This window comes from Enterovibrio paralichthyis, from assembly GCF_019209835.1.
GTDB classification, from domain to species: domain Bacteria; phylum Pseudomonadota; class Gammaproteobacteria; order Enterobacterales; family Vibrionaceae; genus Enterovibrio; species Enterovibrio paralichthyis.
Genome location: NZ_JAHUTS010000012.1, coordinates 1 through 57,671, shown reverse-complemented (window position 1 = coordinate 57,671; position 57,671 = coordinate 1). Strand labels below are relative to the sequence as shown.

Annotated in this window: 37 protein-coding genes, 9 tRNA genes, 1 other RNA gene and 1 pseudogene; 17 read left to right on the top strand and 31 right to left on the bottom strand. The window is 48.3% G+C overall.

What is annotated here, in order from left to right:
* Positions 1–795 precede the first annotated feature (795 nt).
* The 3 genes from KU854_RS14845 to KU854_RS14835 all read right to left on the bottom strand — a co-directional run bounded on the left by KU854_RS14845 (position 796) and on the right by KU854_RS14835 (position 13,129).
* Positions 796–1,200 (bottom strand): hypothetical protein, encoded by a 405-nt coding sequence (locus KU854_RS14845; protein WP_218359243.1) that lies wholly within the window; start codon positions 1,198–1,200, stop codon positions 796–798.
* Between the two features lie 146 nt (positions 1,201–1,346).
* Positions 1,347–1,943, bottom strand: coding sequence for a hypothetical protein (locus tag KU854_RS14840; protein WP_218359242.1), 597 nt, complete (start codon positions 1,941–1,943; stop codon positions 1,347–1,349).
* A gap of 2 nt (positions 1,944–1,945) precedes the next feature.
* Positions 1,946–13,129 (bottom strand): putative Ig domain-containing protein, encoded by an 11,184-nt coding sequence (locus tag KU854_RS14835; RefSeq protein WP_218359241.1) that lies wholly within the window; start codon positions 13,127–13,129, stop codon positions 1,946–1,948.
* A gap of 399 nt (positions 13,130–13,528) precedes the next feature.
* On the opposite strand from KU854_RS14835, the pseudogene KU854_RS14830 reads away from it, so the two are divergent.
* Positions 13,529–13,618: pseudogene (locus KU854_RS14830) on the top strand (transposase); the annotation flags it as partial.
* Positions 13,619–13,665: 47 nt separating this feature from the next.
* Here KU854_RS14830 and KU854_RS14825 read toward each other — a convergent pair.
* Positions 13,666–13,810, bottom strand: a non-coding RNA gene (locus tag KU854_RS14825) — RtT sRNA.
* 44 nt (positions 13,811–13,854) lie between these two features.
* A tRNA-Ser gene (locus KU854_RS14820) sits at positions 13,855–13,945 on the bottom strand.
* A gap of 243 nt (positions 13,946–14,188) precedes the next feature.
* Here KU854_RS14820 and KU854_RS14815 point away from each other — a divergent pair.
* A complete protein-coding gene (locus tag KU854_RS14815; RefSeq protein WP_218359240.1) occupies positions 14,189–15,589 on the top strand; it encodes a bifunctional NUDIX hydrolase/phosphatase PAP2 family protein in 1,401 nt (466 codons plus the stop codon).
* A 54-nt stretch (positions 15,590–15,643) separates the two neighbouring features.
* On the opposite strand, the gene KU854_RS14810 is transcribed toward KU854_RS14815, so the two are convergent.
* Positions 15,644–16,993: a dicarboxylate/amino acid:cation symporter gene (locus KU854_RS14810; protein WP_218359239.1), complete on the bottom strand. Its 1,350-nt coding sequence runs from the start codon at positions 16,991–16,993 to the stop codon at positions 15,644–15,646.
* A 447-nt stretch (positions 16,994–17,440) separates the two neighbouring features.
* On the opposite strand from KU854_RS14810, the gene KU854_RS14805 reads away from it, so the two are divergent.
* The 3 genes from KU854_RS14805 (at position 17,441) to KU854_RS14795 (ending at position 18,968) form a co-directional block, all read left to right on the top strand.
* Positions 17,441–17,821 (top strand): cysteine-rich CWC family protein, encoded by a 381-nt coding sequence (locus KU854_RS14805; RefSeq protein WP_218359238.1) that lies wholly within the window; start codon positions 17,441–17,443, stop codon positions 17,819–17,821.
* Between the two features lie 74 nt (positions 17,822–17,895).
* A complete protein-coding gene (locus KU854_RS14800) occupies positions 17,896–18,198 on the top strand; it encodes a PTS fructose transporter subunit IIB (protein ID WP_054778935.1) in 303 nt (100 codons plus the stop codon).
* Complete coding sequence (locus KU854_RS14795; protein WP_218359237.1) at positions 18,195–18,968, top strand: PTS sugar transporter subunit IIA; 774 nt, start codon at positions 18,195–18,197, stop codon at positions 18,966–18,968. The genes KU854_RS14800 and KU854_RS14795 overlap by 4 nt, the downstream gene beginning before the upstream one ends.
* 2 nt (positions 18,969–18,970) lie before the next feature.
* Here KU854_RS14795 and KU854_RS14790 read toward each other — a convergent pair whose 3' ends face one another.
* A complete protein-coding gene (locus tag KU854_RS14790; RefSeq protein WP_054778934.1) occupies positions 18,971–19,816 on the bottom strand; it encodes an AraC family transcriptional regulator in 846 nt (281 codons plus the stop codon).
* A gap of 410 nt (positions 19,817–20,226) precedes the next feature.
* On the opposite strand from KU854_RS14790, the gene KU854_RS14785 reads away from it, so the two are divergent.
* The 3 genes from KU854_RS14785 (at position 20,227) to KU854_RS14775 (ending at position 27,043) form a co-directional block, all read left to right on the top strand.
* Positions 20,227–22,134: a fructose-specific PTS transporter subunit EIIC gene (locus tag KU854_RS14785; RefSeq protein WP_218359236.1), complete on the top strand. Its 1,908-nt coding sequence runs from the start codon at positions 20,227–20,229 to the stop codon at positions 22,132–22,134.
* A 114-nt stretch (positions 22,135–22,248) separates the two neighbouring features.
* The gene (manA, locus tag KU854_RS14780) at positions 22,249–23,436 is read left to right on the top strand and encodes a mannose-6-phosphate isomerase, class I (RefSeq protein WP_218359235.1); all 1,188 of its coding nucleotides are present in this window, start codon (positions 22,249–22,251) and stop codon (positions 23,434–23,436) included.
* A 382-nt stretch (positions 23,437–23,818) separates the two neighbouring features.
* Positions 23,819–27,043, top strand: a complete 3,225-nt coding sequence (locus KU854_RS14775) for a glycoside hydrolase family 3 protein (protein ID WP_218359234.1) — start codon at positions 23,819–23,821, stop codon at positions 27,041–27,043.
* Between the two features lie 69 nt (positions 27,044–27,112).
* Here the strand turns inward: KU854_RS14775 and trpB are convergent, their stop codons facing one another.
* Positions 27,113–28,336 carry a tryptophan synthase subunit beta gene (trpB, locus tag KU854_RS14770; protein ID WP_218359233.1) on the bottom strand — a complete coding sequence of 408 codons (1,224 nt, stop codon included), beginning with the start codon at positions 28,334–28,336 and terminating at the stop codon, positions 27,113–27,115.
* A gap of 284 nt (positions 28,337–28,620) precedes the next feature.
* Between trpB and KU854_RS14765 the strand changes: the two genes are divergently transcribed.
* The gene (locus tag KU854_RS14765) at positions 28,621–29,346 is read left to right on the top strand and encodes an AraC family transcriptional regulator (protein ID WP_218359232.1); all 726 of its coding nucleotides are present in this window, start codon (positions 28,621–28,623) and stop codon (positions 29,344–29,346) included.
* 83 nt (positions 29,347–29,429) lie between these two features.
* Positions 29,430–30,389 (top strand): DMT family transporter, encoded by a 960-nt coding sequence (locus KU854_RS14760; protein ID WP_218359231.1) that lies wholly within the window; start codon positions 29,430–29,432, stop codon positions 30,387–30,389.
* Between the two features lie 9 nt (positions 30,390–30,398).
* Here KU854_RS14760 and KU854_RS14755 read toward each other — a convergent pair whose 3' ends face one another.
* Positions 30,399–30,869 (bottom strand): hypothetical protein, encoded by a 471-nt coding sequence (locus KU854_RS14755; protein WP_218359230.1) that lies wholly within the window; start codon positions 30,867–30,869, stop codon positions 30,399–30,401.
* Between the two features lie 2 nt (positions 30,870–30,871).
* Entirely contained in the window at positions 30,872–31,753 is an 882-nt protein-coding gene (locus KU854_RS14750) for a DMT family transporter (RefSeq protein ID WP_054779049.1), read from the bottom strand.
* Between the two features lie 217 nt (positions 31,754–31,970).
* Here KU854_RS14750 and KU854_RS14745 point away from each other — a divergent pair, with 217 nt between their 5' ends.
* Positions 31,971–32,456 carry an acyl-CoA thioesterase gene (locus KU854_RS14745; protein ID WP_218359229.1) on the top strand — a complete coding sequence of 162 codons (486 nt, stop codon included), beginning with the start codon at positions 31,971–31,973 and terminating at the stop codon, positions 32,454–32,456.
* Between the two features lie 68 nt (positions 32,457–32,524).
* Here the strand turns inward: KU854_RS14745 and KU854_RS14740 are convergent, their stop codons facing one another.
* From KU854_RS14740 to KU854_RS14705, 8 genes are all read right to left on the bottom strand, one after another.
* The gene (locus tag KU854_RS14740; RefSeq protein WP_218359228.1) at positions 32,525–33,604 is read right to left on the bottom strand and encodes a DUF4382 domain-containing protein; all 1,080 of its coding nucleotides are present in this window, start codon (positions 33,602–33,604) and stop codon (positions 32,525–32,527) included.
* A gap of 252 nt (positions 33,605–33,856) precedes the next feature.
* Positions 33,857–36,049, bottom strand: coding sequence for an MASE3 domain-containing protein (locus tag KU854_RS14735; RefSeq protein WP_218359227.1), 2,193 nt, complete (start codon positions 36,047–36,049; stop codon positions 33,857–33,859).
* A 245-nt stretch (positions 36,050–36,294) separates the two neighbouring features.
* Positions 36,295–36,951: an inorganic diphosphatase gene (locus tag KU854_RS14730; RefSeq protein WP_218359226.1), complete on the bottom strand. Its 657-nt coding sequence runs from the start codon at positions 36,949–36,951 to the stop codon at positions 36,295–36,297.
* Between the two features lie 110 nt (positions 36,952–37,061).
* Positions 37,062–37,952 carry a hypothetical protein gene (locus KU854_RS14725; RefSeq protein ID WP_218359225.1) on the bottom strand — a complete coding sequence of 297 codons (891 nt, stop codon included), beginning with the start codon at positions 37,950–37,952 and terminating at the stop codon, positions 37,062–37,064.
* Complete coding sequence (locus KU854_RS14720) at positions 37,949–40,351, bottom strand: fimbria/pilus outer membrane usher protein (RefSeq protein WP_218359224.1); 2,403 nt, start codon at positions 40,349–40,351, stop codon at positions 37,949–37,951. The genes KU854_RS14725 and KU854_RS14720 overlap by 4 nt, the downstream gene beginning before the upstream one ends.
* A complete protein-coding gene (locus tag KU854_RS14715; RefSeq protein WP_218359223.1) occupies positions 40,348–41,046 on the bottom strand; it encodes a fimbrial biogenesis chaperone in 699 nt (232 codons plus the stop codon). The genes KU854_RS14720 and KU854_RS14715 overlap by 4 nt, the downstream gene beginning before the upstream one ends.
* 56 nt (positions 41,047–41,102) lie before the next feature.
* Positions 41,103–41,636, bottom strand: coding sequence for a hypothetical protein (locus KU854_RS14710; RefSeq protein ID WP_218359222.1), 534 nt, complete (start codon positions 41,634–41,636; stop codon positions 41,103–41,105).
* A gap of 148 nt (positions 41,637–41,784) precedes the next feature.
* Positions 41,785–42,429 carry a helix-turn-helix transcriptional regulator gene (locus tag KU854_RS14705; protein ID WP_218359221.1) on the bottom strand — a complete coding sequence of 215 codons (645 nt, stop codon included), beginning with the start codon at positions 42,427–42,429 and terminating at the stop codon, positions 41,785–41,787.
* A gap of 331 nt (positions 42,430–42,760) precedes the next feature.
* Here KU854_RS14705 and KU854_RS14700 point away from each other — a divergent pair, with 331 nt between their 5' ends.
* Entirely contained in the window at positions 42,761–43,585 is an 825-nt protein-coding gene (locus KU854_RS14700; protein WP_255555573.1) for a diguanylate phosphodiesterase, read from the top strand.
* A 227-nt stretch (positions 43,586–43,812) separates the two neighbouring features.
* Positions 43,813–44,769 (top strand): magnesium/cobalt transporter CorA, encoded by a 957-nt coding sequence (corA, locus tag KU854_RS14695; RefSeq protein ID WP_054778920.1) that lies wholly within the window; start codon positions 43,813–43,815, stop codon positions 44,767–44,769.
* 72 nt (positions 44,770–44,841) lie between these two features.
* Here corA and KU854_RS14690 read toward each other — a convergent pair whose 3' ends face one another.
* Positions 44,842–47,451: a hypothetical protein gene (locus tag KU854_RS14690; protein WP_218359220.1), complete on the bottom strand. Its 2,610-nt coding sequence runs from the start codon at positions 47,449–47,451 to the stop codon at positions 44,842–44,844.
* A gap of 289 nt (positions 47,452–47,740) precedes the next feature.
* Here KU854_RS14690 and KU854_RS14685 point away from each other — a divergent pair, with 289 nt between their 5' ends.
* Both KU854_RS14685 and KU854_RS14680 read left to right on the top strand, forming a co-directional pair.
* Positions 47,741–48,271, top strand: a complete 531-nt coding sequence (locus KU854_RS14685; protein ID WP_218359219.1) for a YbhB/YbcL family Raf kinase inhibitor-like protein — start codon at positions 47,741–47,743, stop codon at positions 48,269–48,271.
* 9 nt (positions 48,272–48,280) lie between these two features.
* The gene (locus KU854_RS14680) at positions 48,281–49,054 is read left to right on the top strand and encodes a helix-turn-helix transcriptional regulator (protein ID WP_218359218.1); all 774 of its coding nucleotides are present in this window, start codon (positions 48,281–48,283) and stop codon (positions 49,052–49,054) included.
* Between the two features lie 319 nt (positions 49,055–49,373).
* On the opposite strand, the gene KU854_RS14675 is transcribed toward KU854_RS14680, so the two are convergent.
* Both KU854_RS14675 and KU854_RS14670 read right to left on the bottom strand, forming a co-directional pair.
* Positions 49,374–49,450 (bottom strand) — tRNA-Asp (locus tag KU854_RS14675).
* Between the two features lie 40 nt (positions 49,451–49,490).
* Positions 49,491–49,581: transfer RNA gene (locus KU854_RS14670), tRNA-Ser, on the bottom strand.
* A gap of 248 nt (positions 49,582–49,829) precedes the next feature.
* Between KU854_RS14670 and KU854_RS14665 the strand changes: the two genes are divergently transcribed.
* Positions 49,830–51,287 carry a PAS domain-containing protein gene (locus KU854_RS14665; RefSeq protein ID WP_218359217.1) on the top strand — a complete coding sequence of 486 codons (1,458 nt, stop codon included), beginning with the start codon at positions 49,830–49,832 and terminating at the stop codon, positions 51,285–51,287.
* Positions 51,288–51,323: 36 nt separating this feature from the next.
* Here the strand turns inward: KU854_RS14665 and KU854_RS14660 are convergent, their stop codons facing one another.
* The 3 genes from KU854_RS14660 to KU854_RS14650 form a co-directional block, all read right to left on the bottom strand.
* Positions 51,324–52,532 carry a NupC/NupG family nucleoside CNT transporter gene (locus KU854_RS14660; protein WP_054778914.1) on the bottom strand — a complete coding sequence of 403 codons (1,209 nt, stop codon included), beginning with the start codon at positions 52,530–52,532 and terminating at the stop codon, positions 51,324–51,326.
* 660 nt (positions 52,533–53,192) lie between these two features.
* Positions 53,193–53,269 (bottom strand) — tRNA-Asp (locus tag KU854_RS14655).
* Between the two features lie 40 nt (positions 53,270–53,309).
* A tRNA-Ser gene (locus KU854_RS14650) sits at positions 53,310–53,400 on the bottom strand.
* Between the two features lie 330 nt (positions 53,401–53,730).
* On the opposite strand from KU854_RS14650, the gene KU854_RS14645 reads away from it, so the two are divergent.
* Positions 53,731–54,090: a HopJ type III effector protein gene (locus KU854_RS14645; protein WP_218359216.1), complete on the top strand. Its 360-nt coding sequence runs from the start codon at positions 53,731–53,733 to the stop codon at positions 54,088–54,090.
* 90 nt (positions 54,091–54,180) lie between these two features.
* Here the strand turns inward: KU854_RS14645 and KU854_RS14640 are convergent, their stop codons facing one another.
* From KU854_RS14640 to KU854_RS14610, 7 genes are all read right to left on the bottom strand, one after another.
* Entirely contained in the window at positions 54,181–55,113 is a 933-nt protein-coding gene (locus KU854_RS14640; protein WP_218359215.1) for an exopolyphosphatase, read from the bottom strand.
* Between the two features lie 176 nt (positions 55,114–55,289).
* Positions 55,290–56,258 (bottom strand): citrulline utilization hydrolase CtlX, encoded by a 969-nt coding sequence (ctlX, locus tag KU854_RS14635; RefSeq protein ID WP_218359214.1) that lies wholly within the window; start codon positions 56,256–56,258, stop codon positions 55,290–55,292.
* A gap of 198 nt (positions 56,259–56,456) precedes the next feature.
* Positions 56,457–56,945: an Lrp/AsnC family transcriptional regulator gene (locus tag KU854_RS14630; protein WP_054778911.1), complete on the bottom strand. Its 489-nt coding sequence runs from the start codon at positions 56,943–56,945 to the stop codon at positions 56,457–56,459.
* Between the two features lie 150 nt (positions 56,946–57,095).
* Positions 57,096–57,172: transfer RNA gene (locus KU854_RS14625), tRNA-Met, on the bottom strand.
* A 166-nt stretch (positions 57,173–57,338) separates the two neighbouring features.
* A tRNA-Gly gene (locus tag KU854_RS14620) sits at positions 57,339–57,428 on the bottom strand.
* Between the two features lie 2 nt (positions 57,429–57,430).
* Positions 57,431–57,507: transfer RNA gene (locus KU854_RS14615), tRNA-Met, on the bottom strand.
* 38 nt (positions 57,508–57,545) lie between these two features.
* A tRNA-Gly gene (locus tag KU854_RS14610) sits at positions 57,546–57,621 on the bottom strand.
* Positions 57,622–57,671 lie beyond the last annotated feature (50 nt).

Sequence of the window (57,671 nt, the reverse complement as noted above, 5' to 3'; positions counted from 1 at the left end):
ATGCAAGGTTTTCTTGTCCTAAAGCATAAAAGCAAGCAACTAACCAAATTGCCTTATCAAAGTCCCTGTCTTTGTTTAGGTTAAAACTGCGTAGTAACGTATCTGCTTTTTTCCTATGAACCCTTTCGGGCACTCGGTTTTTATCTTTGAAACAATGGCTGATACTAGCATACTTACTCGACCACAATAATGATGTAAAATCCTTCTATTTTTTCATATCAGCAATTAAACACATTAAATTAGCTTAGTTACATTCAATAAGCTGGTATAAGTCGACACCATTATTAATGAGAAAATTAAAACCTTCCTGCAATTCACTTCTAAATTTCTCACCGTAAGGCTCATGGCCATAAAAAATATCCTCAAATGTCTCTTCTGTAACCTAACCAACATAAAGCCAACTTCTACGGAAATATATAGTAACTCTACCATCGCATAGGCGTTCTCTTTTTCCTCATCAGTAAATTCACTTATATCTTTGAAGCAACAATTGAATAAGACAGCTTTACTTGCCCATGCATAGATTTCGTTTTAAATTAGCTGAGCGTCGACAATCATTTTCTCAAAGCCACCTTCGAAGTAAAATCCAATTTTTTCATTGATATAGCTAATCATCATTAGTTAATATCATTGAGAAACGGAATTTTGTCCTTAGATAAAGTAACGAAATATGTCTTGTTGATACAAAAGTCACTATAACATCTATTTTAGCCATTTTAAGTGACCTTCAATGTGGGTTTGGATATATATAGAACCTCCAAATGGAAACTTATCTTCATCGATCTTTGCCATTGCCTAATACTTGATAAACCCAATAGCATTATAAGCTAAGCACTCAGCTTGCTGGCTTACGGTATGCTCTCTGATTTCAAGGAGATCCGAACACGATGCTGCCATTAAACTAAAATACCCATATGACACTTCTTCGCAATAACGATCCTCATAATCAGCCTCTTCTTTCTCATAGTACTGCTTCAAGAGATCGATATAAGAGCACATTTTCTTTTCATCTTTCTGCTCTTTCATGACGTAAGCGGCTATAGACAGCGCGTCGATATACTCCATATAGTCATATAGCTTCAAGGAATTAAGATCTATTCTTATGTAGCTTTCCAGTAGTGCTAGCGTTTGTTCCTTGTCGCCACAGCTTAATACATATACAGCAAGTCGATTAGCTTTCTCAACATCCTTGCCACTCATTGAGGAAAACTTATTACTGAGTGAATTTTTCAACCTACAGATTAAAGAACTTTCGTTACTTCTGTTTTTACTTGAAATATTTAAAACTCAATGCCTTGCTCCAGAAAATATATATAACCCACAAGAAAAATTATTATCTGATCATATTACAAGAGTAGAGATAACTTCTCCTTCTCTACGATCAGTATCTCTTCAAGGTTGTGTAATACTGTTTTGGCAACACCAGCACATAAAAACTTAATAGGGGCAAAGTATTCTAGAACAATCACAATATTGGATGCGCAACCATCAATATCCTCACGCTTAGTATTGTCATTCTCAAACTGGCTGGCTGCCCATTGCTGCTCATAATACGCTGCTATGGTTTGAGGCATATCGTCTAAGATTTTTTTGAAGTCATAATCTGCTCTTTTCGCGAGATCAGCATATTGCTCCACCCTAAGCTGGGCTTCTACTGCCCTACCTTCCTCGTCTAAGAGATAAGCAAGCAATGCGACAACTGAGAGCTTATTGTAGAGTTGAAATCCGCGATTTTTCTCTCCCATATCATCGACAAATGCCTCGATAATTTCTATCGCTAACGCGTTCTTGTTCAACGCGTGGAGATAAGAAAACAGGGAGAGCGCTCTCTCTACATCTTTGTTTTTACTCCAATCAAACTTCTTATCCAGTAAGCTCGCTTGTTTACAGACAAACTTGCTATCGACCTGCTCCGGAACAAGAGAGAACGCTAACTTTAACATGTTTACCTCTTCGGCAAAGCCATTGTCGGCAAAAGAGGAGAAGTAGCAACAACAAAGTTCTTGTCACGTCTCATATATCTAGACAAGACACCAAAGTGCACACCGACATAGCTATTTTGTGCTGCATTCACCCACTTTAGAGATACCAACCCTAATGAGTACATTGAATAACCACCTCTAGTGGTTTTGTACATAGGATATTCATCGCAACTCATACCTGAAGGGGTTCGTCCCATACATCCTGGCAGCCCTCCCATACGCGTATACCACCGTCTTCCACCCTTAGCTCCACCTACAGAACGGTCATACCTTAACATTACTGAACCTGGTATGGATGCCTGTGCTTTGCTTACATGTGCAATCATATCTGGACTATCAAAACCAACAACCAACAAGTTAAATGGAAGCTTTCCTCTGGTTCTATCTCGTACTAATTTTCTTACAAGTGCACGCGATGTTATTCGGCCGGATACTTGTACCGTTGCACTCAGAACTTTTAGCAAAGCCCCAGAGTAATTTGGTACAGCAACTGATGAAAGCGCTCCTCTTGTAGACATTGATATGTTTAGGCTCATCATGCTCATATGCCCAGTCGGATCAATAAAGTTCGCAGGCGAAGCATTACCATATAAATATTTATTTAAAGTAATTGGCTCTTGGTTATTTCCAAGCCAAGTATCTTGTTGCGTAAATCGCCCTGTTGATTGGTCATAATACCTCGCCCTCAAATAGTATTTCCCAAGCGAAGCATCAAATTGCTCTCCCGTGTATAGATAGCTATTTGAAGAGCTTCCCTCACGGTTTAAAACAGTGCCATAGCCTTCATAGTCATACTTGTCAGTGACCACTCCAGCAATGTCCGTCAACGCTCGAGTTGAACCTAAACCATCGTACACAAAGAAATAGCGGTCACTATTTTCTTGATAGCTGAGTAAATCTAAACCATAAACGTAGGATTTATTAATAAGACCATGTTCACGTACAACTTGCGCATACTGTCGGTTACTATCGACTACATAGTGTGTAGAGGCTCCATTACGTACTGACAACGTCCTTATCCCCTCAGGGTTGTAGCCATGCTCAATCGAATCCAATCCAGCTTTGACAAGCGCCAAACGGTTTTTCCCGTCATAGCTGTACGTCGTGGTCTCTCCACCCACAACACTTTCTGACAGCAAACTACCATTATCGTCATAGATGTAAGTCGCTCCATCCTTAGTCAATAATCGATCGTTTGCGTCATACGTAAACACTGTTTCCACGCCGTTACGTATTTCTTTCAGGCGGTTACCTGTTGGACCATACTCATGCGCAATGACAAGTTCGCTGCCGTCTGATTCTTTATGGCTCTCTTGCAGCATGCGGTTCAAAGAATCGTACTGATAGCTTACAACACGATTGATATGCCGTTCTTCGACACTCAAGCGCAATCCCGTTGGGGACAAGGTGTACACAAAGTGCGTTAACTTTGAACCATCGCTAGACTGAGTATACATTTCAACCAGACGATACAGGTCATCATAAAAATGATGAGTGGACGTACCGTTTGGATGGTAGGTAACTTCATTATGTCCTGTTGAAGTATAGGTATATCTAGTTGTCGCACCTTGGTTGTCAATAACCATAGCCAGACGATTGAGTGAATCGTATTCATAAAGCGTTGTTTCACTTACGCCCTTAGAATCCACAGTCAGACTTGTCTTGTTGCCATTAACATCATAGGTATAAGACAGAACATCACCACTAGGTTGTTGCTCTGTTATCAGTTGACCAAGCAAATCGTATTGATACGTCCAGGTTTCAGTACCAGCTTGATTTTCAACTGACGTCAGAACCGTCTTTCCAGCCGCATCATATTGATGCGTAATAATTTGCTCTTTTGTCGTGCCTAACCCAACCGATTCACTGACCATTCTGCCAACAGCATCGTAGGTATAAGTGGTTAGCAGGCCGTTGAAGTCAACATGCGTTTCGAGTTGGTTAAGCGTATTGTATGTAAATGTTTCTGTTTGTCCCATAGGTAACGTGCGCGACAACATGTTTCCAACGAGGTCGTATGTCCACGCAGTTTCGCGGCCAAGAGCATCTACTTGAGCAGTTCGGTTACCCATCTCATCATAACGATATTCAGTTCGATGAAGCTGTGCATCCACTACCGCAACTAAGCGTCCATCTCCGTCATATTCGTAATGAGTTTTGTTACCCGCTTGGTCGACGATTTCGGTTTGCCTACCCAAGGCATCGTAGAACGCTTGCTCTGTGGTTCCATCAGCATAGCGAGTTAGCGTCTTGTTGCCTAAAGCATCGTATTCATACTCAGTTCTATTTCCTGAAGCATCAATGGTCGCGAATACGTTGCCCTCACTGTCATATTCCGACTTCGTCACATTGCCAGCGGCATCTACCGTACCTATACGACGGTTTGCAGGGTCATAGATATAAACAGTTCTGTTTCCTAACGCATCAACCTCTGCATATATCCTTCCTGCTGCGTCAAATTCTGTTTCAAAACGTCCACCTTCTGGCGTAACACGGGCAATTTGTCTGTTGACAGCATCATATTCAAAGGTCGTAACACGACCCATAGCATCCGTTTCAGAGATAACATTGCCTTCTGCATCATAGGACTTTTCTGTTCTTGTGCCGTCCGGATGAACAACAGCGATCTCTCTTCCGTATCCGTCATACTCGAAGAAGGTGGTGTTACCTTGCGCATCGGTTGACTCAACCAGCTGGTCTAGCGGATCGAAGACCGAGAAGGTAGAGTTACCAAGACTGTCTGTCATTTCAACAGTATTGCCTTTGGCATCATACACATAGGTTGTCACTGCCTCTTGCGTAACGCCACCTAGCACTTTCTCTGTTACCTCACGCGTCACTCTATTGCTACTGTCGTACTCGTAGCGCTTTACCGTACCCATCGGCGAAGTTTCAACGATCTTATTACCATCAGCATCGTAAGCGTAGGTTGTCACCTGTCCAAGAGGATCCGTGGTTTCGATATGGTTTCCCTTGAAGTCATAAGTGTATGACTCAGTGTTTCCTCTCGGGTCTGTTGTACTCATCAAGTTGCCAACACTGTCGTAAGCATTAACGTGTCGATTGCCTAAAGTGTCGATGATGTCAGTTTCCAAACCCAATTCGTTATATACAAATTCGGTGCGGTTGCCTTCACCATTGGTGTAGGACAGTTGGTCACCATCTGCATTAAACGTAGCTCGCGTCATGTTACCTAGTGCGTCTGTAGTGCTGAGTTTATTGCCGTTGGCGTCGTAAGTGTGCTGTGTCGTATTACCTAAGGCATCTACCTCTGTCGTGACATTTCCGTTGTCATCGTAGTAGTAAAAGCGAGTATTCCCGTTGCGGTCCACAACCGTTGATTGTTTCCCGGCAATGTCGTGAGAAAACTCAGTACGATTACCTTGCTCATCTTCCTGAGCAATTAACCTTCCACTGTCATCGTAGATATTTCGAACCAGACGACGACCAAGAGGGTCATTGATATTAAGTAAACCGTGATTGCGGTTGTACTCAAAGGTTGTCGTATTTCCTAACGGGTCAGTGACGGCCCTTAAATTACCTAAGACATCATATTTGTACTGTGTTGTAGCACCAGATGGCTCCACGACTTGTTCAATACGACCTTTGGCGTCACGGTTATAAACAACGCTTTTTCCTTCAGAATGAATAATGCCGTCTCGGGTAAATTGAACATGCTGACCCGTCGGCGAAACGATTTTCTCCAAACCTTCCAGCTGATCGATTTCAATTCTTGTACCGTTTCTCAGTACAAGTGCATACCTGTCTGGATCTGCAATATCAATCAGCGAGGACCAGTCATAGAGCTGCCCACCTTGGAAGCGCAGTTGCTTGTTCTCTAGAGGCTCTAGAGTAGATTGTGTATCTCCAATTGCTTTGAAAGACAGCGTTACATCCGTTTTTGGCACAATCGCATTGCACGCAGGGATCAACTCCACTTCAAACCGTTCTACGTCTCCATCAGGAAGCGTCACCGTAACCTCTGGTGTATCCCCTGTTGGCTCGATACAGTACTTAGAGAACAATATGTTGCTGTTCGGGTAGTGGTTCAAAGACCAATACATGCCGATCACTTCTGATTCATCAACTCTGACGTCAGTCAGACCTAGGCTCCAGCCATAGCCAAAATCACCCTGTTGAGATTTGTTTCTACTGTCGTAAGTACGATCCAGCGTCAGAGGGATGCTCATCATTGGGATATCAACGTCTCGCTGTGTGATGGAGAAGTTACCCACTTTCATGTCACCCGTGACGATGACATCCGTGCTTGCCGCACTGCGATTGCCGTCAACGTCTTCTGCTTCGATCACAATTGTGTAAGCACCATTGTTTAGCATTGTCGGGTCGAATTCGGCCAATGTGCCAATAACATTGTTGAATCCTTCCGCCAACACTTGACGCTCTGCTGGCACGTCTATTGGATAGGCGCTCAATACATACTTCGCAAGATTGTCATCTAGCACCGTACCGACAACATCAGTCAGCGAGGAGATTTCCGAACCATTGATTGGTGTGTCAATGGAAACTGTTGGTGCTGCCACATCAGTCCCTGTAATTACAGAGATTGTCTCTGTGGTCGTTACAGATGTGCCTTTGCTGTCAACAACAGTTGCTACCAGCTTGATAAGTGACGGTGCACTGGCCAGCACTTCTGCTGCTAACTGACTATCCAACGAGAGAGGATTACCATTCGCTGTCATCACGATCTGGTAAGGTGGTTTACCACCCGATGGTTGCGCTTGAACTAACGCCGATTGATTGACTTCCAACGATCCGGCACTGACCCCGATGCCAAGGTCAAGTGGCAACAACCATTCAGAGATTGTCACATTCCACGTTCTTCGAACGAAGTTGACACCATCGCTAACTTCTAGTGTCACGCTGACAGAAGAAGATGCAGTCAACGGTACTTGCCAAGACACATTGCCGTTCGCATCGACTGACATACCTTGTGGTGCTTCAAGCAATGTAAATGATAAAGCATCGCCTTCAGGGTCAGATGCAGGCATAGGTGAGTCGTAAAATTCACCAATCACTGCTTGTGTAACAGGTTGAGAAGTAAATACAGGTGGCTGATTTCCACCAGCGCTGTTTACGAGAATGCCAAAGCTCTGTTTGGTTTGCGCTTTACCGTCAGACACGATGATTTCTACAGGAGCATTACCAGCGAAGGATTGAGGCACCGCCCATTCGACCAGCCCAGACTGATTTATTACCATCCCAGCAGGGGATTGATTGAGAGAAAATGACAACGCATCACCATCTGGGTCCGACGCCAATACTTGATATCGGTATTGTTGACCTGCTATCGCTGCCGCATTAGGAACGGAAGTGATAATTGGCGCTTCATTCGTTGTCGAAGAACCAACGAAAATGCTAAACGTTTGAGAAACCGCATATTGACTGTCAGATACGACGACCTCAACCGTATAACTACCATCGCTCAAATTAGCAGGCACTGCCCATTGGACTAACCCGCTGCTAGTAATAGCCATACCCGCAGGAGAATTCGCCAAACTGTATGTCAGCGTCTCGCCATCCGCATCGGATGCAACGACTTGATACTGGTAAGTATCGCCTTTAGCAGCTGAGGTCATTGGCGTAGATGTGATTGTTGGCGGCGAGTTCTGACCAGACGCATTCACCAAAATGTCGAATGCCTGAGTGAGGTCATATTTTCCGTCTGAAACGACCACTTGAACGGCATAACTACCATCGCTCAAATCAGCAGGCACAGCCCATTGGACTAACCCGCTGCTAGTAATAGCCATACCCGCAGGGGAATTCGACAAGCTGTATGTCAGCGCGTCGCCATCCGCATCAGATGCAACAACTTGATACTGATAAATGTCGCCTTTCACCGCCGAGGTCATTGGCGTGGAAGTAATTGTTGGTGGCGAAGTTTGAGTTGATGTCGTCACTGCAACGTTGAACGCTTGCGTCGCTGCGGACTGACCATCAGATACCGTCACTTCAACTGGATAATTTCCCTCCGCCGCATTCGACGGAACTGCCCATTCAATCAGCCCCGACGATGAAACTACCATACCCACGGGATATTGAGTCAGGGTATAAGTCAGCGTGTCACCATCTGCGTCATTAGCAATGACTTGGTAGCGATATGAATTTCCTTGTTCCACCGTCAGTTCTGGCAGCGACGTAATGACTGGTATTGAGTCTGGTGTTGCCTCAACGGTCAATTGGAAGCTTTGCTCTGCGAAACCACCTCGACCATCACTGACTCTCAAGGCAACACTGTGAACACCAACGACAGGCGTGAGCCAAGTAACCAGTCCAGCACTATCAACTGTGATACTCGATGGGAACATCACCTCGTAAGCTAATGTATCACCATCCGGATCTGTCGCGACGATCTGATACTGCCATTCAGTATCTTCGATCGCACTCAGGGTTGGCATGGACGAAATAGTAGGCGCTTGGTTTTCTTGGACGACAACAACATCAAGCGTGACCTGAGATGATGCGCCATAAGTGTCAACGGCTTCGAAGACGAAACTATGAGCCCCGATATCAAGTGAGCTCGGTTTCCATTTAAACGTTCCTGAAACGCCATCAAAGATCGCATCACTTGGTAACCCGATTGCTCTCCACGTAACAACATCCCAAGCATTTGCATCTGACGCTGCTAGTGTAAGCACCAAACTTTGATTGGTTACTAGCTCAACACTCTCTGGTTGAGTCGCCACTGGTGCAATATTGAGCGGTTCGGTTCTTACTGAAAACTGCTGATAGTCGCTGGCCCCTTCCAGATCAGTTGCAGTAACTGTGATCAGGTCAAAACGGGTTCTATTGTTAAAACGGTTACATTCCGTCTCATAGCCGGCGTCATCAATAATCAGCGTTACTGATTCGAAGGTCGACAAGTCGACAATATCTGAAATTGAAAATTGCCCGTTGATATCTAAGTCAGGTATTGACCAAGTGCGAATTACCGCGGAAGTCTGGTTATCAAGTAGGGTTACCGTCAGGCCATCTTGGCTTTTGGCTTCTCCTCCATTTTCAACAGTCAGGTTTAGCACACCGTCTAGATAGTTTACGTCGCTAATTTTAAGGTCAGATAATGCTGTCAATGCACGATCGGCGAACGTATTTAGTCTATAGGTATTGTGTGATAGCCAACTTTCCGCGGGTACCGAAGGAACAGAGCCGTCATCATTAATGTTGTCGATGTGATAAGCGTGTTGATTCCATATCGAACGGGTTGGTGCCCAATTAGCACCCTCCAAAACACGCACACCTGTGGAGCCAGGCCATCTAAAGTTATTTGAAACCAGTACGATTTCAGCTTGCAAATCATTATCAACATCTGCAACTACAGGATACTCAACCCAAGTTGCTGAAGGATTAGGTAGCTCGTAAAGTGTATCGCCAGTAATTCCATCAAATACTCTGAAATAGAGCTCATCTGAGTAAAGAATTTCTGCCTTTCCATCACCGTCAAAATCGAAGACTGTTGACCCTGTTTTTGCACTGCTTATATCTTGTGTTACCTTTTTCCACTTAACGCTGCCATCATCTTCAAAAACAAAGTAAAAAGACTTTGCAGCTAAGGTAATTTCAGGCTTTCCATCACCATCCACATCTGCGATTGTAGGAGCACCGCCACCACTGCCTTCTATGGCAATAGGTCCCCAAGCAAATGTACCATCAGCATTCATCAAGCTAATTTGATTAGCTCCAACAACTACAATTTCAGGTGATAAATCCCCATCAAAGTCAGCCACTCCAGCGAACTCCATTGACGGACCCGTCCAGAGTACATTTCCAACAGAATCATAGAGATTACCACCTGACAATATCTCTTGAGTTCCATCTCCATTGGAATCAAATGCAATTGGTATGGTGCTAGCGTTGATAGAGAATAGTTTACTTCCTTGATTGTCGTAGACGCCACCGGCATAAATGATTTCCGGCGAACCATCTCCTTCCAAATCACTGATGGTAATTTGCCCTTTCCCTCCTGCTGAGACTCGCCACTTTAGTGTCCCATCATTTTCGTACAGCCCTAGCTCTCCGTTTAAAAAGCCAGTGGCTATCTCAACTAGACCATCGCCATCTATATCGGCAGCTGCGACACCGTGCCAGGGGTCTGCCAATGGGCCGGTTGTCGATACCGACCAAATTTCGGTGCCATCTACACCGCTAAGCGCTTGGATAACACCAGGGCTGTTAAAACTGCTGTTTTTAAAAGCAGCCACAACCACATCAGGATGGTCAAATCCATTTATTGAACCATCACCATTATCATCGTTTAGCTGTACCACGATCGGCGCGCCAAGTACCTGATTATATTCAGGCATTTGATTTCCACCGCTCCAGTGCCACTTCACTATGGGATTAAAATCAGCGGTTGACGTTGCTGGCATCTGACATATTTCAGGACTTTGCCATCCCGGCGTTGTTTCACTGGCACTAAACACCAAGTCGCCAGTCATACCATCAATTGTCCCAACTGAGGTTGAATAGATAACGTTGTCGTTAGTGTTAGGGTCTGTTGCGACAACTTGGTAGGCATACGGCGTAACTTGTGTCGCCTGATAGCCCGGGATGGACGTAATATCAGGTGGTAGGTTAGGCTCTTTCTTGACCGTCACGGTCACCGTAATTTCTACCTGATTGCCTGCTAGATCAGTCACTACAATCGTGAAAACATAGGTACCCGGTTCAACATCCGAAGTATCCCAAACAATTTTTCCGGATCGTTTGTCAACCTTCACTCCAAACGGCGCACCAACCAGAGAATACTCCAACTGATCGCCCAGATCAGGATCGTTGACCTGAAGCTCAATCGTAACTTCTGTACCTGCGTTTATTTCTTGTTCTAACGCCGTCACTTCCGCTGTCGGAGGATCATTGACATTGTTGACGCCAATCTCGAAGAGTTGTGTATCAACGCCCCCCCAGTCGTCTGCCACCTGAAGACTGACAAGCGTTCGAAGCGTTTGGTTATTATCAATGAGACATTCTGATGTCGAATCCCCCAAAGTGACACTTGCACCAAGCGAAAGGGCATTTTCAGATAAGGTAACGCCACTAAACCAAAGCGTTTGAGTCGCTTCCGATGGCAAATTGAGATCTGTTGTCGTACTAGAAATAACACGGGTAGTGCCATTCGCTAACACTTCAAAAAGCGCAATAGAAGCTGAGGATGAAATGTCTGCTAAGCCACGGTTTAACAAGGTTACTGGAATATCTAGTTGTGCTAAATCTGCTGCATCATGAGGAAGCGATATTTGCTGAACAATGACATCTGACTGTGGAATAGGAGGAAGTTGGTTGATAATTTCTCGTACTTTAATTTCAACAAATGCCTTGCTGAAAGCCTGTGCATAAACGCCACCACGACGAAGATAATTAAGATCCCAAGCGGCTCCCCCTGTTTCCAATGCGAGCTTTATATAGTGAGCATTGGTAGCACCATCGGCTCTACCATTGTGTTTCGCGCCAGAACAAATACTGAAATTACCATTATCTTCAGCAACATAACCATTGCCGTTAGCATCAACACCAAGCGCCTGTCGACCGTCCTCACAAATAAACCCACCATTTACCACGACATTCAGAACGGCGCTATTCGCAAGTAAATCTGTTTTCAACGAATCGAACGTTATCGAAGAGTTGCCGTTATCACGGTCTTCATCCGTTACAACGATGACGTTTTTCGCTGTATTTTCGCGAATTGGGTAGTCGGCCAACATCAAATTAATGGCGGACCAACCGTCTTCAAATCCCCCGGAAGCTATGTATTGTGCTGTAATCGCGGGAAACTCTTCTGCATTAACGAGCTCTTTACCATTCGTGGTGATTTTTCTGAGGCTGGCAGGTAAATTGGCACCGCCGTAACCAAAGCCAACAGACCCATAGAGGTTTTTATCGCTTTGAGCACCAACACCTCGTTCGAGCAACAATGATTCGAGGGTAGGCATAATGCCTGACAACCACTGTTGTTCGCCTCTCATTGAGCCTGATTCATCCATTGCAATCAGAATGTCTGCCGAACCCTGTACCTGTTTGGTTGGTTCTTGGGGAATTGAACAGTAGCCGTTAATACCCTTCAGTGAATCCGCTAAATCACTGTCAGGATTCCAAGTTACCTTTCCACTTGTTGGATCAACGCTAAGATTTTGCGGACCGCGAAGAATACTCCATGTTAAGGGATCATTATCCTCATCAATGGCTTGCGCATCATAAATATACAACTCTCTTTCATTAACGGAGTTAGGCGCTGACGAAACAATCTCTGGCGCACGGTTTAAAAAGGAAAGGTCACCTTCAAAGCGATTAAAACCTAAGTGCATTGCTCCATAAAAAGATTTGGCTATCAGCGTGCCATGTGCATCACCATGAGGTGCATCCAGGTGAGCATGCGGTGCCAGTACTGTTCCTTCGATTGCCACACCCGCCAATCGAATCTTTGTTGCATCGACAAAATTGAAAATGGTGCGGTTTCTGTGGGGAATTAAATCTGCCAAGCTCTTGTTCGTTAAACTCGCTTCAACGCTTTTTGGCTCAGTGGTTAAGTTTGCTTCTGCACCTTTAATATTGAAAACGACCGTTGCGCCATCAGGGATGTTTTTAACGGAAAAGGTGTGAGCTTTGGATACGGATTCTGAATCTAGGTCAAAGACCTGCCAGTTACTGCTGCCATCACCTTCCATGTACAAGCCACCCCATTGAAACAATACGGCACCATTAGCGGGGTGTGAGGCCATTCGGGTAGATAAGTTAGTAAGATAAGCTCGCTGTTCATCAATCGAAAGAGGTAAATTACCTGTATCAATGCTCTGCTCAGTGGAAAGACCGTCAAGTACAGATGACCCAATACCATCGACGCTACCACTTACTAGAGCATCTCCATAGTAGAGCCTTCCAACTGGAAATGTGACATCACCACCAACAAACAAAATGTAGCCATCAGTTTCAGGAGGAAGTCCGTCACCAATACTATAGCCATTTACTTTAAGATTCTGCCCAATATACAAGGGGCCATCGGAATCCCCGCTTGGTGCTTCGAAGTCTTCAAAAATAAAAGCACTAAAGCTTCCAGCTTCCCGCAAGATATTTGCATTTGCGTATGCAATATTGAATGCAAAAAACAATGCAACGACGGAAAATATGTATTTCATTTGATTAACTCGGTTGATGAACGCGAGCTAAACATAAGAAACAGAGTAATTGATCAAAAGTTGAAGATTTAACATTTCAGGTCAATCTACATTATGAACTAAATTCCTGCATGTCAGTTACATTGGGAACAACGCTTACTCGAGAAATTATTCTCATAGTTAACTTAGGTTAGAAAGTTTCGCTGCCCGTTCATCAAACAGATTTCCCCTGTAATAATCTCACTATCTATATCGCTCACTGACTAAAGCCATCATAGTTCGCCGAACAAAGAAGACTGTCAAATGGAAAGAAGTCAGCGTCTTGACCTCAATGACTGACCATCAACACTATTGACCTGCCCCCGCTTTCTAATCCACCGTTAACTTAGTAATGTTCATCAATCAATGAGGACAATGAACATGAAAAAGCGATTCAACGAACAGCAGATCATTGCCATTCTCAAAGAGGCAGAAGCCGGCGTTTCAGTTAGAGAGCTCTGCCGCAAGTATATCCCAGATACGAAAAAGCCCGCTCGATGAGCGGGCTTTCTCTAATTTGGCGGAGGGATAGGGATTTACTCGGTCGCTTTGCTCCCTTGCCCTTCGGGCCGTTGCTTCTTCGGCTTCGCCGCGCAACGTTGTCTCGCTTCGCTCGGCTGAACCCCGTCTAGGCTTCTGCATCCCTATCCCAGGCGGTATATCCCAGATACGAAAAAGCCCGCTCGATGAGCGGGCTTTCTCTAATTTGGCGGAGGGATAGGGATTTGAACCCTAGATACGCTATTAACGTATGCCGGTTTTCAAGACCGGTGCTTTCAACCACTCAGCCATCCCTCCGTAGGTGCGGCGAATATTATAAGGGTAAGGCAAAGCTGTAAAGCCCCTTTTCGCAGGTTTTAATTCGAATGCCTAAAAAGCCACCAATTACTGCAATAAAGAGCCTTCCTGCCGCTAAAATCCAACATCTTTAAGGCGTGTGTTTAACGTTTTTAGCAAATAGTGAATTTTTGCTCTATGTTTACAGACCACCATACCCTGCTTTGGCTACAATGCAGGAAAAATAAGACGTTGTGACTGACTATGCGTAACTTTTTGCTCTGCCTATGGCTGTTACTGACAGCAATCTTTTCTCCGCTCATTTCTGCAGCTGAAACCCCAAGCGACGCCAATATCAAAGGAGCCGCCTGTTTAGTATCAGATAGCGAAGGGCGCGTCCTGATTACCCGCGATATCTTGAATAACAGCCTTTCCATTCCCGGTGGTTACATCGACAGCAATACGCCGTCGGACGCGGCTGTTCGTGAAACGCTGGAAGAAACCGGCATCAAGGTTCTGCCCATCCGTGAACTGGTGCGGATGGATAATGCTGTGCTTTATGACTGCCGCGCGACGCATCCGATCCCTGTTCATGAAAACGCCGATGGTACGGCGATGGTTGCGGCCTGGCAGGCTGAACATTTTGGCCGTGAAGTCCGTTCAGTCATGATGCGAAAACCTGACGCTTTTCTGCTGGAACATGCCCGCTTTCCCGATCAGGTCAAACTCTTTCCCTCACTTCTGAAGGAAAGCTCAGCGAGTGACATCCAGAATTACGCCGATTTCAGCGCGCTTTCTACGCCGTTTAACCAATGGAATGCACAGTGGAACCGCAAGTTTCAGGAGGTCATTCACACCCTCCCATCAGCGGTTGGCGCTTTTCTTGGCGCTGCCTCTGAACTGGGGAACGGCGCACTGTTTTTTATTCTGGTGCCCTTTGCTATGGCAACTGGCGGTCTGAAACGTACGGCTCAGTTGCTGTTGGTCACCATCGGCGTCACGCTTGTTGTTACCTTTATCAAGCTCAATCTGGCGGTGCCACGGCCTTTCTATCTCTACCCGGATTTACAATTGTCACAGGCTTCCGGTTTTTCATTTCCGAGCGGACACACCGCCACTGCGTTTGCAGTCTGGGGATTGGTGTTTTTGTGGTTTAAAAAAGCAGGCTATTCAAACCTGGCTATCTGGTGGGTGCCGAGCCTGCTAGTTGCCATGAGCCGGGTGTATCTGGGGGTTCACTATGTCACGGATGTCCTTGCAGGCGCGGTGATTGGTACCTTGATTGTTGCCCTGTCACAGACATCTGCATTCAAAGCGCGGCTGCTCTCGCCCCTGTTCTGGCTGGTTATAGGCGTGGCTACCCTGCCCCTCGCTGCCACCCAGGTACAACCTGTATTCCTCTACTGTGCGATGTTTGCGCTTTCGCTGGCGGTGGCGCTATTTGCAATGCGAAATGCCTTGCCAGATCGTCCTGCTCCATTCGGAAAACGGGGATTTTTTGTCACTTTGGCAGGGATGATGGTGATTGCCGCTGGCATGGGCGGCGTGGCTATTTGGTCAAATTCCAGCATCGAAATCCTTGTCGCCAACAGTGTCGGTTTTATTCTGCTGGCATTGTGGCTGGGCGGCGTGGCTCCTAAAATCCTGTCACGGAAAACGCACTGACCTTAAACACAAAGAGCGCCAAACGGCGCTCTTTGTGTGTCTCCAAAAGACTAACTAGCCTTTGGCAATATCCGCCAGCTCTTTTTCTGCTTCCAGATCTATTTCAACATGGGTGACAACGCCAGCTTTCGGGTTGTTGAAGATGGACTCATCCAGCTTGCCTTCGCTTTTCGCCACAATACAGCTGACCGTCGCATCGCCGGTGACGTTAACCGCCGTGCGCACCATATCCAACAGTCGGTCGACGCCAAGGATCAGGCCAATACCTTCCAGTGGCAAACCAACCTGGGCAAATACCATGGACAGCATGATAAGGCCCACACCCGGCACGCCCGCCGTACCAATCGATGCCAGTACCGCCATCATGATCACCGTCAGGTAACCGCCCACGCCCAAATCAATGCCGTAGATATTGGCGATAAAGACTGTCGCCACACCTTGCATGATCGCGGTGCCATCCATGTTAATAGTCGCACCAAAAGGAACGGTAAATGATGCCACTGAATTTCGTACACCCATGCGCTCGGTTACCGTGCGCAATGTGACAGGAATAGTGGCGTTGGAGCTCGCGGTACTGAAGGCAAAAACCTGCATGTTGCGTGCCTTTTTCATAAAGGTCATCACGTTCAGCCCCGAGAAGCTTTTGAGGATGATAGGCAGCACGACAAACAGGTGAATAAGCAAAATACCAATAAGCACTACCACATAGCCAATCAGCTCGGCAAACAGTGCAAGACCCAGGTTAGCCATGGCTTTGGCGATTAGACAGAACACGGCATACGGCGCGATTTCCATGATGAGCGTAACCATTTTCATCATGATTTCGTTCAGCACTTCCACCAGCTCGACCACTTTTTTCGCCTGCTTACCCACCATCAGGATACAAACGCCCATCAGGATGGCGAAGAAGATGATTTGCAGCATCTCGCCTTCTGAAAGCGCATTGACCGGGTTGGAAGGAATGATATCGATCAGCACTTGGGAAAGTGGCGGTGCATCTTTACCTGAAAAGGCGGTGTCTGCCGCCATCTGCATGCCACTGCCAATACCGCTGAGAGAAGCAATGGTGATTGCAATGGCAATCGCGATAGCGGTGGTAAGGATGTAAAGACCAAAAGATTTAGAGCCAACACGGCCAAGAGCTTTGATATCGCCGATACCACACACGCCGCATATCAATGAAAACAGCACCAAAGGCACTACCATCATTTTCAACGCGTTGACGAACATTTTACCCACAACGTGAAACAAACCGTTGGTGATATAGGTATCGATAAAACCACCGGCTGGGTTCAATCCAAGAATGTTGATCCCCAAACCCAGAATAATACCGGCTATCAAACCAACGATAACTTTGGCGGTGAGACTCATTTTGCCATCACCACCTGATGCTGCATTTTCCATAACGCCTCCGAGACTGTTCTACTTATAACCAAACAAACCGAAGATGCAGGATTCAGAGAGCATCTTCAGGTCGTTTGGGTATATCCCGTCATGAAAGCCCTTTCTTATGTACAACATTCTGGAAATCGACAATACAGTCAGCCAACGCTTGAATAATGAGTGACACTCAAGTGAAACAACCTTCACTCGAACATTAAAAAGTGGATGTGGCGTTAATTTAACCAGAAGTGAAAGACATACGTCGGGCATTCTCACAACTGGACATAGATATATCCTGATTACGATTCCAACTTTGTCTCTATCTTGAGCCAGAATGAGATTTTGTTACCAATTTGTTATTTTTTGGCGTATCCAACAATTTTCACACTGACGCCAACAGGCAAACAATACCGGCAGTTTCGCGGTAGAATGACGCCAACGTCACGACCACTATCCTGAGAAAACGCAATGAGCCAATGCCCTTCCTGCGGCCAAACCTTGAAATGTACTGCCGAGAGCGGCCAATGCTGGTGCATGCAATACCCCAATATTTTGCCAACAGGCGAAAGCGATAACCTCGCCTGTCTGTGCGAAACTTGCCTTTCACAACGCATCAATCAAAAGCTGGAAAGCCTGTATCAGGAATACAGCACCAATGACCTGATCCGTCTGGCAAAGCCATACCGCAATGACAAAGCCCTGGTAGAAGGTCTGGATTACACCGTTGAACGCGGTTTATACGTTTTCTCCGCCTGGTATCACCTCAAGCGCGGAACCTGTTGTGGCAATGGGTGCAGAAACTGCCCGTACGGCAAAACCCGCGATTTAGGTTATAACAACGTGGGATAAGTCACGGAAGCCAGTGAGAACTTGCATCACAATGCGGCGCTTTTCCCGTTTATCCACCAGAAGCTGTATCACGCATGAAAATTGTCGCTGTCACCGCCTGCCCAACAGGCATTGCCCACACCTACATGGCCGCCGCTGAGCTGAAAAAAGCCGCCCAACAAACCGGTATTCAAATCGCGGTGGAAACACAGGGCGCTATGGGCATTGAAAACCCTCTGAGTATTCAGGATATCGCCCGAGCAGATGTGGTTTTGATTGCCTCAGACATTGAAGTGGAAGACCGCGCCCGTTTTACCGGCAGCAAAATCCACTGTGTCACCATTGAAGAAGTGCTGACTGATCCAATCAGAGTATTGGAGCGTTGCAAAACCCTATGATCACCCGAAGGATCACCTTCTTCGTTGATGATGAAGGGCTGGCAGCATGGAGGCTGAACCGTTTAAAAACGCTGGCAGGCTATTTCCGATCGGTCACCATCTTCTGTAACCTCTCACAACGCAAACAAGCCAGCGTCGAACACCCTATGCGCATGATGAGCCTGAGTATCAAACCGGGCGATTTGTGCCAGCTATTGATTGAAGGGTCAGACGCCGAGCTGGCATCCTTGGTGCTGACTGTGTTTATTGATGAGCACGCGATATTGCTCTCCGGTGGCAAAAAAAGTGCGCCGTTTTCCCCATCAGAGCACGTTAATCTGCCCTTCCCGACCTGCATTCACCGCATACAGAACACCACAAACGACAAACACTCCCTGCTGGCAGAATTTGCGCTGGCCGTGTCGCTGCATGAGTCCGCAACACAGGAAAGCCTGTTCAATGCGCTGTATAAACGGGAAGGCGTTTCCTCTACCTGCATGGGTAACGGCATTGCCCTGCCCCATATCCTCTCGCCAGAAGTCAGCAACGTCCATTTGCTGATTTGCACCACACAATCGCCACTCGACTGGGGCTCCCAGCGCGGAGATGTCAGCCGGGTAATTGGTCTGATGCTGCCTACGCCGCCTCAGCGCGAACAGATTGTCGCGTTTTCAGGTTTCTCCCAGCAGTTACTGGATGAACACTTTTGCGCCTACCTAACCGAAAACCAGGATATCGACGTGATTGAAACCATTATCCTTCACGCCCTGAACACACCGACCAGCCTCTGAATTCAGTCTGAACCACGGTATTCCGACGGTGTCATGCCGGTTTTGGTTTTGAACACCCGGTAAAAGTAATTCACGTCCTGAAACCCGCAGCGGGTTGCCACTTCACCTAAGCGAAAGTCATAGCGTTTGAGCATAAACTTGGCGCGATCTATCCGCACCCAAGTGATGTAATCCGCCATCCGCATATGCCCTTGCTGGCGGAACAAACGGGAAAGATGGTTAGGCGTGATATTAAAGCGGTGCGCGATAGATTCGCGGGTGATTGGGCGGTGGAAGTTCTCCTGAATATAGATACAAATCCCCTGATAGAGATCTTCCACCCGGTTGCGGGTGCCCGCAGCAGGCGCATTCAGCATTTGCTGGCAATAACTCAGCAACGCCTGCAACAGATAACCGTCCATTGGCGCTTGGGTCGGTTCTTTTGCCAGGGTATTCAGCGCACTCAGAATATGGTCGATGGCATGCCCGGTACGGGTTTGAATACTGTGTTTTTGCACGTCATAAAAACCGGGCTGGTTTTTGGCTTTACTCACCAAACTGAAGCCGAGCTGGCGCTTGCCAAAAAGCAGACTCAACACTGAGCAGTCCGTTTCCCAGTTCGGTTTGTTCCAGCTGTTGGGCGGCACATAAAGCGCATCACCTGCCAGCAGCTTAACTTCACTGACTGATTTATCAGCGCTTTCCAGCTGGTTGGGATATTCACCGCTGATCACCAGTTCAAGGCGGGGAAAATTCACCTGGTAGCTGAACTGTGGTGGGGTGACTTGATCGCTGGCAAACCAGACGCGGTTGAAATGCTCGCGCTCGGCCAGCAGGTTTTCTAACAGAAGGTGAAAGACCTGACTCATAGGTGTGGGGTACGACTTGGAAAACTCGCGCCGATTATGCGCCTGCAAGTTTGCTGTCGCCAGTTTTGTGCTGTCGGAACGTGTTATAGCGTGACACAGCTCAACAAAAAACGACCAAAACAAGCCATAAAGACGTTACTAATATCTAGCGAAGGAATTTTTCAGTGAACCCACGAAAAATTTCAGAACACAGAGAAACTAACATTAAGCATTGTTTATTAATGATTTTTAATTATCACGACACTCACTAGATTAATTTTGTCGAGTGAGAAAAAGATCACACCTTACTTTCCATGTTACAAATATCCAGCAAAAGCCTTTTCTTTCCTCTATCGAGTAGACAGTCAAAAACCGGAAAATAGCGTTATTGGCGAAAGCCGCGATAACGATAACTATTGAGGGTAAAAATCATGATTACATCGCTAATCAATGAAAATCTGATTTGCCTGAACCTGCAAGCAAAAACAAAAGAAGACGTCTTCGTGGAGATGATCGAGCTTCTGCATGCGCAGGGTCGCGTAAACGATAAAGCACAATTTCTGGCCGACATTCACGCCCGTGAAGAACTGGGTAACACCGGCTTTGAAGACGGCGTAGCGCTGCCACACGCGAAAAGTGCAGCGGTCATTCAGCCTGCGGTTGCAATTGGTATTAGCCGCGAAGGTATCGAATACGGCGCGGAAGACGGCCAGCCTTCAAAACTCTTCTTCATGATCGCGTCGCCAGACGGCGGTGCCAACCACCATATCGAAGTGCTGGCAGAGCTTTCTTCAAAACTGATTGAAGATGGCTTTATCGAAACCTTTATGAAAGCAGAAAGCGCGAAAGATGCACTGGCACTGCTGCTTGAGAAAAAAGAAGAACTGGAAGCACCAGAAGCCACGAAAGGTTTGCTGATTGGTGTGACCGGTTGCCCTGCGGGTGTTGCGCACACTTACCTGGCTGCAGAAGCGCTGGAAAAAGGCGCCGCTGAACTGGGCTTTGAGATGAAGGTAGAAACCAACGGTTCTATCGGCGTGAAAAACAGCCCAACCGCAGAAGAAATTGCCCGCGCAGAAGCGATTATCGTTTCCTGTGACAAGCAAGTGGACATGACCCGCTTTGCTGGCAAACGTCTGGTAAAAACCGGCGTTAAAGCACCAATCAAAGACGCAAAAGGCTTGATCAACCAAGCGCTGGAAGCACCAAAGTATGTGGCTTCGGCGGATGACAAAGCACCAGAATCCGGTGAAAGCAAAGCATCCCAAGCGCGTTCTGATTTATATCGCTACCTGATGAACGGCGTATCGCACATGATCCCGTTCGTAGTGACCGGTGGTCTTCTGATCGCACTGGCACTGGCTATCGGTGGTCAACCAACTGAAGCCGGTATGGCCATCCCTCCTGGCAGCATGTGGAACAAAGTGCTGGATGTGGGTGTGGTTGCATTCACCCTGATGATCCCAATTCTGGCAGGTTACATCGCCTACGCAATTGCTGACCGTCCGGGTCTGGCTCCAGGTCTGATTGGTGGCTGGATTGCAAACAACGGTTCATTCTACGGCGCGGATGCAGGTACCGGTTTTATCGGTGCTATCGTGGCAGGTTTGCTGGTCGGTTACTTCGTGAAATGGGTGGCTACCCGTAACTACCACAAGTTTATCCAGCCTCTGGTGCCAATCATGATCGCACCAATCACGGGCTCCCTGTTCATTGCTGGTCTGTTCATCTTCGTCATCGGCGCGCCAATTGCGGGACTGATGGAAAGCCTGAACACCATGCTGACCAACATGAGCTCGGGTAACGTCATTCTACTGGGTATCGTACTGGGTGGTATGGCTGGCTTCGACATGGGTGGCCCATTCAACAAGGTAGCCTTCCTGTTCTCAGTCGGCATGATTGCCAGCGGCCAGACACAATTTATGGGTGCGATGGCGTGTGCGATTCCTGTTGCGCCACTGGGTATGGCACTGGCAACTGTGATTGGTCGCAAGTTCAACATCTTCGAGCAATCTGAAATCGAAGCGGGTAAAGCATCGGGTGCGATGGGTCTGGTAGGTATCTCTGAAGGTGCTATCCCATTCGCTGCGCAAGACCCAATGTCTGTGATTCCTGCTAACGTACTGGGCTCAATGGTTGCAGCAGTGATGGCCTTCTCCTTCGGCATCACCAACAGTGTGGCGCACGGTGGTCCGGTTGTGGCTCTGCTGGGTGCAATGAACAAACCTGTACTGGCACTGGCGTGTATGGCGGCAGGTGCAGTGGTCACCGCGCTGGTTGCAGTTTCCCTGAAGAAAATGCGTCAGGCGAAAGCACAACGCATCGCAGCAACCGCATAAGGTTCCAAATGTCGCTCCCTTGAACGGGGAGCGACTTTTTTGTTTTTAGACAGTCCGATAAAAATCAGTTTTTGGTATATTCACTGCCAGATAATTAAGGAAGAAAGCACAACAATGACCACACACTTTTTCCCGCTGAACAACGTGATTCAGGATTACGCTTGGGGCAGCTATACCTCACTGACCGAACTGTTTGATATGCCAAACCCGGATAACAAGCCACAGGCTGAGATCTGGATGGGTGCCCACCCGAACGGTTGCTCGAAAATTGCAGTAGAAGGCAACGAAACCCTGCTTTCCAACTTCATCGGCACTGACATGGCCGCGATTCTGGGTGCAGACACTGCAGCCATGTTTGGCGAATTGCCATACCTTTTCAAAGTCCTGTGCGCAGAAAAAGCGCTTTCCGTACAGGTTCACCCAAGCAAAGCACAGGCTGAAGCCGGTTTTGCCAAAGAAGAAGCTGCGGGCATTCCGCTTTCAGCAAGCTTCCGTAACTACAAAGATCCGAACCATAAGCCTGAGCTGGTTTTTGCCCTGACGCCTTACACCGCCATGAACGGTTTCCGCGATTTCAGCGAAATTCTGGGCTTTTTCCACCAGCTGAACATCAGCGAACTTTCTGCGCTGGTTGCCGAACTTGAAGCAAACCAGACTGAGCAAGGCCTGAGCGCGTTCTTTGGCGCATTGCTGTCGCTGGAAGGTGAAGTAAAAGAAGCCTGTGTGAACAAGTTGCTGGCATTTGCTGAAGCCAACCAAGACGACGAACTGTTCGCGCTGCTGCTGACACTGGCAACCCAGTACCCGGGCGATATCGGCCTGTTCTCACCGCTTATCCTGAACACCCTGACCCTGAACCCGGGTGATGCCATGTTCCTGGATGCGTGTACGCCACACGCTTACATCAAAGGCACTGGCCTTGAGATCATGGCAAACTCAGACAACGTGCTGCGTGCGGGTCTGACGCCAAAACACATGGATGTTCCAGAGCTGATTTCATGCACCCGCTGTGTGCCAATGCCTAAAGATGAAATCCTGCTGGCACCTGTGGTTGAAGGCAACGCGCAGCACTACCCTATTCCGGTACCGGATTTCAAATTCAGCGTTTACCGTGCAACGGAAAACGAAGCACTGAATACCGAAAGCGCAGAGATTTTGATTGCGGTTGATGCACCATTGACCGTAACACACGCAGACGGCGAAACCGTCACCTTGAACAAAGGCGAATCCGTCTTTATTCCGGCTTACGTGGGTGAATACTTCTCCACTTGCAGCGGTGTTTTCGCCCGCGCGTACAACTGAATCCATAACCCCCAACCTTAAGTCAGAATGCCCGGCAAATGCTGGGCTTCTTTTTGTCCCCTCAGTAACCCCTGCCCAAAGAAATGCATGACGGCTTTGATGCTACATCTTGCATCTACCTGATGTGTCGCAAGCAATTTAACAGCCAATTCCCCAATCTGAGAAAGTGTTGCGAAAGCCAAATACGGTACGATGTTTGGCTGGTTTGATATGTTTAACGATTCAAAAAGCCCCTAACATGCCTAGATTCCTGAACATGCAATGACTCAGGAATTAGTGTGCTCGAGGGAGTTATCTCACCCAAAGAGAAAGCGCTTTCAAAACGCAGTGGGATAGTGAGCACACAGTCAATATTGAACTGACTACCCTCGGAGGGGGCTTTATGCTCAAAGGAAAAATCATCGTGTCAGGAGTGACATCGCTGGCCATTCTCACGGGGTGCTTTCTCGAATCGAAAGTGCCCTACTTCCCGGAATGGCCTCAAATCAACAGTGCGATTAAGAAAGACCCGGAGATAGAAAGCCGGGTCGCTGATATCCTCGCGCAAATGACGCTGGAAGAGAAAGTCGGACAGATGATCCAGCCAGATCTTCGCGGCGTGACACCGGAAGAGGCGAAGGAATATAAGCTCGGCTCCATCCTTAACGGAGGTGGCGGCTGGCCGGACGGTAACAAATACGCCACCGCACAGGATTGGGCGGAAGAAGCTGACAAATACTACCTCGCGCTGGAAGACGCCTATGTTGATCGCGGCTTCCGCATTCCTTTTATGTGGGCCACCGATGCAGTACATGGTCACAACAACGTTTTCAAAGCCACCGTTTTCCCGCACAACATCGGCCTTGGCGCTGCCAACAACCCCAAACTCATCAAACAAATCGGTAAAGCGACCGCCAGGGAAGTGGCCGCAACCGGCCTTGACTGGACATTCGCGCCTACCGTCGCCACGCCCCGCGATTACCGTTGGGGCCGTGTTTACGAAGGCTATTCAGAAGACCCGGAAATCGTCTACCAATATGCCGGCATGATGGTCGAAGGCCTTCAGGGTGGTGAAAAAGGTCTGAAAAGCCAGCGCCACGTTATCTCCAACGTTAAACACTGGCTGGGTGACGGCGGCACCACTGGCGGTGTTGACCGTGGAATGAACGAATACAGCGAGGAATACCTTCGCAATATCCATGCAACCGGCTATTTCTCTGGTCTGGATGCGGGGGCGCAGGTGGTGATGACCTCGTTTAACTCCTGGCACAATGACGCCAACTACGATGTGATGGACACTGGCAGCTACAACAAGAAGCTCCACGGCAGTAAGTACATCGTCAATGACGTACTGAAAGACAAAATGGGCTTTGACGGTTTGGTCGTGACCGACTGGAACGGCCACAGCGAGATCAACGGCTGTACTGCAGGTAACTGTCCGCAGGCAGTGCTGGCGGGAAATGACATCTTTATGGTCACCGCCCGTAAAGACTGGCAGGCGTTCTACCACAACGTGATTGCCCAGGTTAACGACGGCACCATTCCCATGTCCCGCATTGACGATGCTGTCACCCGTATCCTGCGTGTCAAAATGCGCGCCGGGCTATGGGAAAAACCGCAGCCTTCCAAACGTCAGCTCGCTGGCAAGCAACGTATTCTGGGTTCAGATGCGCACCGCGAACTGGCGCGTAAAGCCGTCAGCCAATCGCTGGTGCTGCTGAAGAACAAAGACAAAGCACTGCCCATGTCCACTGAAGCGCAATATCTGGTTGTCGGTAGCGCTGCCAATGACATCCAGAAGCAGACCGGCGGCTGGTCTCTGACCTGGCAAGGCACAGAAAATACCCTTGAGCGTGATTTTCCCGGTGCCACTACCCTGTTGATGGCAATGCGCGCGCAGGTTGGCGAAGAAAATGTTTTCACTGATGTGAATTCCGCCCCACACGATGCCATTGCTGTCGTTGCCATCGGTGAAGACCCTTACGCTGAAATGTTTGGCGACATCAACAAAACCAAAACGCTGGAATACGCCACGCTCAAATCTTCTTATGGTGCTGATCTGAATCTGATCAAATCCCTGAAAGAGCAAGGTTTCAAGGTCGTCACCGTGTTCTTCTCCGGTCGTCCGCTTTACGTGAATGACGAGATAAACCACTCCGACGCCTTTGTCGCCGCTTGGCTGCCAGGCACAGAAGCGGGCGGTATCACCGATGTGCTGTTCGGTGTCGATGGCAAAGACTTCCGTGGTCGCCTTTCATTCTCATGGCCGAACACCAAGTGCTCCACCACCATCAACCGCAGAGCCCCGAACCTGTTGAATTATGAAACGCCGGAAATGGAGCAGGATATCGAAGGCGACCATGCGCCACTCTTTGCTTACGGCTATGGTCTTTCTTACAACAAGAAGAAAAGCAGCAAGCTGAATACCGATTTGGATAACCTGCCTCTCGATCCGCGTGAATACGGCTGTGGACTTGATGCACCGGATGACGGCATTGCCACCACCAACCTCGAAATATTTGGCCGCTCTGCCAGCGATGAGTTTGTGCCGCGTATTGCCGGTTCCTCGAACGGCTGGGTTGGCTTGACCGTTTCCAACGGCACGCCCACCACCATCGGCTCACTGACAACGACGCCCATTGATCACCTCCACCAGCAAGACGCCATCAATGTGAAGTTCACCGGCGAGGCACCCGCGCAGGTTTATATGCAAACGGCGGATGAACAGGTGGTCGACAAGCAAAGCTACCTCAACGCCGTTGCGACGCTGCAATTTGATATCGACATGAAATCAACAGCGCCACAAAGCATGATTCTGGCCACCCACTGTGAATGGCCATGTCTGGGTCAGGTGCCTATCCATAAAGTGCTCCCCGCACCGAGTGGTCAGGATGAGACGAGATGGACAACCATCAAGATCCCGCTTCAGTGCTTTGCTGACGAGGGCATGGCATTCCAGATCCTCAATACGCCATTCCTGATTTACGCCGAGGATGCGGTGGAGTTCAATCTGGGTGAAGTTCGCTATGTGCCAAGGAGTGTCGATGCCGCGGAAGATGCCATCAGTTGTGAAGCACTGAGCGTTCCGGTTGAGCCACCACTTGAAGGTGACATGGTGAATGTGTGGAATACCTGGGAGCCCAATATCAACACCTGGCAAGCCCGCACTGACACCTGGGAAAACCTGACCGGACACGTTTCTATCACCGGCAACGATCCGTCGGATGCTACCCACGAATTCACCATCACATACGATGCGGCGAGTCCTGAATACTACAAAGGCGTAGTGTTGGTGCAAGGCAAAACGCAGAACCTGTCCAACTTCACGTCAGGCAACCTGACCTTCGAAATTTACGTTGAAAGCTACGGTGAGCCCGCCAATCCAGGGGAAACACCGAGCGATCAAATCGTAGTGAAGATGGAATCAACGGCAGGTTCGGGTAACGACTACCCACTTGGGTATCTGGCTCCTGCACAATGGCATGCGATATCAGTGCCTGTTGCAGAGCTGAATACCGGCGCGTTGGACATCACCAAAGTAAACACGCCATTTGCGACTCTCCCCGACTGGAATGCCTCGCAAGCCGGTGTGGTTTACCGCATCCGCAATATTGTGCTTGAGCGGTAACCGGACACCGAAATGGCTGCAAGAAAAACGCCCGCATTATCGCGGGCGTTGTTTGTTGAGTATCGGCAGTTAAACCAGTGATTCAATGCCGTATTGTTTGCCGTAGTTTTCCACCACAAAGTCGATATCTTTGTCGCCACGGCCGGAAAGGTTGAGCAGAATTGAGCCTTTCTCACCCTGTTTCGCAAGCTTCAATGCATACGCCACAGCGTGGGAAGACTCAATCGCCGGGATGATCCCCTCAAGGCGCGACAGTTCAAAGAACGCATCAATCGCTTCGTCATCACTGACAGTGCCGTAATTCACGCGGCCGCTGTCTTTAAGGAAAGCATGCTGTGGGCCCACAGACGGATAGTCCAGACCACTTGCCACTGAATACACTTCCTGCGGCTCGCCTTCTTTGTCTTTCAGCATGTAGGACTTGAAACCGTGCATGATACCTGGCTCGCCCAGCGTCAGGGTTGCTGCGTGCTCTCCTTCCACATTCAATGAACGTCCTGCGGGCTCTGCGCCGTGGATTTTTACTGATTCATCGTCGAGGAATGCGGTAAACAAACCCATGGCATTGGAACCACCGCCTACACAGGCCACCAGATTGTCCGGTAAGCCGCCGGTCATTTCTGCAAACTGGGTTTTGGCTTCGTTACCAATGATCGACTGAAAGTCGCGTACCATCATCGGGAATGGGTGTGGCCCGACCACAGAGCCAATCGCGTAGAGCTGGTTGATAGGATCTTTCATGTAAGCTTCGAACGCTGCGTCCACCGCTTCTTTCAGCGTTTTGCGACCGTGGGTGGCTGGAATCACGTTAGCGCCCAGAATGCGCATACGCACCACATTAGGATGCTCTTTGCGGATATCCACTTCACCCATATAGATGTCACAATCCAAGCCCACCAAAGCCGCCGCGGTTGCCAATGCCACACCGTGCTGACCTGCACCGGTTTCAGCAATCAGTTTGGCTTTACCCATCTTTTTTGCCAGCAGGGCTTCGCCCAGACAATGGTTAATTTTGTGTGCGCCGGTATGGTTGAGATCTTCACGTTTCAGGTAGATATCTGCGCCGTATTTGGCAGAAAGGTTTTCAGCGTGGAAAATTGGGCTTGGACGACCCACAAAGTGTTTGTATAGGCGTGCCAGCTCTGCTTTAAACGCCGGGTCTTTGCGGCACTCATCGTAAGCGGCTGCGATCTCCAGCATGATTGTTTCAAGTTGCGGCGGGATAAAGCTGCCACCGTATTCACCAAAATATCCCTGTGCGTCAGGCAGTGCATGTTCAAACGTGTTTTGCATAGGTTGCTCCTGATTCTGTCCCTGATCCGCGCACCCAGCGCGAAGGTTCGTTATTTCCCGGCTATTTCGAATTCCATACTATTTGAGGCTGTTACCAACCGCGCGGTAGTTTCTAATAGAAAGGGTATATTGATTAAAAAGAAAGCTGTACGGTAAGACGACTGTTTTGTGACTGTTCTGCGTGCGGATAATCACAATTTGTCGCTTTTTCGCGCTATTTTGGTGCAATCTACCGCCACCCGTTCTGCATACTGTTCGACATCAGGAAAGATTGGATTCAGCACATGGAAAGCAGCTTCAGCATTCGCGCCTATTCAAAGCAAAGACAAGGGCACGCGCACGACTATCACCAGATGGTTTTACCGGTTCAGGGTGCGATAGAAATAGAACTCACCGGATATAACGGGCGCGTTTCCGTGGGTGAATGTGTGGTTATCCGAGCAGGGACTTTCCATCACTTCCACGCTGACGAGGCCGCACGTTTTATTGTGGTCGACACGCCCACCCTGCCAGAGAAATTCACCACGCCGGAATTTGTGCAGTTTTCCATCACTCCACCTCTGATGAGCTTTCTCTATTTCATTGAAAAGCAATTGGAATTTCAGGTCGATTCGCAATTGGAACAATCTATATTCGCGCTGTTTTTTGCTCTGCTATCCCAACAGGATGGCGAAGAATTTCTTTCTCCGCGCATGAGAGCGACCCGCGCATATATCGTGGAAAATCTCGATACAGAACTAACCATTGAAGCGCTCGCCAGCATTGCCTGCCAAAGCCCGACACAGTTTAAGAAGCACTTCAAAGCAGCTCTGGGGATCAGCCCTTTTCAGTTCATTACCGGGCAGCGGATGGAAAAGGCGAAAGCACTGCTGACCCATACGGATTTACCGGTACAGATTGTGGCAGAGCGTGTGGGCTATCAGGATCTCTCGGCCTTCAGTCGCCGCTTTTCCAGCCACTTCGGCATGTCGCCACGCCAGTTTATCGGCAATCAAAAAGCGGCCGATTGAACGGGAAGAGCGTCCGTTCTGCAAAGTTCCTGCTTATTCCTCGCGTTAGGATGTATCTCATAGCATTCACGGAATAAGTCAGCATGAAACGTCTCTTTCTAAACCTGGACAACACACTGCAAGGCAGTCTCGCCATTTTGTTTGCTTCCCTGCTATGGGGAACCACGGGGACGGCGGCGAGCTTCGCGCCGTCTATCAACCCTCTCGCAATCGGCGCGTTTTCTATGGGTGTTGGTGGCTTACTGCTTTCATTGTGTGCCTACAAAAAGCTTCATCAGGATTGGCAAAAACTGCTACAAAACAAGCGAGTATTGCTTATCGGCACACTCGGCCTTGCGGTTTACCCTCTCGCCTTTTATTCGTCCATGCGTTTAGCTGGTGTGGCAGTTGGCACGGTGGTCTCCATCGCCAGTGCACCCTTTATGACGATGATGATTGAGCGTCTGTTTGGCAAAAAACAGACTGTGTCATCACGCTGGTTGTTGAGCTTCCTGCTGGGCACCGCAGGCATTGCATTGCTGACTTTTGCCGAACATGCAGACGACGGGCAAAATGCAGAGCAGGCAAGCCGACTCCTCGGAATTTTGCTTGGTCTTGTTGCCGGGCTTTCCTATTCGGTTTATGCCTGGGTTGCCAAACGGCTTATCGACAATAACGTTCAGTCAGAATCCGCCATGGCGGCGATCTTCGGCTCCGGTGCACTGTTGTTGTTGCCAAGTCTGGTATTTACCGGTGGTGAGCTGTTTTCGTCACCACTGAATGCGACTGTTTCACTCTATATGGCGCTTGTGCCTATGTTCGTCGGCTACCTGGCGTTTGGTTTTGCGCTGCGCCATGTGAATGCCAGCAAAGCCACCTTGCTGACGCTTTTTGAACCTGTTGTTGCAGCAGTATTGGCGGTAGTGATCGTAGGGGAGTTGATTTCAGTTCAGGGCTGGGCGGGAATGGGGCTAATCATGGTTTGCCTTTATCTACAGGCGACAGAAAAGCAGGCGGTTGTAGAAAATTCAAGGGGCATCTGTCAGCCCGAAAAGGCGGGCTGACAGCGTCAACTAGCGGGCAATACCTTTGGCGTATTGGTGTAGAAATCCTTTCAACACTTCTATGCTGTCAGTTTTTCCGACTTGCTCAGCCAAAAGGAATGCGTAAATGGCATTTTCATGGTCGCTGACCAAGCGGTAAAGCGGCAGATGCCCGGGCGCTGTATCAGTATTTTTCTGATAAAGCGCCTGATACGGCGCGACCCAATCCACCAATGTATCGATCAGTTCAGGCCAAGGCAGATGCAGCCATTTTTCAGCATCGGCGATCCCTTTCGCTGTCATGATGGCATCCGTCTCTGGAACGCTCTCACCCAATCTCTCAAGCTCAGACTTCAGCAATCTTGCGGTCAGCATTTCCACTTCACCCAAGGTGTTCCAAACCTCAGCTCTACTGGAATTTTGGTAGTTGGCAGCAAAGTGCGCGAAAAACGCGATGCCATACAGCTCGCCGTTGTAAGCACTCTTGATTGGGTCAAGCATGACTATTTACTCCTGAGTAAACGCCGTAACGGTTCGCTGCCGCGGTAAATGAGCAATGAAGCAAGGATCAATGTACAACCCGCAATTTTATGTGCTGGCATGGCTTCGTGGTACCAAACCACACTCAGGATCACTGTCCATACCGGCTCAAGAATCATAATGATCGCCGCGTTCGCCGCGCTCGCGCCCTTCTGTCCCAGAGTTTGCATCAGGTAGCGCAAACTGGTCGCCACCAGCACACTTAAGGTGAACCAACCCCAGATACTGGTTGGCACTGATTCTGGCCAGGTTTCTGTCAGCAGTGATGCAGCCAAAGCGATTACGCCCGTCACGAAAAGCTGCACGGACGTTAGAACCAGCGCAGGAATACTCTTGGCGTATTGGCTGTTGAAATTGAAATGGGTCGCCAGAAACAGTGCGGCAAGCAAGAACCAGATTTGGCTCGGTGACAGTTGCCAGCCCACACCACCCAATGAAAGCAGTGCCAGACCTGCCACTGCAATTGGCATGGAAACCCAGAAAATCCGCGGCGGTCTTTGCTTGAACAGCAACCAGGCAATGGGCGGCACAATCAGCATGGAAAGGCTCATGATAAACGCCCCTTCACCCAGTGATGTACTGACCGACATGGCATAAATCCAGCACAGCAGCGCACACGCCAGAATACTGCCCACCCCACCGGCACGGATCAGGTTTCCGCGTTCAACCCGTTTTAGCTGACTGAAACAAAACGGCATTAGGCAAAGCGATGCAGCAATAAAACGAAGACCGATAAATCCAAACGGTGGTAGCCCCAGAATAGCCTCTTTGGAGAATATCCACCCCCAGGCCGCCAGCACCGTCGCAACAAGCAAAATTATAGAAGCGCGTCTTTCCGACAACATTTCGCACCAAACTGTGAAAAAGAACAAAACAGCTCGCATTATCACACTGCAAAAGTGGCTTGGATATGGTGAAGTTGCGAAATCGGAATAAAAAATCCACAAAGGCTTTTTCGACTCTTTTTTCACTGGATGTGCGCTCCACAACGCGAGACAAACTGGCAAAATGTTAATGTTGTGGTTATCACTTAAGGTAACTAATGCAGTAGAGACAAAGACAATGAGTCAGGGAAAAAGAGAGATAACATTGCGCTTTTTGGCGGAGCCGGGAGACGTCAATTTTGGCGGGAAAGTTCACGGTGGCGCGGTAATGAAATGGATTGACCTTGCAGCCTATGCCTGCTCGGCAGCCTGGAGTGGGAAATACTGCATCACGGCCTATGCCGGCGGTATCCGTTTTGTGCAGCCTATTCACGTAGGAAATCTGGTAGAAGTCAGCGCCAAGGTCATTTATACCGGCAATTCTTCAATGCACATCGCTATTGATGTTCAGGCAAGTGACCCTAAAGTGATGAAGAACCGACTGACAACCCATTGTATCGTCATCATGGTGGCGGTGGATGAGGAAGGTAAGCCAACCAGCATCCCGAAATGGGTACCGCAATCAGAAGAAGACAAGAAGCTCGAAGCATCAGCGATTCGATTAATGAACATGCGAAAGGAGATTGGTGAAGAGATGGAAGCGCACGTGAAGCATTTTAAGTAGCCACCTTCTTTACAGCAATAAAAAGTAAGCCGACCCCGAGGTCGGCTTGCTCATTCATATCGCGAACTTTACTGGACAGGCACAATATCGAGTTCAGTCGATTGGCCAGCTGTCACGACGACCGGACCATAGGCTGCAAATATCTCGAATCCATCGGTGTCCGTTTGCGCAGAATCCGATTTATCCACGTAGGCTGTGCAGGTGTAACCGAGGCTGTATGTGCCGGGGCCGATAAACCCGAATTCATAGTCGTATTCGGTATCACCTGAATCATCCTCTGAAGATGACACATCTGCGATAGCGATTGGCTCAACCAGTGTAGGATCTGTCGCTCCCATATCTCCCATCTGCGATTGTCCGATATCTCCCGGATAGAGATAGACGGCATGGGAAAATGGCCCGCCCAGACTGTCTGATTCACAGGCTTGATATTGCTGAACAGACACATCCCCTTCAATTTCACCAGACTCAGAGAGATTCACCAATGTAACGGCGTTGGAGTTCATCAGCATATAGTCTTGACCTTGTGGGTCTGCCAGGCCTTTACGCAGGTCAAACTCCAGCACAAACCGGTTGTTCCCTGTCGAAATTTCCAGGTTCTCGCCTTTGCCGGAAAACTTCAGTCTTCCCTGGTCAGTGGTAGATGGCTTGTAGCCAAAGCAACTGCCTTTACTCGGTACCACCAGCCCTTTCAGTGACCCGTCTTTTTTCTCCACGTAGGAAAGCGAGTCATCGTTCAGCTGGGTACCGTCTTTGACATAGACACACATGGCGTATTTGCCCGGCGAAAGTGTTTGGCTGCTGATGATAGTGTCGTAAGAGGTGCCTTGATATTTCAGCAGGTCGACCTGACGCAACTCTCCGTTTTGACTGACATTCAGGAGAATGGGTGAACCTGAACTTGAGTTGTCATCATCATTGTCGTCGTCGCTATCGTCATCACTGTCGCTGTCATCCCCCAAGGGGATCAGCACAACATCTTCGAAAGCGATAACCACTTTGTTCGCGTCATCGACTGGCGCGTCAGATACACCAAGGGTGAGGGATGCGGAGCCAGACGGAGAAGGAGAGCCACCACCATCGCCACCACACCCCACAAGGAGCGCTGCGCCAATCAAGGTAGCCAGGGAAAGGGGTTTTGTGATCATATTCTTGTCTCCAACCTACAACTACTTACTACGGAAACATTGAGCCGCTCCCTGCCAAAGGTTTGTGTATCACCGTTCGGGTCTATCCGATTCAGACAAAAAGGGAAATGCAGCGTTGATGTTCGGTTAAAGACAGGTCACTAAAATGGAAAGTCACACTCAATGTAAGTGCCAGGTAAATCGCAGGTAAAATCCACGTTAATTGTCGAGGTGATTACCCATGTTGAAAAGTAGATGAAGTGAAAACAGACGCTACGCCGAGCCCCTATGTTTTTTTGCTAAGCAGGATTCGTAGGTGATAAAGCAATTACGCCCCTGGTTTTTAGCCTCATACATGGCCTCATCACCCGCCAGAATAAGGTCTGTCAGGTTATCCGCATCATAGGGATAGCAGGCGATACCAATACTCACTCCTACAGTGATGTGCTGGTGTCCAAATGAAAACGGCTCGGAAATGGCGTTCAGGATAGCTTGGGCACTGCGGTTATCGGAAGTATTTGCGCCTTGTAAAAGCACTAAGAATTCATCACCCCCGTAACGGGCAACGATATCTGAGCTGCGAACACACCTTGTGATCCGCTTGGACACTTCGCACAACACGGCATCCCCCGCAGAATGACCATACTGGTCGTTAACTTGTTTAAAACCATCAAGATCCATAAATAACAGTACGATGGTTTTTCCGTCACGATCCGCCAGTTGTAAGGACTTTTGGCCTAAATCAATAAAACAGCGGCGGTTATGCAAGCCCGTCAAGTCATCGCTGGAAGCGCGTTGTTGTTGAAGGTTCATCTCCCGCCGGGTCAGCTTAATAACCAAGTGCTGATTGACGAGACGGTATAGCGTAACCCCGGAAAACACAGAGAAAACCAGTAACATCGGCCAATACCAAGGCGAAAGTATCACTGTTGCATGGGCGCCATGCGCCAGTGGCATGTGCATGACTGTGACTTCCAGTTTGCGGTTTCCTACCGTTGTAATGATCTGGGAGCTTTCCTCTTTCGCATCAAACAGTTCAACAGTGCCTACGAAAGGTTTAAGCGGTTGGCCGTCGATATCTATAAAACGGGCCGCAATGCGGAAATTTTTGGTAAATGATGAGATAAGCGGGTTGGAGATCAGGCTGTCCATATCAACAAAAATCATGGCCGATCCCCAAGGTATTGGCGTTGAGTCTGTTGACGGCATTTTCACTTGCTTGATCAACATTAGCCCCAGAGAGCCGGGCACAAACTCTTTCGGGCCATCAATCATCACGTCTATGTCTCCGGCCACCATTTGCCGGTGAAAGGCATCATGCAGCTCATCATGGATAATTTCCATTCCGTCAGAGACGTTAAGCGAATACACCGAATTTTCCGGCTCCATCAGATGCATGCCCAATACCTCGGGGTTTTCTGAAAGCATGACTTTGCTGAATTGCTGGAAACGTTGCTCATCCAAAGCTGGGTTCGAAACAGCAAACGCCTCGAGACTTCTCAACAACAGTTGATGTTTCTGGGAAGTCAGGCCAATGAGGTTGACGATGTCTTCCACGACCGTTTGATGAAGTACCCTGTGTTGCTGCGCGTTTTGCTCTTCTTCATAAAGGCGAAGCGAATATCCCATCGCCATGACGATTAGCGACACTGAAAGTGCGACATAGAGAGCGTACGGGTTAATGGTGCTGATAAAGCTGCGGACATCTTTTCCATTGTTGCAGGTGTATCCCAACAGCAGGCAATAATAGGATGCCAGCCGGAAGAAATGCCCAATGGCGTTCGATGCGCCATAAACCGAAACATACTGGGTGAAACAAAGCTCTGCGATGGCGGTAAAAACAAATGCACCGATATAGTAGCCTCTCTGCCTCGCTGTGAAATGCTCCCGGTTCAGGTAAAGCCCAATAAGCGCCACCCCCATCAGCGCAATCACTACATACTCTGCGTTAATTTTAAACGCGGTGAGGCCGCTGCCCTCAATGAAGGAGTCCGGAAAGCCCCCTATCGGATAGATAGAGACCAGCAGAACTACGGCAAAAAAAGCCAGTATTTTTGTTACCCACGGGCGATAACGCCTTGCTGGGCTAAATAAAAACAGCAAAGCCAGCCCTGCACTTTCCAAAAGACGCCCTGCAATCCAAAACTGGGTGGGCGGATTGGGCCCCAACCCTTCTGTAAACGGCATGCCTTTGTAAGTGATCACATGTGCAAAGTCGAAAAGGCTCACCCAGAGATACAGGCTTGCCACCAGCGAAAGGTGGGTCATGGTGTTCATTGATTTCTGGGATGAGTTGGCCGAGACAATGCGAATAGCAATTCCGACAGCCCAAAGCTCTATAAATACATGAAAGTGAAGAAATTCAACTCGGGATAATAGAAACAGAGCGACGGCGGAAAGTAGGAAAAACAGCCCTTTAACGCGCGTACTGACTCTGCTCGCACTGATATCACTCAATAATTTCATCAAAAATAGGCCGCCGGTTAGCCATGAATGGAAAGATTGCTCCCTTCACCTCTCAAAAGTAAGACAGGTGTGTTTTCAGTTAAGTCTAATTTTAGACATTTCTCAATAAGAACAATCTGATACTTCCAAACTTAACTATACGCCGCCCAATACACCTTATAAATACAGGGTTTATAACCACCAAAACAAGAAAGCCCAGCACATAGGCTGGGCATGGGTAAAACACCATCGGGGTAAGACGCGGTTTATCCTTTAAACTGGCTGATGGCTTGCTCGAGTACTTTGTTAGCTTCTTGACCAGACATGACACCCTGAATCTCCATCTCGCCTTTAGGGCCTTTGTAGTTGGCAAACCAGATCTTCACAATCTCGACCACGCCAGGGTACTGCTTTTGAAGATCCTCGACCGAATCAATGTCCTTAAATGGTGATTGCTCAACCACAGGCACAGCAATCAGCTTGTCATCCTGCTCTCCGCCATCCAGCATTTTCAGGCCTCCAATCACGCGAACTGGTGCCACGCTGCCACGCTCCATCGCTGAGCCCAGCACAATCACATCCAGCGGGTCACCATCGCCACCGAGTTCCTTTGGCAACGCTGTGCTTGGAATTGCGCCATAGTTACCCGGATAGCCCATGTAGTGCACAATACGCGGCTGGCCATTCTTGAATTCCCAGTTGATCACCGAGCTGTCGCGCTTACTCACTTCCCATTTTTCGTTGGTACCGGTTGGGATTTCAATAATCGCGTTTACTGTGCCGTTTGCGTTCTTAGCAGGAATCCCTGAAAGGTAGTCTTGGCTGGCTTTGATAGTGTAAGTGTCAATTTGCTCAAAGTTAGTCGCCGCCACCACTGAAGAAACACCCATCAGCAGACCTGCAAGCACAATAGATTTTTTCATAACCGTATCCTTATCAAGAAGATGGCGGCATCATCGTTTAGATTGATGACGGAAATATGTCAGATTTATGGAGATTAAAAGAAGGTTGACCTAAGGGTTTACCCTCTCCCTCATTGCGCAAATAAACTCACTGTTACGAAATCATGATATTTCCCGGCTCGGGCAAACGGCGCTGGGTCATTTTGGAATGACAGTGTGGCGTTTGTCCCGGCGGTAACACCTTGACCAATGGCTATCGACGTTTCGCTGTCTAGCGCTAACGGCCGGTTGTTGAACCGCATTTCGTAAGGCACTTTGGTGTCAGAGTTTTGCTGGTTAACCAAATAGCCGCCATTGGTTGAAAGTACGGACATAGAGACAAAGCCATTGCTGCGGATGTTGACTGCCAGATCACGGCGGTTTTTCCGCGTCAAATCGCCAAGGTTTACCTGCACATAGTTGTCGGTTGCACTTACCCACTGGTTACGGTTGCCATCAAGACTTACTTCTACATAAGGCTTAACTGGATACACAAACGCAAACGTCTGCTGCTTGGGCATTTCCAGCTGTCGCCCTGCCAGTGAAGCAGTAAGTGAATAAACGTATTTCCCCGTGCTAAGTTGCTGGCCATTAGGGATAAACATCCAAAGTTCGGTTTTTTGTGCGCCGTTGACTCGGACAATGCTGGATTCATTATGACCCTCGGGCAATTTGTTTTGGGCGTTGTCATAAAGTTCATACGCATAACGCCCAGAGTGACCGATCAGCGTCTTTTCCCCACCATCCGGTTGGGAAAGAACAACGTGATCCACACAGCCAGCCAGGTAACGATCCAGCTGGATGTAGCCATACACCCAACTGCCAAACTTATTTTTTGTGTGGGGTGAAGGTGTATCGAAATCAAACCCCAACTTCCAGCCACCGGCGCACTCCGGCTCGGTTGAAACCACGTTCTCTGCATAGCTTGCAGAAGAAAGCAAAAACGTAACCAAACACATCGCTATCGACTTAGTCGTTTTCATTTACAGCTTGTCTCCTCACACGCAATCTGGTGGATACCAACATCGATTAAACTGGATTGTTCCCGCGGGATTTCGATTTGGCCGGTCTGATAGCGTTCATCATTTATTTCTACGCGATAAGTACCGGGGGCCGCCTCCTGAACGAAGAAGCGACCCTGCTTGTTGGTGAAAAAAGGCAATGCGTATTCGGCATTGATCAGATTGCCCCGCAGGTAAGAAAGCGGATTGCCCAGGCTATCAACCAGTATGCCCTTGACCGTATAGGCATTGTCCGAGCCCAGGGTAATAGCATGTCCCGTCGCCGCTCCCGGCGTGAACGACAGACGGCTTTCGCCCCAGTTATAGCCAAGGGGCGCATCCGGAATATTGATATCGACATTCCGCTCTGCGTAGGCAAACTCCAGAGGCATCAGGCCGCCAATGTTGGTCGCCGCTGCACGGTATCCGTCATTTTGGTCTGTCCCTAATCTTGCGCTGCTACCAGACAGGGTTGGATGCAGGTTGGCAATCAAGAATGGTCCACTCGTAGCCCTTCCCCAACCCAGTTTCCCGTCAACAAATCCGATGGAGGTATTGCCACGCAGGATAGCGGAGTAACTCGCGCCTGAAGGGTCTGCATTGATATTGGTGCGGGATACTTCCGCTTCCACCCTTGCCCGGTTTGCGGTGTAGCTCAGCTGGGCACTTTCACTATCTTGATCGTTGTCATATTCAGCTTGAACGCGATAACCAACGCTGCCGACACGTTCAATGCCACTTTTACCCAAATCAACTCGGGCGCGGTTATTCTGGCTGTTATAGCTTCCGCTGACATTGTAACCGTGGTCGCGGTGCGCCCAGCGCCAGCCAAGGGTCAGAAAATACTGGGTATCTGGCTCTGCCAGTTCGTCGTTTTCATAATAGTTAACCCCTCCGCCCAACGTCAGGTTGCCATGACGCCAATTGACCAGCGATGTAAAGCTGGTCTGTTCTGCATCATAGCCATCTTCGTAATAGGAACCTGTTAGCGTCAGGCTCCATCTATCATTGATTGTCCAACGGTAGTTAGCGAGATAGCGGGCGTAAGAGGTAGCAACTTGGTCGTCCTGCCAGAGCGCAGACAAAAAGTCATCGGCATATTCGGCACTGAGCCGAAGATTGGGAGAGGCACTCTCGCCGGATCCAATAATTTCGCTCTCATAGTTAAGGGATATTTTATTGCCTACAACGTCATCTTTGCTTCTGCTGACGGACGCTCGGGCTGACAGATTGCCCCATTCCGTGCCGACTGTCGCTAACGCCCCCAGTAACTGGCCATGCTGGGCAATGTTGCCATTCATTCCGACGGTTACTGCTGCGCTAAGGCCATATTCTACAAAGCCTCCTGCCACCCAACCGTTTTGGTACTCCACCCCATCTGTACTGAATGTCGACGGTACACCAGCTGAAAACGCATAGTTGATCAGCCCTTCTTTCAGAAGGTTGCTGTTGTAGAACTGGCTGAATACCCGGGTTTCCTTTTTGCCGGAAAGGTAAGAGATATGAACGACAATGTCGTTGGCGCCGTTGGCCATGGGCAAGTTCATCAAGTTGAAGCGTCCGGCTTCCTGCCACCCGCTGAAAATAACCTGATCGTTGACCACAATCTGTAAGTCCGCAGCTTCCTGAAGAATCAGTTCCTGCTGGTTCTCAGGGCCTATTTCACGCTGTGGCTGCAAGGTTTTATATGCCGAACCAAGGGAAATGCCGCCTAGACTACCCGTCGACATATGGCCTGACGTTTCCATTTGGACATCGCCCGCATAAGCCCTGAGAGGAAGATTCGGCCAGTCCATAAAGGCTGTGATTTCACCGCGACGAAATTTTCCTTCTTCGTTGCTAACACCAAAGTAATTGGCGGCAGTCAGGTTCAGACCGACAGCACCACCAAGGTTTATCTGAGTAAGCCAGTCCAGGGAAGTACTGCGGGAGGCATCATCCTGCTGCCAGCTTTCATCGTGGGATAAATTGAAGTTGTTGAGCCAGCTGAATGTGCCGCTCTCGGAAGGAGTAAAAGGCCGATAGCCTCCACCGAAATTAACGTTGGTCTTGCCCTGGGCACTATCTTGAATACTGGCATTTAACGACAAAGACGCAGGATCAAAGCTTATCTCCACCCCCTGTTCCGCTAATGCGGTCAGTGAGACCAAATCGCTGTCCGCCTTGGCCACCGCCTGCCAAACATGGTCGGACACCCTGCTGCCTATGACGGGCTTTAAGGATTCAAGCGACACCGCCTCTACATCCATCCCGGAAAGCGACACTGGCACGTTGCCAAGTTGCCGCCCATTCAACGTCAGTGGCAGCGATATCGTCATTGCCTGAGCAAGAAACGGCAGAAAGAATGCAAAAGCGCCGCATGCCGACGCCAGACTTCTCACCAGTACCCCTTAACCTCTACCGAGACATTCTTGTCTTTTGCAGAAAGCAAACTGCTGACATCAATTCGCTCGGTTTGGCCTGGCGCCAGATACTGTTTGGTTACGCCCTCTTTTACGTCTTCCCATCCCCATTTATAGCTCTTATCGCTGGTTTTCACGGAATACGCCAGTTGGGGGAGCACCACAACACCGTTACCGATATTTTCCAGTACGATGGCGTTGGTTTTATCCTCGCTATTTTCAACAGCCACAGACAATGACTGCTCAACTTTGTCGGGTGAAACAAATACCAATGAACCAATTTCAAACAGCATATTCACGCTGCTTTTGTTGGAATCATCTTTGATCGGGAGTTGGCTGAATATAACTCGGTATGACGGAGAAGCAGGTACCGCCTCACCGATATATTTCACCTTAACCAGTTGGGTTTCACCCGGTGGGATCAAGGCTTGTGGCGGGAATATAAAAAAGTCGTCGGAATCGGAAAGCTGTTCTGAATCCAAGCCGGATACAGCACGTTTCTTCACAGTGATTTCAATAGGTAACGGGTTGCCCGTTGTATTGTTCACTTGGAAAAAGCGTTCACTCTCAGCGCCTTTTTCAGAGAAAAAGGAAACCATTGGATACAGTTCAAAAGCGCTGGCTAAAGGAGAGACAAACAGTAATGCCTGCAAAAAAACGACAAATACACGCATATAAACTCCAAAAGGGGTCTAAAAAGACCCCATATAACTTACAAATTGGGTATTGCTTATAGCGGGTACAGAGAAACGTACATTGACGTTTTGTACTCACCCGCTTTTTCCCAACCATTGGTCTCGGCATCAATCGTCAGGGTATTTTGGATTTGGTTCAGACCACGGGTGTCATTACTGATTTTCACGCTTTTCGTTGCAATTGCGTGATAGTTGGTGTCAGAGCCAGCATTGTTCTCTGCATCAATTCGGCCTTCTTCTTCGTTGAATTTAACGATCAGAGGGATGACATCAGTATTGTTGTTCTGGTTGATAAATGGCGCCGCACCTACTACCAGTTCACCGCTCGCAGAATCGTTGTTACACCAAGCGCCAAATTTAAATTCTTTCTCACCATCGTGATATTCAAGACCCAACTCAACCGACAGATTTTGTTCGGTATACATGCGGCAACGCAGCGGCACTTCACCGGTTACATCAACGTAAAATTGTGTTTGACCATCACTTTCGCGCGGCTCGGAAGACCAATCCGCACTCACACCTGCTGAGAATGCAGTCGCAATTAACAAGCCAACCAAAGATGCTTTCATTATTCCTCACTCCATGTAGAAACTGCTTAATTTGACGGAAACAAATTAGCGCGATTTCAGAGCGGGAGAATCAAACTTATGGCCATCAAATGAATACTGACCAGGCCAGAATTGGCCGATTCAAACTGAATATAGAAGCAACTCGCAATTACGCGGCGATTTCATCAAGCAACAGCGAACTTAATTGATTTCGATTTTGCCTTTCGGTTTTAACCAGAATATTTGAAACATGGGTTTTCACTGTACTTAAACTGACACTTAAAATAGTGGCGATGGATTTATTGCTATTCCCCTTAAGCAAATAGAAGAGCACTTCGTGTTCACGTCTGGATAATCCATATTTTGCACAAACCACATTCACCGACTGATCAGAAATGCCGCCCACATGAACCAATTGACGCAAAGCCTGAGACATGACTTCACGGCTAAACCACAACTGACCTGATTCAATGCTTCGCAGTGCTTTGGGTAGACATTCCAAGGTGTCAGAAGCTGAGATCAGCCCGCTAAACCCCAGGGAAATAAGTCCCAGAACGTTTGATTCGTCATCTGAAAGACCATTCACAATCAGCCAATCTCCTCCCATTTCATTGGGCTTCAGGTATTTGAGTATTTGGCTGTCCAAGGTTGACCGGTCGAGAACAACAATTTCATTAGAAAGAGAACGGAGAGATAAAATGGAATAGCTATGGATGAACTGAAAATGGGGAAAGATCATCGCCAACAGATTCACCAGTAACCCGGCTTTCTGTGCATCTTCAGAGAGGATATAGACAACGCGAACTGACTTCATGACGGCAACTTCTTGATACTGACATTGGAATCACTTTAAAAGATAACGCTAGAAATTACTGCGTAATGCACATTATTTTAGGCGCAATGCACAGTTTCCCTTCTTTTATTGTTTTGTTTGAAAATATTTAATTTTTAGTTACTTAGCCGCAATGCTGAAATCCGGATAAGATCATTGTGCGCAAAATTTGATTTAGCCACCTAAACCTCGAGGCAGCCCATAAAAATATTTCTATCAATCTCGGGTTATGCCTGACCCTTCACACAAGAACACAACTATTTTTCATACAATGACAATTCTGTAACTTAGGCGAGTTAACGAGAAGAGACCCTTGGCAAATCTCAATGCCCATCAATTAATGCTCAAAAAACTCTCAGTCTTATTGGAGCAACACGCTACAACAGGCGATGACAGACTGATCCTCGATGTTTTTAAGCAAAAACATATTGATCATGTCTATCAAGCTATCCGTGATGTAAAAACCGCAGAGCCCGTTTATCAACATGCTGCGCTGCGTTTTGGCAACCAGGGTCAATACAGTGAGCGGGATTTCAATTTTTCCGAAGGGATGCGTTTCTCACTCGCGCTCTACAGCCTCTTCATGGCGCAGCACCAAGCCCGCATCCAACTGGACAGCCCTACCCAGAATCAGCCGGACAAAATCGTGGTACCTATTGATGCCAACGCCCTGCTTTGGCGCCAAGGCCATGAAGCACTGCAGCAGATGCTGGCGTTGGACAAGCGCGCGTTTCGCTATCTCGTCCCATTGCTGAAAGTGAATGTCCGCGAGAAAGCGCATCCACCTTTAATTTCACTATTAGCACGCATCCGAAGCCACACCGCCGCGTTGTGGTTTGATATTGCCGTCCCCTGCGAACAATTGGAGTTTATTCAAAAACACCGGCCAGATTGCGTAAAGCTCTCACTCTCGTTGGAAAAGAGGGAAAACCGCCAGCACCTGATGCCTTTGGTGCAAGTCCTTCACACCCTCAAACTCTCTTGGGTTGCCGGACAAGTATCGAGTAATGGGGAACTTAGCCAGTACCGGCTACTCGGTGCTTCGCATTATTTTGAATATGACTCAGAAACCTCTACTTCTGAGCCCGTTAAAACGCTGGCTGACGACGAACAGGATTTCGACGCACTCTGGGTATAGCTGGCGCTGCTCCACAATTTCCATGACCATTAGCGGGTTTATCCTGAGCGCCACAAAACAAACTCAACCGAACTGAGACGAATCCTGCCGCCTGCACTACCTTATAAAGGCAGGCGGTCTTGTGTCTTTTCCTTGTGACGGAACCACTTCCTCTTCGCTTTCACCTTGAAACTCAACACGTTCTGGGCACAGACTTAAGTAACCTCATTTTCTTCTTAGGGGGCATTATGTTGCGCTTATTCAATATCGAAAACGGCCTCATTATCGAAATTCCTGTCGACGAAGGCGCGAATCTTCACGAACTTGTCAGCAAAGCCAAATGGATTGATGCGCAGGAACCCACTGACACGGAACGTGAACTGCTCAGTTCCCTGCTCCGGATAGACTTACCAGAATCTGATGATGTGGAAGAAATCGAAACTTCCGCGCGATACTTTATCGACAAAAGCGGTCTCCACGTTCACTCACTGTTCCTGTCGAAAAGCGAGGGCCGTCATGTGACCATGACTGTCGCCTGTATTTTGCAAAGCGAGCGGCTTATTACCATTCGTGACAGCGAGGTGCCTGACTTCCGTCTGATGCGCCTTCGTGCCCGGCGCCGACAGGTAAAATGTAAAGATGTAGAAACCTTACTGGTAACCTTGGTTGAGCAGAAAGTGGAAAACCATGCCGATACCTTGGAAGACCTGCACCGGGAGCTTGAAAAAGTCAGCCATGCCGTGCTGGAAGATGATGATTCTGATTTGGAAGAGAGCATCGAACAGCTGGCGAAACTGGAAGACAGCAACGGTAAAGTACGCCTGTGTTTGATGGATAACCAACGCGCGATTTCCTTCATGCTACGCCACCTGCAAAGCCGCAATGACCATCGTGAAACCCTGCACGAAATCGGGCGCGACATCGACGCTCTGATGTCCCATACCACGTTCCTGTTCGACAAAATCAACTTCCTGATGGGCTCCACCCACGGCTTTATCAACATCGAACAAAACCAGATCATCAAAATCTTTTCCATCGCCGCCGTGGTCTTTCTGCCCCCAACAGTTATCGCCAGTATCTACGGCATGAACTTCCACAATATGCCCGAATTGGATTGGGAGTACGGTTTCGCCTTCGCCATCATCCTGATGATTGTCTCCGGCGTCGCGCCACTGGTGTATTTTCAGAAGAAGGGGTGGTTGTGATAGCTCTTAGAAAACACAAAAAAGAAAAGCGCTCCGGAGAGCGCTTTGACGGGTTATTTGTTTACTTAGACCTTAGTTAACCGCTGGCAATTTGGTTGCCTCACGGTCATAGGTGGTTACCCACATTGGATCGTAAACACTTCGTTTAATCGTACCAACGTTGGTTTGCCAATAGGTATAGATAGCATTGGGGGCAGCTGTTTGGGCAACAAAATTTGACTCAGTGACAACACACGCATCAAAAGTTCCTGCAGGCACTGTCACTGAAACTTTACCCAAATACTCCTGATCATAGCTGAATTGTTCAATCGCTAGACCGTCATATGGCGTCCCGAAGGAGAGTCCAAAATCTAGCTCTGCAAGTGAGACTCGCTCTTGTTGATGTGTGACGGGTTGATTGAGGTGAAGGCTACCATTCTCAACCGATGCACTTATTGGTGTGATTACGCGACCAAACAGACTTTCCGGATCTTCTGGCACCCAATTTTGGAATCCATAAAACACATTGTCAGAGTAGAAACTCTCTTCCCGAGCGACCAACGTCTCTCCATCAGCAGAGAATCTGCTGAACAAATCTTTATTAAGACTGTTCTGGCTGTTAGCAACCCAGCTTGGCAGATTTTGAATAGTTTGGTATTTAGACAACCATGAGAAAGTATTACCCTTATATTCAATTGACTCTACATAGCTAACCTTACCGTCATCGTTCCAGATCACATCTTGCTGAGCAACATACTCAAGTTTGTCCCCTACCTTCTTGACATAACCTGCGTCTGGCAAACTCGCCAAACATTCACCGAGCGTCAAAGGATAATTGAAGCTATCCAGAATGACGGGCAAAGTGGATGCTTCAAATACATACTCTTCCTCAGCGTGAGCTTCAGCTGGCGCGACTAAACGGACGAAACCGTCAACTTCTGTCAGATATGCTTTGCCAGTCACGCTATCAAAGAGGCTCCAGGTGCTTTGTTGTGCAACATCACTTGGCGCACTGACTTCGATAATCGTTTTCCCGTGCTCGGTGAGTTCTTTCCATGTGCCCGAACCAATAGGATCAGAAACAGGATTTACCCAATCCCAGGCAAAGAACTTCACCGTACCATCAGCAACGATCTCGGCAATCAGCCCTCCTTCATTGGTTCCACCAACGGTGACAGATCCAGCTACCAGACCATCTGCGGATTCTTTGATGATTTGCGCCAATGTTTCTGCCGGAACCCCTTGGCTCACACCATTTTCGAGGGCGACTGAATTACACATACCACCACGGTCAGACTCATAGGCATCATCACACCAATCGCCTGGGTAGAGGGTAAAATAATCGCGAACTAACGGGGTGGTTTTGAGCTTGTAGGCAAAAGTACCTTCTGGGAAAGTGGCTGAATTATCCAGCACACTTGACCAAATATTAGCATCCGCCGTTTTGTCCATAATGTCCGCGATACGAAGACCGGATACATCAACCTTTTGAGTTTTTGCCGTGAAAGACAACTCTGCAGATTTCATGACCAGTGTCTCTGTACCATTTTCTGCCGTTTCGACGCCAACGATTGTATCATCGGCAGATACCCAACCTTTAGCTGTCAACATAAGAAGAATATTAGGTTGCTTTTCAACAACATCGAAACCGCTTAGGTCACTACGCGCTTGATATTCCTCTTCAACGACAGTTCCATCGTTATCAGCAAAGATCTTTCCATATTCCAAAGATGGGATACCATCCCCATTTTTGGAGCCACCGAACCACAACAAACCTGTTTCAGTAATCAAGGTATTCAAACTGGCCGTGACTTTGTTTCGATCTGCATTGTTTGCATTGACCTTGTCTTCAAGATCATTATCGGAAAGGTCTACTTTATCTTTGGCGGTACTGGCAACTTCATCAGGATCAAAGTCACCAGTTACACCATTAACGTCGCTAACGATTTCTGAAACAACCTTGCTGACCTCTTCATTGATTACATTGATCAAGTCAGACTCTGAAACACCATTGTTCGTAGCCTGATCTTTCAGCTCATCGAACTTTGTAGCAATAACACGTGCCGTAACCTGAGCAACTTTATGTAGTTTTTCAAATTCAGCTTTTTCAGCATCCGTGTTCTTACCTTCTATATAGTCAGCCGTAATATCCAGCTCGGTTCCAAGTTGTGTCTTAACGTACTCTACAGACTCTTCAACGGTAGATCCTTTTTCTATTTCGTTTTGAATCAGTGTCGTGATTGGACTTACAAAGTCCGAAGCCGCAGGAGCTGTCAGTTTGTATCCTTTGGATATAGCTACACCAGGATTGTCGGAGTCCGTTGTTTGCCCTGCAATAACTTGAACAAGAAGAGGTGAGGCATCGATTTGCGCCTGGGTAGCTTCTAAAGTGAATGCACCATTGGCATCTGTCGTAGCAGATGGCTCATTGTCATCACACATTTTGTTTTTGTTGATGTCCAAGCAAACGAGTGCCTCCTGAAGATACCCATCTGCTGCCTTACCGCTCAAGGTATTTAGTGTCGGTTCAGGATTTGTAATTCCACCGCCAGAAGTGGTTCCTGAATCTCCACCACAAGCAGCGAGGGATGCAGCGATCAATGAAGCCAATAGTGTCCTTTGCATTACCATATTTTTATTCTCCAACTGAATAGTAGCGTCCATGCCAGACGAACACTGAACATAAATCAGCCAAATAATCATACAGTTGCATCAAATTTATAACGTCAATTTTTCCTTTTTGCGAACGACTACACCCACCAAAGAATAAAAGTGTTAATAACACTGAAAAACTTATCTATATCAATTTAGAAATCGTAATCAAATCAAGGTAACCATCACCAAATGCAATGGATATAAAAACAACCAACACCACCAACACGACTATAAAGCTCAAATATGGCGCTAAAAAACCAATTATGAGCTTTAATGTAATAAAATTAACGGCAATCATCGGTAATCTAGCTCTCAACAAATCAAGAGGAGAGTTAAAATGAAATTTACCGGTTTAATCCCGCTTCTCGCGGTTGTATCAATGGGCAGCCAAGCGATGACTCTGACCAGCTCAGACATTCAAGAAGGTTCACGTATGCCCGAGACTTTCGCTTATCAGGGTTTTGGATGTGATGGTGCAGACATGTCACCTCAACTTAGCTGGAGCGATGCACCTGAAGGCACAAAAAGCTTTGCAATTACCGCTTTTGACCCCGACGCCCCTACAGGCAGTGGATGGTGGCACTGGGTAGCTTTGGATCTTCCTGCTACACAAACCAGTCTGGAACGAGGTGCTTCCGGTAAACTGAAAGCTGGCCGCGAAATGAAAAATGACTATGGTTCATTCGGCTACGGCGGCGCATGTCCTCCACAAGAGCATGGTATGCACCGTTACCAGTTCACGGTTTGGGCATTGCCAACAGAAAAGCTGGAACTGCCAGAAAACCCTTCCAACGCGTTGATTGGCTACATGCTAAATGCCAATGCGCTGGATAAAACCACACTGACCGCGACCTATGTGAGTGAGTAAGGAGAGCCTATGACGCGCGCCCTGGTGCAAACCAGCGAATTTCGCGGAGTGACAAAACAGCCACTTCGCAATGTATTGCTGTATGCACCAACCATCATCTGGGTCAACCATGGCCAAAAGCAATTGTGGTGGCATGACAGTACGCGCGAGTATGCTTCTGACGACTGGCTGGTCATTCCAGCCAGCCACTCACTGACCTTTGTCAACGAACCAGCACAGACAGCATTCCATTCAAGAATGCTGACTTTGCTGGCACCGCCTCCTTCAGAATGGCTGGAGTCGCAGCCAAGCCATGATGTCAGTGTTGAACCAAGGGTTGCAGTGACTCCAGAACTGGCATTCTGTTTCAACACTCTGTTCAGTATGCCACGACAATCAATGTCGACTGACGCCCAGCACCACTTGCTGATGGCTTTTTATGCCGAACTCAAGAAACACAATGCCCTGCACTTGCTGTTTCCCGGCGCAGAAACCTCTGTACGCGAACGTCTTGCCAGTTACCTGAGTGTAAACCCCGGCGACCCGCATCATATCGAAACCGTTGCCAGTCATTTTTCCATGAGCCCCGCCACACTAAAGCGCAAACTGGCTGCGGAAGAAACCTCTTTCCGCCAGGTGCTTACCAATGTGCGAATGGTGTATGCCCTGTCACTGATGCAAAAATCACGCAGTCAGCTCAACGTTGCTCTGGCTTGTGGTTATCAATCTGAGGCAAGGTTCTCCGCAAGATTTAAAGAAATCTTCGGCTTAACGCCCCGCGAATATGTCCAGACAATTGCGTAAGTATTTGCAAGGCTCGTTAGAATCCCAATACAAATCAGATATATACAAAAAAGCCCCGCAGTTGCCTGCAGGGCTTCGTTGTGTTGGCGGAACGGCCGGGGTCGCGCTCGACCGGGACTCAAGCCGCTAGGCTCGTGAGAGTCTTAGTACAAATTCGATGGATACAAAAAAGCCCCGCAGTTGCCTGCAGGGCTTCGTTGTGTTGGCGGAGCGGACGGGAGTCAACGCGCCGGGCTTCCGGACGCGACCAAAGTGCGCAGCACTTTTTGGGGCGCGTATAAGAAAAAAGCCTGACGCTTTCGCATCAGGCTTAAATCGTTGGCGGAGCGGACGGGACTCGAACCCGCGACCCCCGGCGTGACAGGCCGGTATTCTAACCAACTGAACTACCGCTCCAATTTTTTATCAACAAGCTTTGCAGCTCATCGATGAAAAGTGGCGGAGGGATAGGGATTTGAACCCTAGATACGCTATTAACGTATGCCGGTTTTCAAGACCGGTGCTTTCAACCACTCAGCCATCCCTCCGTAGGTGCGGCGAATATTATAGGGGGACGACAATACTGTAAAGGGGAAAATGCATCAAAATCATCTAACTGCGCTTAATTTAATCACTTCGCAGCAAATTCAAACAATGCCATCCAGTTTTCACCTCATGCATCGACCAAAGCGCCGCCTCATGCCCTATCGCATCTTATTTCTTGCGATTAAAGCAAATATGCCAGCGTGTCTTATAGTTAAGACGTGAGTGTTTTAATCCTGTCGCTGGAGAGATTTTGAATATTCGAATGAAGGCAGTTTTTTTCACTGCCCTGATTTTTACAATCGTGATCATCACCTTCATTTCTCTTGCCTTTAAATATCTTGCCGAGGCTAGGGAGAATGAGATGTCCTATCGTGCTCACGAGCTAGCCGAAATCGTCGTCGCGGTGACTGAAGCCCCTCTCATCGACAACAATTTCCGCAGAATCCGAGAGCTCTCATCTCGATTAACGACTCACGAAGACATCGCCTATCTCACCATCATGCATGGCGATGACAATGTTGTTGCACATCATCGCAATCCCGATAGCAATGAACAGGGAATTACGGTTGCCACAGAGTCCATCCAGGCAGACGGTGAAATCATTGGTACAGTATCCCTTGGCTATCGCAACCATTACGCTGACAACATGGCCTCCCCTATCGGCCGTTTCGTTATTTTTGGCACCATAGGGATCGGCATTCTGGCCATTGTCACTATTTATTTGCAGATAGTGGCCATCACCAGGCCGCTGAGAAAGCTTCACGAAGTGGGTACCAACGGTGAACATTCCAAGTTCAAGGTCTTCTTTAATGATGAGATTGAACAGACAATCAACATGGTCAATGCACTTCGCGAACGGATGGATAACAGCTACAGCAAATTGCAGACATCATTGCGTGACCAACAACTGTCGGTTCATGAGTCCAAAGCGATTGAAGAGCGAAACCATGCAATCTACGAAGCTTCTCTCGATGCCATCGTGGTCGCAGACGATCAGGACAATATTATTGAATTCAGTCCCCTGGCTGAGATGTTATTCGGCTGGGAGCGGGATGAGGTACTGGGTCGGCGTTTGGCCGATACCATTGTTCCGGAACAGATGCGGGCACAGCATATTGCAGGCATGCAGCACTTCTTAAAATCCGGCGAGGGGCCGGTGCTTGACCAACGTTTAGAGCTTACCGCGATCAGAAGAAGTGGCAGGGAATTTCCTGTCGAGATTTCTATCTCAGCAGCAAAGACCCGGGACGGGCATATTTTTGTCTCTTATATCCGGGACATTTCAAAACAGAAAAGAAATGAAGAAAAGCGAAAGCTGTTCAAATATGCGTTTGAGCATTCTCCACCGAGCCTAATCGCCGATGGTAAAGGGCATATCACCCAAGCGAACCCAGCATTTAGCGAACTAACCGGCTACCGCAGTGAAGATATCAGTGGTGAAAAACCGCGAATGCTGACTGATAACCCTGACGACAAACAGTTTCACAAACGCATCTGGCTCAGCCTGCTTAGCCATCGACAATGGGATGGTGTTTTGAATCTCCGCCATCGCGAAGGTGCTGTCATTCCGGTAAAAGTACATATGAGCGCCCATATGTCAGAACAAGGCGAGCTCCTCCACTACTGCGCGTATTTCCATCCTTTGGAATCTGCGGAGGAGCTTACGCTCACAGAGCCTATGGCGCAGACAAAACAAAGCCCGCACTGACGCGGGCTTATCTTTATTTTCGTTGCCATACCGCTATTACAGCGCGATGAAAAGTCCTGCCAACGCTGCGCTCATCATGTTCGCCAGCGTTGCAGCTGCTACCGCACGGAAGCCCAGTTTAGCCACGTCCTGACGACGCTCTGGCGCCATGGTACCAATCGAGCCCAGCTGGATAGCAATAGAGCCAATATTGGCAAAACCACACAGAGCGAACGTTACAATGATCTGAGTGTGAGCAGATAGCGTCTCTTTGACATTGACGAAATCCAGGAACGCTACAAACTCATTCAGTACGGTCTTCTGGCCGATCAGCGAACCCGCGCTCAGCGCTTCGTTCCAAGGCACGCCTGCAACAAATGCCAACGGCGCAAACATATAACCGAAGATAGTTTGAAGCGTCAGGTTTTGAATACCAAACCAACCACCAACAACCTCAAAGCCCGCGTTCAACATGGCAATCACGCTGACGAATGCAATCAGCATGGTACCCACAGCCACCGCAACTTTCACACCGTTCATTGCACCTGCTGCCAGCGCATCGATAGCGTTCACATCACCGCTTTTTTCCAGCTCGATGTTGCCCGAAATATCAGACTGTTCGCGCTCAGGCACCAACATTTTCGCCATCAACAGACCACCCGGTGCCGCCATGAAGCTTGCCGCAATCAGGTATTTCAATTCTACGCCCAGAGCGGCATAGCCACCTAACACAGAGCCAGCCACTGATGCCATACCACCTACCATAACGGCAAACAGTTCTGAGCGTGTCATCTTGCTCAGAAACGGACGGACAACCAGTGATGCTTCGCTCATTGAGAGGAAAATGTTGCTCGTTGCTGCCAGTGATTCAACCTGGGATGTACCCAATAGACGGTGAATACCACCACCGATCACTTTGATCAGCTTTTGCATCACGCCAAGGTAATACAGAAGAGAAATGATTGCAGAAAGGAAAATAATGAGGGGAAGAACGCGAATTGCAAAAATGAAGTTGCCACTGGCCAGATCGCCAAAAACGAATCCGATACCTTCATCGGCAAAAGCCAGCAGGCCGGAAACGCCGTTGCTTACCGACCCCAGCAGCGATTGACCCAGCGGGAAATACAGTACCAGTGCAGCAAAACCTGCCTGCAAAGAAAAAGCGCCGAGAATCGTACGCCAGTTAATGTTTCGACGACTTTCGGAAAGCGCGTAAGCGCACACCAACAGGGCCAATATGCCGGCCAGGCTGAAAAGAATTTGCATTATGTTACCTTGCGTTTTTATCTGGATTTTGGCGGGCGGAGAAAATAACGCGCAGGGGAGCAGGCAACATTGCAGAGGTTGCAAAATTGTTCTTACCCGTTGGCGATTTTCAAGGCCCGTAAATGCTCACAGTTACGCTGGGCCCGGTTCCATGGGGCAAGTTTCCATTTTTGCAGCCGATTGAAAGCTGGTCAGTCATGCTATCGTCACAGATAGTCATGCGCTTTAACCGGGCGGGAAGTATACGCAGCACCTAGATACGTGACAAGGATCACTTTTGTTAAATTTTGTGGTCTTGGTGACAACAAATCAGTGAAGTGCGTATTTTCGACAGTTTTCGGCGAAATCCAACAAATACAAAAAAGCCCCGCTGTTTCCGCGGGCATGCCTAGTTAGGGCTTCGTTGTGTTGGCGGAACGGCCGGGGTCGCGCTCGACCGGGACTCAAGCCGCAAGGCTCGTGAGAGTTCTAATACAAATCCGATGGATACAAAAAAGCCCCGCTGTTTTCGCGGGCACGCCTAGTGAGGGCTTCGTTGTGTTGGCGGAACGGCCGGGGTCGCGCTCGACCGGGACTCAAGCCGCAAGGCTCGTGAGAGTCCTAATACAAATCCGATAGATACAAAAAAGCCCCGCAGTTTCCTGCAGGGCTTCGTTGTGTTGGCGGAGCGGACGGGACTCGAACCCGCGACCCCCGGCGTGACAGGCCGGTATTCTAACCAACTGAACTACCGCTCCAATTTTTTATCAACCAGCTTTGCAGCTCATCGATGAAAAGTGGCGGAGGGATAGGGATTTGAACCCTAGATACGCTATTAACGTATGCCGGTTTTCAAGACCGGTGCTTTCAACCACTCAGCCATCCCTCCGTAGGTGCGGCGAATATTATAGGGGGACGACAGCGCTGTAAATACTTTTTTTACTAAAACAGTGCGTTTGCCCGCGAAATAACCGAACCGCACAATAACTCACCAAAACCGGTAAGAAGCCGCATCTTTGACCAGTGTGACTTAATTTGAAGACAGTCGTCCATTAAGTTTTCGAAAGGCACACATACCCAAACAAGAACTTCACATTAGTGTATCAACCTGATAAAACACCTAATTGAACAAATGAGTGGTAGGGATTTCCAGTTTCACGCCGCAGTTCACACTCCCAGTAACCTGTTATTGTGCAACAAATAAGCAGTCAGGATTCATATGCAACTCACTACTTTTCTAATGAAACTCGCAAACACTCCCGAAGCGGTTGAATTCGAGGAAACCATCGCCGTTATTGACACTTTTTACACGTTTACAGCGTCTGACTTTATTAATGGCGATTTGGTCAACAAAGCGGGTCAGAATACTGGTTCGTGCAAAATTCTGGCTTTTGGCAAACTCCATGGATTACCGGAGAGCGAAGTCTTGGCCTGTTTCGGCAAGTTCTATCGCGAAGATGTATTAAAGCATCCGGCAGGAAATGATCACCAAAACATCCGCAACTTTATAAAGACAGGTTGGAGAGGCGTCTCTTTTGAACGCTTAGCACTCTCGCCGAAGAACGCTAACCTTGAATAAGAAAAGCACAACGTCTTTTCGGCGTTGTGCTTTTTCATTCACCTCTAAACTACCTATTACAAATCGTGGTGACAGGCTTCTTTCCTTTGTTTATCCGTCTTTGTTGATTTGGACAATCAACTCATCTTCAACCCTTGCTGCGTTTTCGTTTGGAACCTGACACGTACCCGCATTAGCATGCCCTCCCCCACCATATTTCAACATCAATTCGCCAATGTTGGTTTGGGAGGAGCGATCAAAGATAGACTTGCCGCATGCAAAAACGGTGTTTTGTTTTTTTAATCCCCAAAGTACATGGATAGAAATATTGCACTGCGGGAAGAGTGCATAAATTTCAAAGCGGTTTCCGGGCCAAATTACGTCTTCATGTCGTAAATCCAGAACAACCAGATTTCCGCATATTGATGCGCAGCGACGAACCTGCTCCTGAAACTTGGTGCGATGGGCAAAGTAGAGATCAACGCGTTCCTTAACATCCGGCAACTGCATGATTTCATCAATAGACATGTCCCTGCAGTGGTCTATCAAAGCCATCATAAGGTCGTAATTCGAGATTTTAAATTCGCGAAAACGCCCTAAGCCCGTGCGTGCGTCCATGATGAAATTCAACAGACTCCAGTCCTTGGGGTGCAAGACTTCATCCTGGTTGTATTGCGCGGAGTCACCTTTATCAACCTCCGCCATCATCTCATCCCAGCTACTGGGAAATGTGTTCTCCCCTCCAAAGTGCTTCCAAACCACACGGGCAGCAGATGGTGCAGCGGGGTCAATAATATGATTGGCATTCAGATCCTGATTGCGAACCAACTCTGAAGCATGGTGGTCGATACAAAGGTGTGCTTTGGGGTTGTATGGCAGGTTGGTAGTGATGTCATACTCGGTGATCTCAACAAGACCGTCCTGCATGTCCTTTGGATGCACAAATTTGATCTCATCAATCAAATCGATGTGCTTTAGCAGTACCGCACACACTAGACCGTCGAAATCACTGCGCGTTATAAGACGGTATCGTCTCTCTGGCATAGCATCACTCCCGTATACATGGGTTAGAGCCCACTTACAGCTCTATTGTTAGTTAGATTCCTCTTTCTTAAGAATAAGACGGATAGGCGAATTCGCAACTTGGGGAGAGCGGTATATTGTAAGACAGACCTTTGTCAGGAAAGAAAAAAGCCGCTGTAGAAGCGGCTCCTATGCGTTTACCTTGGCAGGAAATTCTCCGCCAACATGCAACGCACGCTGCCACCACCGATGGTTTCGATGGTTGAAACGTCCAAGGGTATGAGTTTTCCGTGGCGGCGCAGTACCCGCTTTTGTTCTGGAGTAAAAGCGTTGTAGGCTGACGAGGACATCGCAATCACACGTTCGTCTTTATCAGTACGTAATTGGAGGATATTGCCACAAAACTGCCCCATCTGCGCTTCCGTTATCGTGATAACTTCTTTCGTTTTCTTGAGCTTATTTATGACCCGGCGACGCTCAAATTCCTCAATGATCTCGTCACAGATAACAGCAAAGCCCTCACCCACCGCCATCATCACATTGGTGTGATAAACCGGTGATCCCGATGCCATCTTGGTGTCGAAATAGATCAATTCTTTGAAACCGGCTTTATCTGCGTACTCTTGCAATAAATCGCGGTCACAACGCACGGACAGTGCTGCATAAATTGTCGAGTTGGTGTGATCCATGATCATCACCCCAGTGCTCTCTAAAAACACTCTGGGTGAGCTGATGTCTCCCAACTCGCGGATTGCTTTGATCTGGTAACCTTCATCCCGCAGGGCTTGCGATAAACGGTTTGGTCTGACTTCCCGGCGTCGGTTTTCGCACGCCATTGGAAATAGGAATACATCGCCTGCCGGCGTAGTTGAAAACCAGTTATTCGGGAAAACCGCATCCGGTGTTTCCCCTTCATTTTGTGAATACTTCATGACGGTGACGTCGACGCCATGCTGCCGAAGCACATCCACCATGTTATTGAATTCAGCTAGGGCTTTTTCGCGAATTTCTACATCAGACAGGGAAATCACATTCTGAAATTCGTTGTCTGAACTGGTTTCCTCGTTAAATTTAAAGTCGACAGGAGGCACCATTACCACAGCGTTTGCAACATGAGTAACAGTGACCTGAGAAGGGATCGTATCTTTCTTGATCGGTGCGACCATCTAAACACCTCAACATTTTATTAACATTGTTGTTATGAGGTTTATTGTAGATACGCTCTGATGGGAAAGTTACCTGAATATGCAGTTTATATTCACTTTATGCATACTGAATAACTACAATTAGAACTAAATTTGGGTAATTTACCCATGAAGCACAAAAATCACCCTTTACTTTGTCTTAACGTATCAGTGCAAAGACTAGCCGATAAGCTCAGGGTTTATCCCAGCGCTTCGTTTGTACTCAGCTATCACGATTTCGCTGCGAGTCTGAACTACACCTGGAAGCTGGATGATACGTGTCGACATAAACTTCTGATAAGCCTTGATATTTTTTACCCTGATTTTCACCATGGCATCAAAGTCGCCCGACAGTGAATAGCATTCCTCAATTTCAGGGATCAGCATGGCAGATTTCGCAAATTTGTCGAAGATGGACAGGTTTGTCTGGTCAAGCCGCATATGGATAAACACCACCACATCCAGCCCCAGTTTTTCCGGTGATATATCAGCGTGATAGCCGGAAATGTAGCCTTCCCTCTCCAATCGCTTTACGCGCTCTGAGCAAGGCGTTGTGGTCAGGTTGACCCTTTTCGCTAGTTCCACCACAGGCAATCGCCCGTTGGATTGCAGGATCCTGAGGATATCAATATCAATGCGATCAAGGGTAGATATATTCTGATTGGCCATTTGCCGCCTCCATGCATGCATTACCTATCCAATCGGTAAAATTTAGGTAATTTTGCTTTAGGTTAAAGGCTAGCTGGGAAGAGATAAAGGAAGAATATGAAAATTAGATAGATACGAAGAAGCCCAGTCCGAAGACTGGGCTTTAAAATGTGGTTGCGGGAGCCAGATTTGAACTGACGACCTTCGGGTTATGAGCCCGACGAGCTACCAGGCTGCTCCATCCCGCGTCCGTATTTCACCGTTCAAGTACGATGACAACTATTACCATATTCCAAACCCTCTAAGGAGATTGGAGCGACACACGAGGTTCCCGATCTTCAAGGCTTAGGCGTGACCTCAACCTTGGTAAGGTTCCTTGCATATCACACTTTCGACGTATCGAAAGTTAAAATTTGGAGCGACACACGAGGTTCCCGATCTTCAAGGTTTAGGCGTGACCTCAACCTTGGCAAGGTTGCGCTCTACCAACTGAGCTAGTGTCGCATTGGTTGCGGGAGCCGGATTTGAACCGACGACCTTCGGGTTATGAGCCCGACGAGCTACCAGGCTGCTCCATCCCGCGTCCGTATTTCACCGTTCAAGTACGATGACAACTTAAATTGGAGCGACACACGAGGTTCGAACTCGTGACCTCAACCTTGGCAAGGTTGCGCTCTACCAGCTGAGCTAGTGTCGCATTGGTTGCGGGAGCCGGATTTGAACCGACGACCTTCGGGTTATGAGCCC

Excerpts from the sequence above, each read along its gene's own strand:
- KU854_RS14660 (WP_054778914.1), bottom strand. The coding sequence starts at position 52,532 with ATGCAAATTCTTTTCAGCCTGGCCGGCATATTGGCCCTGTTGGTGTGC.
- KU854_RS14640 (WP_218359215.1), bottom strand. The coding sequence starts at position 55,113 with ATGCCAGAGAGACGATACCGTCTTATAACGCGCAGTGATTTCGACGGT.
- corA (WP_054778920.1), top strand. The coding sequence starts at position 43,813 with ATGTTGCGCTTATTCAATATCGAAAACGGCCTCATTATCGAAATTCCT.
- KU854_RS14745 (WP_218359229.1), top strand. The coding sequence starts at position 31,971 with ATGAGTCAGGGAAAAAGAGAGATAACATTGCGCTTTTTGGCGGAGCCG.
- KU854_RS14845 (WP_218359243.1), bottom strand. The coding sequence starts at position 1,200 with ATGAGTGGCAAGGATGTTGAGAAAGCTAATCGACTTGCTGTATATGTA.
- KU854_RS14815 (WP_218359240.1), top strand. The coding sequence starts at position 14,189 with ATGCGTAACTTTTTGCTCTGCCTATGGCTGTTACTGACAGCAATCTTT.
- KU854_RS14735 (WP_218359227.1), bottom strand. The coding sequence starts at position 36,049 with ATGAAATTATTGAGTGATATCAGTGCGAGCAGAGTCAGTACGCGCGTT.
- KU854_RS14805 (WP_218359238.1), top strand. The coding sequence starts at position 17,441 with ATGAGCCAATGCCCTTCCTGCGGCCAAACCTTGAAATGTACTGCCGAG.
- KU854_RS14760 (WP_218359231.1), top strand. The coding sequence starts at position 29,430 with ATGAAACGTCTCTTTCTAAACCTGGACAACACACTGCAAGGCAGTCTC.
- KU854_RS14740 (WP_218359228.1), bottom strand. The coding sequence starts at position 33,604 with ATGATCACAAAACCCCTTTCCCTGGCTACCTTGATTGGCGCAGCGCTC.
- KU854_RS14690 (WP_218359220.1), bottom strand. The coding sequence starts at position 47,451 with ATGATTATTTGGCTGATTTATGTTCAGTGTTCGTCTGGCATGGACGCT.
- KU854_RS14765 (WP_218359232.1), top strand. The coding sequence starts at position 28,621 with ATGGAAAGCAGCTTCAGCATTCGCGCCTATTCAAAGCAAAGACAAGGG.
- KU854_RS14790 (WP_054778934.1), bottom strand. The coding sequence starts at position 19,816 with ATGAGTCAGGTCTTTCACCTTCTGTTAGAAAACCTGCTGGCCGAGCGC.
- KU854_RS14800 (WP_054778935.1), top strand. The coding sequence starts at position 17,896 with ATGAAAATTGTCGCTGTCACCGCCTGCCCAACAGGCATTGCCCACACC.
- KU854_RS14750 (WP_054779049.1), bottom strand. The coding sequence starts at position 31,753 with ATGTTGTCGGAAAGACGCGCTTCTATAATTTTGCTTGTTGCGACGGTG.
- KU854_RS14710 (WP_218359222.1), bottom strand. The coding sequence starts at position 41,636 with ATGAAAGCATCTTTGGTTGGCTTGTTAATTGCGACTGCATTCTCAGCA.
- trpB (WP_218359233.1), bottom strand. The coding sequence starts at position 28,336 with ATGCAAAACACGTTTGAACATGCACTGCCTGACGCACAGGGATATTTT.
- KU854_RS14715 (WP_218359223.1), bottom strand. The coding sequence starts at position 41,046 with ATGCGTGTATTTGTCGTTTTTTTGCAGGCATTACTGTTTGTCTCTCCT.
- KU854_RS14730 (WP_218359226.1), bottom strand. The coding sequence starts at position 36,951 with ATGAAAAAATCTATTGTGCTTGCAGGTCTGCTGATGGGTGTTTCTTCA.
- KU854_RS14685 (WP_218359219.1), top strand. The coding sequence starts at position 47,741 with ATGAAATTTACCGGTTTAATCCCGCTTCTCGCGGTTGTATCAATGGGC.
- KU854_RS14840 (WP_218359242.1), bottom strand. The coding sequence starts at position 1,943 with ATGTTAAAGTTAGCGTTCTCTCTTGTTCCGGAGCAGGTCGATAGCAAG.
- KU854_RS14835 (WP_218359241.1), bottom strand. The coding sequence starts at position 13,129 with ATGAAATACATATTTTCCGTCGTTGCATTGTTTTTTGCATTCAATATT.
- KU854_RS14705 (WP_218359221.1), bottom strand. The coding sequence starts at position 42,429 with ATGAAGTCAGTTCGCGTTGTCTATATCCTCTCTGAAGATGCACAGAAA.
- KU854_RS14755 (WP_218359230.1), bottom strand. The coding sequence starts at position 30,869 with ATGCTTGACCCAATCAAGAGTGCTTACAACGGCGAGCTGTATGGCATC.
- KU854_RS14645 (WP_218359216.1), top strand. The coding sequence starts at position 53,731 with ATGCAACTCACTACTTTTCTAATGAAACTCGCAAACACTCCCGAAGCG.
- ctlX (WP_218359214.1), bottom strand. The coding sequence starts at position 56,258 with ATGGTCGCACCGATCAAGAAAGATACGATCCCTTCTCAGGTCACTGTT.
- KU854_RS14810 (WP_218359239.1), bottom strand. The coding sequence starts at position 16,993 with ATGGAAAATGCAGCATCAGGTGGTGATGGCAAAATGAGTCTCACCGCC.
- KU854_RS14725 (WP_218359225.1), bottom strand. The coding sequence starts at position 37,952 with ATGAAAACGACTAAGTCGATAGCGATGTGTTTGGTTACGTTTTTGCTT.
- KU854_RS14785 (WP_218359236.1), top strand. The coding sequence starts at position 20,227 with ATGATTACATCGCTAATCAATGAAAATCTGATTTGCCTGAACCTGCAA.
- KU854_RS14680 (WP_218359218.1), top strand. The coding sequence starts at position 48,281 with ATGACGCGCGCCCTGGTGCAAACCAGCGAATTTCGCGGAGTGACAAAA.
- KU854_RS14795 (WP_218359237.1), top strand. The coding sequence starts at position 18,195 with ATGATCACCCGAAGGATCACCTTCTTCGTTGATGATGAAGGGCTGGCA.
- manA (WP_218359235.1), top strand. The coding sequence starts at position 22,249 with ATGACCACACACTTTTTCCCGCTGAACAACGTGATTCAGGATTACGCT.
- KU854_RS14775 (WP_218359234.1), top strand. The coding sequence starts at position 23,819 with ATGCTCAAAGGAAAAATCATCGTGTCAGGAGTGACATCGCTGGCCATT.
- KU854_RS14630 (WP_054778911.1), bottom strand. The coding sequence starts at position 56,945 with ATGGCCAATCAGAATATATCTACCCTTGATCGCATTGATATTGATATC.